The organism is Synechococcus sp. BO 8801 (genome assembly GCF_002252675.1).
Taxonomy (GTDB): domain Bacteria; phylum Cyanobacteriota; class Cyanobacteriia; order PCC-6307; family Cyanobiaceae; genus Cyanobium.
Genome location: NZ_NQKY01000005.1, coordinates 1 through 54575 on the forward strand (window position 1 = coordinate 1; position 54575 = coordinate 54575).

The 54575-nt window shown below is 68.4% G+C and carries 58 protein-coding genes, 1 tRNA gene and 1 pseudogene (1 of these 60 running past the window's edge); 30 read left to right on the forward strand and 30 right to left on the reverse strand.

The genetic code is table 11. The features are described from left to right. The 4 genes and pseudogenes from CJZ86_RS05210 to recA all read left to right on the forward strand — a co-directional run. Positions 1–499, forward strand: a pseudogene (locus CJZ86_RS05210) (AAA family ATPase); the annotation flags it as partial. Between the two features lie 112 nt (positions 500–611). Further along, positions 612–683, forward strand: a tRNA-Gln gene (locus CJZ86_RS05215). 21 nt (positions 684–704) lie between these two features. Further along, positions 705–1505, forward strand: a complete 801-nt coding sequence (locus CJZ86_RS05220) for an HAD family hydrolase (protein WP_094584908.1) — start codon at positions 705–707, stop codon at positions 1503–1505. 170 nt (positions 1506–1675) lie between these two features. Beyond that, on the forward strand, positions 1676–2878 hold the full coding sequence (gene recA / locus CJZ86_RS05225; protein WP_233133856.1) for a recombinase RecA: 1203 nt from the start codon (positions 1676–1678) through the stop codon (positions 2876–2878). 39 nt (positions 2879–2917) lie between these two features. Here the strand turns inward: recA and CJZ86_RS05230 are convergent, their stop codons facing one another. The 3 genes from CJZ86_RS05230 to CJZ86_RS05240 all read right to left on the reverse strand — a co-directional run bounded on the left by CJZ86_RS05230 (position 2918) and on the right by CJZ86_RS05240 (position 5158). Further along, a complete protein-coding gene (locus CJZ86_RS05230; RefSeq protein ID WP_094584910.1) occupies positions 2918–3283 on the reverse strand; it encodes a DUF1815 family protein in 366 nt (121 codons plus the stop codon). Between the two features lie 137 nt (positions 3284–3420). After that, positions 3421–3672, reverse strand: a complete 252-nt coding sequence (locus tag CJZ86_RS05235) for a DUF2839 domain-containing protein (protein WP_094584911.1) — start codon at positions 3670–3672, stop codon at positions 3421–3423. Positions 3673–3700: 28 nt separating this feature from the next. Beyond that, on the reverse strand, positions 3701–5158 hold the full coding sequence (locus CJZ86_RS05240; RefSeq protein WP_094584912.1) for a helicase: 1458 nt from the start codon (positions 5156–5158) through the stop codon (positions 3701–3703). Positions 5159–5201: 43 nt separating this feature from the next. Between CJZ86_RS05240 and CJZ86_RS05245 the strand changes: the two genes are divergently transcribed. The 4 genes from CJZ86_RS05245 (at position 5202) to CJZ86_RS05260 (ending at position 8810) form a co-directional block, all read left to right on the forward strand. Further along, on the forward strand, positions 5202–6104 hold the full coding sequence (locus CJZ86_RS05245; protein ID WP_094584913.1) for a prephenate/arogenate dehydrogenase: 903 nt from the start codon (positions 5202–5204) through the stop codon (positions 6102–6104). A gap of 71 nt (positions 6105–6175) precedes the next feature. After that, positions 6176–7297 (forward strand): magnesium/cobalt transporter CorA, encoded by a 1122-nt coding sequence (corA, locus tag CJZ86_RS05250; RefSeq protein WP_094584914.1) that lies wholly within the window; start codon positions 6176–6178, stop codon positions 7295–7297. A gap of 170 nt (positions 7298–7467) precedes the next feature. Continuing rightward, the gene (locus CJZ86_RS05255; protein WP_094584915.1) at positions 7468–7845 is read left to right on the forward strand and encodes a hypothetical protein; all 378 of its coding nucleotides are present in this window, start codon (positions 7468–7470) and stop codon (positions 7843–7845) included. Then, positions 7824–8810, forward strand: coding sequence for an ATP-grasp domain-containing protein (locus tag CJZ86_RS05260; RefSeq protein ID WP_094584916.1), 987 nt, complete (start codon positions 7824–7826; stop codon positions 8808–8810). Before CJZ86_RS05255 ends, CJZ86_RS05260 begins: the two co-directional genes overlap by 22 nt. Here CJZ86_RS05260 and CJZ86_RS05265 read toward each other — a convergent pair. The 9 genes from CJZ86_RS05265 to CJZ86_RS05300 form a co-directional block, all read right to left on the reverse strand. Beyond that, positions 8762–9472, reverse strand: a complete 711-nt coding sequence (locus CJZ86_RS05265) for a hypothetical protein (RefSeq protein WP_094584917.1) — start codon at positions 9470–9472, stop codon at positions 8762–8764. The genes CJZ86_RS05260 and CJZ86_RS05265 overlap by 49 nt on opposite strands. Before the next feature lie 120 nt (positions 9473–9592). Beyond that, on the reverse strand, positions 9593–10303 hold the full coding sequence (locus CJZ86_RS05270; RefSeq protein ID WP_094584918.1) for a hypothetical protein: 711 nt from the start codon (positions 10301–10303) through the stop codon (positions 9593–9595). Positions 10304–10312: 9 nt separating this feature from the next. Then, positions 10313–11125 (reverse strand): META domain-containing protein, encoded by an 813-nt coding sequence (locus tag CJZ86_RS05275; RefSeq protein ID WP_143594040.1) that lies wholly within the window; start codon positions 11123–11125, stop codon positions 10313–10315. A 16-nt stretch (positions 11126–11141) separates the two neighbouring features. Beyond that, positions 11142–11291 (reverse strand): hypothetical protein, encoded by a 150-nt coding sequence (locus CJZ86_RS16925; protein ID WP_158219505.1) that lies wholly within the window; start codon positions 11289–11291, stop codon positions 11142–11144. 54 nt (positions 11292–11345) lie between these two features. Then, positions 11346–12401: a metallophosphoesterase family protein gene (locus tag CJZ86_RS05280; protein WP_094584920.1), complete on the reverse strand. Its 1056-nt coding sequence runs from the start codon at positions 12399–12401 to the stop codon at positions 11346–11348. Positions 12402–12471: 70 nt separating this feature from the next. After that, a complete protein-coding gene (locus CJZ86_RS05285; RefSeq protein WP_094584921.1) occupies positions 12472–13956 on the reverse strand; it encodes a mechanosensitive ion channel family protein in 1485 nt (494 codons plus the stop codon). Continuing rightward, positions 13953–16085: an adenylate/guanylate cyclase domain-containing protein gene (locus CJZ86_RS05290; RefSeq protein ID WP_233133857.1), complete on the reverse strand. Its 2133-nt coding sequence runs from the start codon at positions 16083–16085 to the stop codon at positions 13953–13955. The genes CJZ86_RS05285 and CJZ86_RS05290 overlap by 4 nt, the downstream gene beginning before the upstream one ends. Before the next feature lie 155 nt (positions 16086–16240). After that, entirely contained in the window at positions 16241–19348 is a 3108-nt protein-coding gene (locus CJZ86_RS05295; RefSeq protein ID WP_094584923.1) for an efflux RND transporter permease subunit, read from the reverse strand. Then, the gene (locus tag CJZ86_RS05300) at positions 19348–20559 is read right to left on the reverse strand and encodes an efflux RND transporter periplasmic adaptor subunit (RefSeq protein ID WP_094584924.1); all 1212 of its coding nucleotides are present in this window, start codon (positions 20557–20559) and stop codon (positions 19348–19350) included. The genes CJZ86_RS05295 and CJZ86_RS05300 overlap by 1 nt, the downstream gene beginning before the upstream one ends. A gap of 172 nt (positions 20560–20731) precedes the next feature. On the opposite strand from CJZ86_RS05300, the gene CJZ86_RS05305 reads away from it, so the two are divergent. Beyond that, complete coding sequence (locus tag CJZ86_RS05305; protein ID WP_094584925.1) at positions 20732–21283, forward strand: PadR family transcriptional regulator; 552 nt, start codon at positions 20732–20734, stop codon at positions 21281–21283. A gap of 51 nt (positions 21284–21334) precedes the next feature. On the opposite strand, the gene CJZ86_RS05310 is transcribed toward CJZ86_RS05305, so the two are convergent. Beyond that, positions 21335–21928, reverse strand: coding sequence for a hypothetical protein (locus CJZ86_RS05310; protein WP_094584926.1), 594 nt, complete (start codon positions 21926–21928; stop codon positions 21335–21337). Positions 21929–22099: 171 nt separating this feature from the next. Between CJZ86_RS05310 and CJZ86_RS05315 the strand changes: the two genes are divergently transcribed. Next, positions 22100–23281, forward strand: a complete 1182-nt coding sequence (locus CJZ86_RS05315; RefSeq protein WP_233133858.1) for a serine hydrolase domain-containing protein — start codon at positions 22100–22102, stop codon at positions 23279–23281. Here CJZ86_RS05315 and CJZ86_RS05320 read toward each other — a convergent pair. Then, positions 23253–23741 (reverse strand): hypothetical protein, encoded by a 489-nt coding sequence (locus CJZ86_RS05320; RefSeq protein ID WP_233133859.1) that lies wholly within the window; start codon positions 23739–23741, stop codon positions 23253–23255. The two genes, CJZ86_RS05315 and CJZ86_RS05320, sit on opposite strands and share 29 nt — an antisense overlap. 239 nt (positions 23742–23980) lie before the next feature. Here CJZ86_RS05320 and CJZ86_RS05325 point away from each other — a divergent pair, with 239 nt between their 5' ends. From CJZ86_RS05325 to CJZ86_RS05335, 3 genes are all read left to right on the forward strand, one after another. Next, a complete protein-coding gene (locus CJZ86_RS05325; protein WP_094585068.1) occupies positions 23981–25537 on the forward strand; it encodes an FAD-dependent monooxygenase in 1557 nt (518 codons plus the stop codon). A 57-nt stretch (positions 25538–25594) separates the two neighbouring features. Continuing rightward, positions 25595–26176: a Uma2 family endonuclease gene (locus CJZ86_RS05330; RefSeq protein ID WP_094584929.1), complete on the forward strand. Its 582-nt coding sequence runs from the start codon at positions 25595–25597 to the stop codon at positions 26174–26176. A 98-nt stretch (positions 26177–26274) separates the two neighbouring features. Next, complete coding sequence (locus CJZ86_RS05335; RefSeq protein WP_198960084.1) at positions 26275–27948, forward strand: protein adenylyltransferase SelO; 1674 nt, start codon at positions 26275–26277, stop codon at positions 27946–27948. Between the two features lie 49 nt (positions 27949–27997). On the opposite strand, the gene CJZ86_RS05340 is transcribed toward CJZ86_RS05335, so the two are convergent. The 3 genes from CJZ86_RS05340 to CJZ86_RS17265 are packed head-to-tail and all read right to left on the reverse strand — an operon-like array spanning position 27998 to position 28959. Beyond that, positions 27998–28351, reverse strand: a complete 354-nt coding sequence (locus CJZ86_RS05340) for a DUF5615 family PIN-like protein (protein ID WP_094584931.1) — start codon at positions 28349–28351, stop codon at positions 27998–28000. Beyond that, positions 28348–28578, reverse strand: a complete 231-nt coding sequence (locus CJZ86_RS05345) for a DUF433 domain-containing protein (RefSeq protein WP_094584932.1) — start codon at positions 28576–28578, stop codon at positions 28348–28350. Before CJZ86_RS05345 ends, CJZ86_RS05340 begins: the two co-directional genes overlap by 4 nt. A gap of 9 nt (positions 28579–28587) precedes the next feature. After that, positions 28588–28959 (reverse strand): DUF3427 domain-containing protein, encoded by a 372-nt coding sequence (locus tag CJZ86_RS17265; protein WP_233133860.1) that lies wholly within the window; start codon positions 28957–28959, stop codon positions 28588–28590. Between the two features lie 342 nt (positions 28960–29301). Here CJZ86_RS17265 and CJZ86_RS16485 point away from each other — a divergent pair, with 342 nt between their 5' ends. Together CJZ86_RS16485 and CJZ86_RS05355 are read left to right on the forward strand one after the other, a co-directional pair. Next, on the forward strand, positions 29302–29544 hold the full coding sequence (locus CJZ86_RS16485; protein WP_143594041.1) for a hypothetical protein: 243 nt from the start codon (positions 29302–29304) through the stop codon (positions 29542–29544). Further along, entirely contained in the window at positions 29528–29968 is a 441-nt protein-coding gene (locus tag CJZ86_RS05355) for a putative toxin-antitoxin system toxin component, PIN family (RefSeq protein ID WP_094584934.1), read from the forward strand. The genes CJZ86_RS16485 and CJZ86_RS05355 overlap by 17 nt, the downstream gene beginning before the upstream one ends. Before the next feature lie 14 nt (positions 29969–29982). Here the strand turns inward: CJZ86_RS05355 and CJZ86_RS05360 are convergent, their stop codons facing one another. Further along, entirely contained in the window at positions 29983–33135 is a 3153-nt protein-coding gene (locus CJZ86_RS05360; RefSeq protein ID WP_094584935.1) for a DEAD/DEAH box helicase, read from the reverse strand. A gap of 406 nt (positions 33136–33541) precedes the next feature. Here CJZ86_RS05360 and CJZ86_RS05365 point away from each other — a divergent pair, with 406 nt between their 5' ends. After that, positions 33542–37210 carry a PDDEXK family nuclease gene (locus CJZ86_RS05365; RefSeq protein WP_198960079.1) on the forward strand — a complete coding sequence of 1223 codons (3669 nt, stop codon included), beginning with the start codon at positions 33542–33544 and terminating at the stop codon, positions 37208–37210. A 100-nt stretch (positions 37211–37310) separates the two neighbouring features. On the opposite strand, the gene CJZ86_RS17590 is transcribed toward CJZ86_RS05365, so the two are convergent. Genes CJZ86_RS17590 through CJZ86_RS17595 form a run of 3 tightly spaced genes read right to left on the reverse strand, consistent with a single transcriptional unit; the run spans position 37311 to position 37924 of the window. Further along, on the reverse strand, positions 37311–37418 hold the full coding sequence (locus CJZ86_RS17590) for an HIT family protein (protein ID WP_143594053.1): 108 nt from the start codon (positions 37416–37418) through the stop codon (positions 37311–37313). A gap of 6 nt (positions 37419–37424) precedes the next feature. Next, a complete protein-coding gene (locus CJZ86_RS17085; RefSeq protein WP_143594042.1) occupies positions 37425–37667 on the reverse strand; it encodes an HIT family protein in 243 nt (80 codons plus the stop codon). Further along, positions 37568–37924 (reverse strand): HNH endonuclease, encoded by a 357-nt coding sequence (locus tag CJZ86_RS17595; RefSeq protein WP_158219507.1) that lies wholly within the window; start codon positions 37922–37924, stop codon positions 37568–37570. The genes CJZ86_RS17085 and CJZ86_RS17595 overlap by 100 nt, the downstream gene beginning before the upstream one ends. Here CJZ86_RS17595 and CJZ86_RS16935 point away from each other — a divergent pair. Both CJZ86_RS16935 and CJZ86_RS05375 read left to right on the forward strand, forming a co-directional pair. Continuing rightward, on the forward strand, positions 37817–38266 hold the full coding sequence (locus CJZ86_RS16935; RefSeq protein ID WP_198960089.1) for a hypothetical protein: 450 nt from the start codon (positions 37817–37819) through the stop codon (positions 38264–38266). The genes CJZ86_RS17595 and CJZ86_RS16935 overlap by 108 nt on opposite strands. Further along, positions 38250–38522: a BrnT family toxin gene (locus CJZ86_RS05375; RefSeq protein WP_094584937.1), complete on the forward strand. Its 273-nt coding sequence runs from the start codon at positions 38250–38252 to the stop codon at positions 38520–38522. Before CJZ86_RS16935 ends, CJZ86_RS05375 begins: the two co-directional genes overlap by 17 nt. Positions 38523–38541: 19 nt before the next feature. Here CJZ86_RS05375 and CJZ86_RS16940 read toward each other — a convergent pair whose 3' ends face one another. Then, on the reverse strand, positions 38542–38796 hold the full coding sequence (locus CJZ86_RS16940; RefSeq protein WP_158219509.1) for a hypothetical protein: 255 nt from the start codon (positions 38794–38796) through the stop codon (positions 38542–38544). Between the two features lie 325 nt (positions 38797–39121). Here CJZ86_RS16940 and CJZ86_RS05385 point away from each other — a divergent pair, with 325 nt between their 5' ends. The 9 genes from CJZ86_RS05385 (at position 39122) to dcd (ending at position 44972) form a co-directional block, all read left to right on the forward strand. Beyond that, positions 39122–39319, forward strand: a complete 198-nt coding sequence (locus CJZ86_RS05385) for a type II toxin-antitoxin system RelE/ParE family toxin (RefSeq protein WP_198960080.1) — start codon at positions 39122–39124, stop codon at positions 39317–39319. Between the two features lie 4 nt (positions 39320–39323). Further along, the gene (locus CJZ86_RS05390; protein WP_094584940.1) at positions 39324–39635 is read left to right on the forward strand and encodes a HigA family addiction module antitoxin; all 312 of its coding nucleotides are present in this window, start codon (positions 39324–39326) and stop codon (positions 39633–39635) included. Between the two features lie 308 nt (positions 39636–39943). Continuing rightward, a complete protein-coding gene (locus CJZ86_RS05395) occupies positions 39944–40177 on the forward strand; it encodes a DUF433 domain-containing protein (RefSeq protein WP_094584941.1) in 234 nt (77 codons plus the stop codon). Next, positions 40174–40527 (forward strand): DUF5615 family PIN-like protein, encoded by a 354-nt coding sequence (locus tag CJZ86_RS05400; RefSeq protein WP_094584942.1) that lies wholly within the window; start codon positions 40174–40176, stop codon positions 40525–40527. Before CJZ86_RS05395 ends, CJZ86_RS05400 begins: the two co-directional genes overlap by 4 nt. Before the next feature lie 323 nt (positions 40528–40850). Continuing rightward, positions 40851–41057 (forward strand): 2-oxoisovalerate dehydrogenase, encoded by a 207-nt coding sequence (locus tag CJZ86_RS05405; protein ID WP_094510596.1) that lies wholly within the window; start codon positions 40851–40853, stop codon positions 41055–41057. Beyond that, entirely contained in the window at positions 41054–41299 is a 246-nt protein-coding gene (locus tag CJZ86_RS05410) for a type II toxin-antitoxin system HicA family toxin (protein ID WP_094584943.1), read from the forward strand. The genes CJZ86_RS05405 and CJZ86_RS05410 overlap by 4 nt, the downstream gene beginning before the upstream one ends. A 266-nt stretch (positions 41300–41565) precedes the next feature. Continuing rightward, entirely contained in the window at positions 41566–43116 is a 1551-nt protein-coding gene (locus tag CJZ86_RS05415) for a class I adenylate-forming enzyme family protein (RefSeq protein WP_094584944.1), read from the forward strand. Continuing rightward, positions 43106–44413, forward strand: a complete 1308-nt coding sequence (locus tag CJZ86_RS05420; protein WP_094584945.1) for a hypothetical protein — start codon at positions 43106–43108, stop codon at positions 44411–44413. Before CJZ86_RS05415 ends, CJZ86_RS05420 begins: the two co-directional genes overlap by 11 nt. Positions 44414–44447: 34 nt before the next feature. Next, on the forward strand, positions 44448–44972 hold the full coding sequence (gene dcd, locus CJZ86_RS05425; protein WP_094584946.1) for a dCTP deaminase: 525 nt from the start codon (positions 44448–44450) through the stop codon (positions 44970–44972). A gap of 33 nt (positions 44973–45005) precedes the next feature. Here the strand turns inward: dcd and ahr are convergent, their stop codons facing one another. The 3 genes from ahr to CJZ86_RS05440 form a co-directional block, all read right to left on the reverse strand. After that, positions 45006–46040, reverse strand: coding sequence for an NADPH-dependent aldehyde reductase Ahr (gene ahr / locus CJZ86_RS05430; RefSeq protein WP_286145693.1), 1035 nt, complete (start codon positions 46038–46040; stop codon positions 45006–45008). 83 nt (positions 46041–46123) lie between these two features. Beyond that, complete coding sequence (locus CJZ86_RS05435; protein WP_190611547.1) at positions 46124–46399, reverse strand: hypothetical protein; 276 nt, start codon at positions 46397–46399, stop codon at positions 46124–46126. Between the two features lie 26 nt (positions 46400–46425). Then, complete coding sequence (locus CJZ86_RS05440; protein WP_094584947.1) at positions 46426–47031, reverse strand: rhodanese-like domain-containing protein; 606 nt, start codon at positions 47029–47031, stop codon at positions 46426–46428. 152 nt (positions 47032–47183) lie between these two features. Here CJZ86_RS05440 and CJZ86_RS05445 point away from each other — a divergent pair, with 152 nt between their 5' ends. Continuing rightward, positions 47184–48665: a polysaccharide deacetylase family protein gene (locus CJZ86_RS05445; RefSeq protein ID WP_094584948.1), complete on the forward strand. Its 1482-nt coding sequence runs from the start codon at positions 47184–47186 to the stop codon at positions 48663–48665. Here CJZ86_RS05445 and CJZ86_RS05450 read toward each other — a convergent pair. After that, positions 48648–49367 (reverse strand): GAF domain-containing protein, encoded by a 720-nt coding sequence (locus tag CJZ86_RS05450; protein WP_094584949.1) that lies wholly within the window; start codon positions 49365–49367, stop codon positions 48648–48650. The two genes, CJZ86_RS05445 and CJZ86_RS05450, sit on opposite strands and share 18 nt — an antisense overlap. 275 nt (positions 49368–49642) lie before the next feature. Here CJZ86_RS05450 and CJZ86_RS05455 point away from each other — a divergent pair, with 275 nt between their 5' ends. Then, positions 49643–51484 carry an ATP-binding protein gene (locus tag CJZ86_RS05455; RefSeq protein WP_233133861.1) on the forward strand — a complete coding sequence of 614 codons (1842 nt, stop codon included), beginning with the start codon at positions 49643–49645 and terminating at the stop codon, positions 51482–51484. A gap of 54 nt (positions 51485–51538) precedes the next feature. On the opposite strand, the gene CJZ86_RS05460 is transcribed toward CJZ86_RS05455, so the two are convergent. From CJZ86_RS05460 to CJZ86_RS05470, 4 genes are all read right to left on the reverse strand, one after another. Beyond that, on the reverse strand, positions 51539–52360 hold the full coding sequence (locus CJZ86_RS05460; protein ID WP_094584951.1) for a sulfite exporter TauE/SafE family protein: 822 nt from the start codon (positions 52358–52360) through the stop codon (positions 51539–51541). Then, positions 52357–52770, reverse strand: a complete 414-nt coding sequence (locus CJZ86_RS05465) for a thioredoxin family protein (protein ID WP_233133862.1) — start codon at positions 52768–52770, stop codon at positions 52357–52359. Before CJZ86_RS05465 ends, CJZ86_RS05460 begins: the two co-directional genes overlap by 4 nt. 139 nt (positions 52771–52909) lie before the next feature. After that, on the reverse strand, positions 52910–53059 hold the full coding sequence (locus tag CJZ86_RS17090) for a hypothetical protein (RefSeq protein WP_190611553.1): 150 nt from the start codon (positions 53057–53059) through the stop codon (positions 52910–52912). 44 nt (positions 53060–53103) lie between these two features. Then, the gene (locus CJZ86_RS05470) at positions 53104–54441 is read right to left on the reverse strand and encodes a cation:proton antiporter (RefSeq protein WP_094584953.1); all 1338 of its coding nucleotides are present in this window, start codon (positions 54439–54441) and stop codon (positions 53104–53106) included. Positions 54442–54564: 123 nt separating this feature from the next. On the opposite strand from CJZ86_RS05470, the gene CJZ86_RS16500 reads away from it, so the two are divergent. Continuing rightward, positions 54565–54575, forward strand: the beginning of a protein-coding gene (locus tag CJZ86_RS16500) for a hypothetical protein (protein ID WP_143594043.1). 196 nt of this gene lie beyond the right edge of the window; 11 of the gene's 207 nt are visible here — the first part of the coding sequence; the start codon lies at positions 54565–54567; the stop codon falls past the right edge of the window.

Consider the following 54575-nt stretch of genomic DNA (forward strand, 5'->3'; position numbering starts at 1 on the left):
CGCCCTGCGGGTCTACGGGGTGGGGCTGGCGGCCCAGCAGCTGGAGGAGGCCGTGCGCCGCCGCCAGCTGCCGGTCCAGGTGGTGGAGGGCCCGGAGCAGGCGGATGCGGTGCTGAGCGTGCGCGGCCAGCTGGGGCGCGACCCGGAGCTGCGCCGCCAGGCCCGCGACCTCGGCCTGCCGATCCTGGTGATCAAATCCGACACCCCCCACCAGCTGCAGCGGGCCATGGAGCGCCTCCTGGAGCGGCGCCGGGGGGGAGGCGGGACGGACGGGGAGGAACCGGCCGCTCCGGCCCGCCTCGACGACGCCCATGCGGCCCTGGAGGAATGCCGGCTTGCGGTGGAGCAGGTGGTGCTGCCCGAGGGCCGGCCGGTGGAACTGCTGCCCCGCAGCGAAGCGGTGCGGGCCCTGCAGGCCGAGCTGGTGCACCACTACCGGCTGCGCAGTGCGGTCTTCGGGCGCGGCCTGCAGCAGCGGCTGCGGGTCTTTCCCGCCTGAAGGGGCCTGCCGCCGTGGTGGACGCCGGCGAGTTGACGAAGGACCAGCCGCTGTGGGTAACTAGCAAGGCGCCGGTTTCGGACCGACGCCTGTCCCATCCCATGGGCTTGATTGGGCCGTCGCCAAGCGGTAAGGCATCGGGTTTTGGTCCCGACATTCCTAGGTTCGAATCCTAGCGGCCCAGTTTTTTCTCCCCTTCCCACCGGTGCCTGAACGCCCGCTGTTGGTGTTCGACTTCGATGGCGTGCTGGTCGACGGCATGGTCGAGTACTGGTGGTCGGCCCGGCGGGCGGCCCTGGCCCTGGTCGCCGGGGAGGCCGGCGAGCGCGGCACCGCCGCCCCCGGCGACTGGCATCTGCCGGAGCAGGCGCCGCCGGGGTTCGCCCTGTTGCGGCCCCTGATCCACAAAGGCTGGGAGATGGTGCTGATGGCCGCCGAGCTGGGCCGGCCCGACATCGATCTCGACGCCGCCCTGGCCGACTACGAGACCTTCCTCGGGGCGGCCCTGCGGCGCTGGGGCTGGACCACCGACCAGCTGCAGCAGGCGCTCGAGGGGCTGCGGGCCGAGGCCATCGCCGCCGACCCCGACGCCTGGCTGGCCCTGCACCGCTTCTACCCCGGCGTCGAGGCGCGCCTGCGGCGCCTGGCGGCGGAGGGGGCCGACTGGGCGGTGCTCACCACCAAGGGCGGGGCCTTCGCCGCCCGCCTGCTGGCCGCCGCCGGCCTCACGCCCCTGGCCCTGTACGGCCACGAACAGGGCAGCAAGCCGTCGGTGCTGGCGCGGCTGCTGGCCGGGCACGACCCCGCTGCGCGTCCCCTGTGGTTCGTCGAGGACCGGCGCCCCACCCTGGAGCTGGTGCGGCGCACCCCCGGGCTGGAGGCGGTGCGCTGCTATCTGGTGTCCTGGGGGTACCTGGGCCCCGGGGACGGGGAGGGGCTGGCCCCCCTGGGCATCCGCTGGCTGGAGCCCGCCGGTTTTGAGGCCCCCCTGGCGCTCTGGCCATGACCCGCTAGAGTACGCCCGTACTACACGGGATTGATACGCCGGCCTCTCCGGGTGGCACTGGTTCTCCAGAGGTCGCAGGATGGCGCCCGGTTCCGGCCCCCTCTCCCATCCCCATCCCCCGCCTGCACGGCTCCAGCCGGCTGCGGCCCGTTCCATCACCCACCCCCACCATGCCTGCCGATTCCAGGGCCACGGCCGCCGCCGCAGCGTCTTCCTCCAGCTCCCCGTCCACCTCCTACGTGTCCGCCGCCGCCCCCAGCGGCGATCCCCGGGCCGCCGCCGAGCGCGACAAGGCCCTGGGTCTGGTGCTCACCCAGATCGAGCGCAACTTCGGCAAGGGCTCGATCATGCGGCTGGGGGATGCCTCCCGCATGCGGGTGGAAACGGTCCCCACCGGGGCCCTCACCCTCGATCTGGCCCTCGGGGGCGGCTATCCCAAGGGCCGGGTGGTGGAGGTCTACGGACCCGAGAGCTCCGGCAAGACCACCCTCACCCTCCATGCCATCGCCGAGGTGCAGAAGCGCGGCGGCGTGGCGGCCTTCGTGGATGCGGAGCATGCCCTCGATCCGGTCTATGCCGCCGCCCTCGGGGTCGACATCGAAAACCTGCTGGTCTCCCAGCCGGATACCGGCGAGATGGCCCTGGAGATCGTTGACCAGCTGGTGCGCTCGGCCGCCGTCGACATCGTCGTCGTCGACTCGGTGGCGGCCCTGACGCCCCGGGCCGAGATCGAAGGGGAGATGGGCGACCTGGCGGTGGGCAGCCAGGCCCGGCTGATGAGCCAGGCCATGCGCAAGATCACCGGCAACATCGGCAAGTCCGGCTGCACGGTGATCTTCCTCAACCAGCTGCGCCAGAAGATCGGCGTCACCTACGGCAACCCGGAAACCACCACCGGTGGTAACGCCCTCAAGTTCTATGCCTCGGTGCGCCTCGACATCCGCCGCATCCAGACCCTCAAGCGCGGCACCGAGGAGTACGGCATCCGGGCCAAGGTGAAGGTGGCCAAGAACAAGGTGGCGCCCCCCTTCCGCATCGCCGAGTTCGACATCCTCTTCGGCCGCGGCATCAGCACCCTGGGCTGCCTGCTCGATCTGGCCGAGGAAACGGGCGTGGTCACCCGCAAGGGCGCCTGGTACAGCTATGAGGGCGACAACATCGGCCAGGGCCGCGACAACACGATCGCCTGGCTGGAGCAGAACCCCGGGCCGAAGGAGGTGATCGAGACGCTCACCCGCCAGAAGCTCACCGAGGGTTCCGAGGTCACCGCCAACTCGATGAAGCCCCTGGCGGCGGCGGCCAAGCTGGCGGCCGCCAAACCCTCCGCCGGTGCCGACGCCCCCGAGCTGGAGGAGCTGCCGGCCGCGGGCTGATTCCGGGGGCCCCTGAGGCAGGCCCCCGGGGCGCCTGGCTCAGGGCTGGGCCGGCAGAGCCGCTCCGGAAGTCCTGGTGCTGGCTGCGGCCGGCTCGGCCGTGGGCTGCAGCACCAGCACCACCCGCTGCAGTTCCTGGATCGCGTCGGCGCCCTCGAGCTTCACCAGCTCCTGGCCGTTGCGGGACTCCACCCAGCTGATGCCGAAATCGGACACCAGCAGCCGCACCATGTGGTTGTCACCCAGGTCGGCGACGAAGGAGGCGCCATGGCCGTCGCGGCCGTCGCCGCAGGTGTAGCAGGTGGCTACATGGCCCTGTTTCCGCAGGGACACTGCCAGGGCCTGGAGGCTCAGGATCAGATCCTCAACGGCCGAGCGGTACTGCTCGGCCAGACGGAGAAACATGGGTCGTTCCCATCACGATCCGCAGATCATAAGGATTTCTTCCGATTCTCGCCAGGCGCCCCGGCCCGGCAGGGTCGCTAAATGGGGAGACCCGCACCCAGGAGACCCGCACCAGGTAAGCCCCCCGGTGTCCCTGCTCAGCCGTCGGCCAGGGTCCACCAGCCGGCCGCCGGGCCGATGAAGCGCACGGTGACCCAGAAAAGGGCCAGGCCGCCGATGCCGATCCAGGCCCCCTTGGTGGTGATCGCCACGAAGCGGGAGGCCTGGTCGCGGGTCAGGGGCAGCCAGTCGACGATCCGGGGGGACGTGTCGACGGTCTTGGTTTTGCTGGCGCGTGGCTTGTCGCGGGGCGGCAGACCCTGCTCGGCCCGGCGTTTGGCTTCCCCCATCAGGCGTTCGGTGGCAACTGGCAGCAGGCTAGGAGTCGGGCCGCAACCGGTTCAGGGCCACCCAGGGCTCCAGGGCGGTGAACACCAGCCGCCCCCAGCTGCGGCCCCGCAGGCGGCCGTCCAGCACCGCCAGCCGGCCGCCGCTGCGGCGCAGCCCCGCCACGCCCCGCTGCAGCCGGTTGAGGGCCTCCGGCAGCAGCAGTTCCCGGAACCAGTCACGGCCCTGCTGGCGCAGCACCCCCACCCGGGCCGCCGTGAGCGGATCCTCCAGGCTGGCGATCGGCAGCAGGCCCACCACCACCTGGCAGGGCAGGGGCAGGCGCGGCTGGTTCTCCAGCCACCAGTCCCAGCTGCAGCACACCACCCCGTTGCTCTCCGGGGCCAGGTTCTGGTGGCACACGCGGCTGCCGAACTCGGCGGCCAGGCCGCTGGCCAGGCCCAGGCACAGGGCCGGATCGTCGATCAGCACCACCGACAGGCCGCCCTGGCCCAGGACCAGCCGCCGGCCCTGCTCCAGCAGGTGCTCGGCGTACTGGGGACTGTTGGGCAGGGGCTGGCGCAGGGGGGCGTAGAGGGGCAGGGGGTCGGAGAGGGGGGGATCGGCCAGGTCCAGCACCACCGCGGGCTTCAGCCCCAGGGCGGCACCGGAGGCGGGCTGGCCCTCCGCCGCCCGGCCGGTGGCCAGCTCCCCGATCAGCACCGCCCCCCGCCCCACCAGCAGGCCGGCCAGTTCGTTCAGGGGTTCGAGGGGTTGGCGCAGCAGGTTCCACTGCAACAATGACGGATCCACCCGGGCCCAGCTGCTCCAGCCCGCCCCGGCGCTCAGCCAGCGGGGCCAGGGCTCGGGGAGGGGCTCCAGCAGCCGCAGCAGGTGGCGCAGGGGGGCCTCGTCATCGTCGGCCAGGGCCACCAGCCGGTGGGGGGAGCGGGGATGGGCGAGCACCCGGCGGCTGAGCCGTTCGTGCAGGGCCAGCAGGCAGCCTTCGGCGCTGGGCTGGACGCGGCGCAGCTGGTCCCAGTGGCGGGGCTCCAGCTCCACTTCCAGGGCCTCGCGCAGGGCCGCCTCCAGGGTCTCGGCCTCGGGGATCACCAGTTGCCGTTCCCCCAGTTCGCCCTGGCGCCAGGCCGTCACCAGCTCGCGGTGGTCGAGCAGCCAGAGCGGGGTGCCGGCGGGGGCCCCGGGCCCTTCCCAGCAGGCCAGCTCCAGGCCCACGCTGCGCAGCCGGGGCCACTCCACCCGCAGCAGCCGCTGGCGCAGGGCCGGGGTGACCACCAGGGCCAGGGGGACCTCGCTGAGGGCCAGGGGCACCAGCAGGCTGATCCACCAGCTGGGGGCGGTGCCGGGGGCCAGCCGCACCAGGGTGTGGTCGGCCCGGCGCAGGCTGCGGGCCACCAGGCGGCTGAGGGTGAGGTGATGGGGCCAGCGTTCCACCCCCTCTCGCTGCAGGAGAGCCTTGAGGTGCTGGTGGGCGCGGGCTTCCAACATCGCCGGATCGTAGGAAGCTGGCTCCAGCCGATCCGCAGCGACGATGACACCCCTCTGGCAGAGCGAACCGGTGGGGGTGGTGGGCCTGGGGCTGATCGGCGGCTCCCTGGGGCTCGATCTGATGGCGGCCGGGGCCCAGGTGCGGGCCCTGGTGCACCGGCCGGCCACTGCCATGCGGGCCAGGGAGCGGGGGCTGGCCAGCGTGGTGAGCACCGATCCGGCCGTGCTGGCGGGCTGCGGGCTGGTGCTGCTGGCCCTGCCCCTCGACCGGCTGCTGGAGCCGGATCCCGCCCTGCTGGCGGCGCTGCCGGCCGCGGCGGTGATCACGGATGTGGGCTCGGTGAAGGGGCCGGTGCTGCGCCGCTGGCGCCAGCTGCTGGCGGCGAGCGGCGGCGGCCCGGCGGCGTCCCGCTTCGTGGCCTCCCATCCGATGGCGGGCACGGCCCGGGCCGGGGTGGAGGCGGGGGAGAGGGGGCTGTTCCAGGGACGGCCCTGGGTGGCGACCCCGGAGCCGGACACCGACCCGGCGGCGCTGGCGGCGGTGCGGGAGCTGGCGGAGGCCCTCGGGGCCCGCTGGCTGTGCTGCGACGCCGAGGCCCACGACCGGGCCGTGGCCCTCATCTCCCACCTGCCGGTGCTGGTGGGGGCGGCCCTGCTGCAGGCGGCCGACGCCGGGGGCGATGCGGCCTGCGCCACCCCGGAGGTCGGGGCCGGCCTGGTGCGGGCCCTGGCCTCCAGCGGCTTCGCCGACACGACCCGCGTCGGCGGCGGCAACCCGGAGCTCGGCATGCTGATGGCCCGTTCCAACCGGGAGGCGCTGCTGGAGGCCCTGGGGCACTACCGGCGCTCCCTGGCCGGCCTCGAAGCGATGGTGCGGCAGGAGGACTGGGGCGGACTGGAGCAGTCGCTGGTGCTCAGCCAGCAATTGCGGCCCGACTTCCTCTGACTCGGCCCGACTTCCTCTGACCGTGGGATGCCGATAGGCTCCGTGCCACATCGATGCCTCCGGGCCCGGCGATGAAGACCAGGCCATCGCGACCGTCTCCGCGCATCCGCGGCGCCAGTGGCGCCACGGGCGGCCGTGGAATCCGCAGTCGCCGGATCCGGCCCGGGTCCTCCCCGGGCACCGTGGTGTTCGTGGGCGAGCAGCGGCTGGCCAAGGTGCAGATCGATGTCATCCATTACGACGCCGATGGCTGGTCGGAGCATCGCGATTTCACGGTGAACGGCTGCGCTGAAGCGGTGACGGAGGGCAGCATCACCTGGATGAACGTCAGTGGCGTCCATGACGTCGCCCTGGTGGAGCGTCTCGGCGAGTGCTTTGGCCTGCATCCGATGACCCTGGAGGACATCGCCAATACCACCCAGCGCCCCAAGGTGGAGGAGTTTCCGGGCTATGTCTTCATGGTGTTGAAGATGATCGCCTTCAACGAAGACACCCAGACCATTGACATTGAACATGTGAGCGTCGTCCTCGGCGATCACTTCGTGATTTCCTTCCTTGAGGATGACGGCGACGTCTTCGACGGGGTGCGTGACCGGATCCGTTCCTCCGGCGGCCGGATCCGCTGGATGAAGGCCGACTACCTCGCCTACTCCCTGCTGGACGCCGTTGTCGACCATTACTTCCTGGCCGTGGAACGGATGGGCGACATCATCGAGGAAGTCGATGATCGGCTGCTGGAGGATCCCCACCCCGGCGACATCAAGGAGATCCATGGCCTCAAGCGGGCCATCCTCAGCCTGCGCAAGGCCGTCTGGCCGATCCGGGAGGAGGTGGCCATGATCGTCAAGAGTGAGTCCTCCCTGCTGACGGCCGAGAGCCGGGTGTTCTGGCGCGATCTCTACGACCACTGCATCCAGATCATCGATCTCGTGGAAACTCACCGCGACATTCTCGGGGGTATGCATGACACCTACCTCTCGATCCTCAGCCATCGGATGAACGAGGTGATGAAGGTGCTGACGATCATCTCCACCATCTTCATCCCGCTCACCTTCATTGCCGGTGTTTATGGCATGAACTTCAAGGAGATGCCCGAGCTGGAGTGGCGCGGTGGCTATTACTCGGTGTGGGGCGTGATGATCGTGATCGGCATCTCCCTGTACCTCTATTTCCGCCGCAAGCAGTGGCTCTGAGGGCCGTGTCGGGATCAGCGGTGGTTATGTAGCCAATGCCACTGATTTTGGCTTTTCTTTCTCCCCGCTACGGATCATTGCCGCGCCGGGCCGTTCGTGGGCAGGGGCCTCACCCGTTTCTACGGTTGCTCAGGATGCGTTGAACACGCGTGAGTTTCCTGAGTGATGCCATGCAGCTCCTGAGGGACGCCGGCACGGCGGCGGGCCTCTCCGAAGGGGCCATCCAATGCCATGCCGGCTGCTACCGGGAGAACCTGTCCCGCTGCAGCGAGGCGATGCTGCAGTACGAGCGGGTGTGGCTGCAGCAGCAGCTGCGGGCCCTGCGGGACTGCGAGGGCCATCCGGTGCTGATGGCCCGGGTGGGCGGCGAGGATCGGCTGCGCGCGCTGGTGTCCCAGAGCGTGCTGTTCCAGCTGCTGCTGCAGAACGAGTTCGCCCGCCGCGGCCTCACCCCCGAGGAGCCCCGCGGACCGGTGGTGGCGGCCGAGGAGGCCTGGGAGATCACCAGCGTGCAGGTCAAGCGCGAGTGGGGGATCCTGCCCACCTGAAGCGCATCGCCCTGCTGCACCTGGGGCGGATCCACGACGAGACGCCGGCGCTGCGGGCCCGTCTCGCCCGGCGCGGCATCGCCAGCGAGCTGGTGCCCCTGCCCCCGCTTGCTAAGGATGGCGCCCCTGCTCCTGACTGGGGACGCTTCGATCTGGTCAGTGTGCGCGACTGCCGCGGCAGCCACCGTCACGGTGACTTCCTGCCCCGGATCCGGGCCCTGGCCCAGCGGCTCGAAGCCCTCGGGGTGCCCCTGGCCAACCCCTTGCCGGTGATCGAGGCCGGCCATGCGAAGAACGCCTACCTGCCCCAGCTCGCTCAGGAGGGGGTGGCCCTGATCCCCAGCCGCTGGCTGCCCCGCGGTTGGTGCGGATCCCTGGCGGAGCTCCTGGACACGTGTGGTTGGCAGGAGGCGGTGCTCAAGCCGGCGGTCGGCTCCCTTGGGTGGCACACCTACCGGGTGCGCCGCGAAGGAGCGCACCTGACGATCACGTCAGCCGATGGCAGCCGGCCCGTGGTCGCCGGCGCGATGGCGGCAGGCGCGGTTGATGGCTGGCTGGCCTCCCTGACCCGTGGCGGGGAGGTGTGTCTGCAGCCGTTCCTGCCCGGGGTCTGCATGGACGGGGAGTTCAGCGCCGTGATGCTCGGCGGACGTTTCTCCCACGCGGTGGCCAAGACCGTGGCGGCCGGCGGCTGGATCGCCCACGAACGCTTCGGGGGCGCCAACACCCCGCGGGAGGCCAGTGCGGCGGAGCGACGGTGGGCCGAGGCGATCGAGGAGCGCCTGCGCCGGCGCTTCGGGGTGCTGCCCTATGCCCGCATCGACGGACTCCGCGATGGGGCGGGCGAGCTGCTGCTGCTGGAGTGCGAGCTTGTGATCCCGCGCCTGTTCCTGGGTGAGGGCGAGGCCTTCGACCGTTACGCCGAGGTCCTGCTGGGCCCCGCCAGCACCCGCATGGCCTGGTAGCCGTCGAGGGTGGGGGGTTCGCTTTCGGGCAGCTCCTCGGAGCGCAGGGCCACGGCCACCGTCGCGACCCAGGGGCGGGTGCCCGTGTCGGTGGGGAACACCAGCACCACGGTGCCGGCCGAGGGGGTGGTGGCGGGATCCTCCGCCAAGATCTCCAGGGCCACCCGGGTGCGGCGGCACTGGAGGGCACGGGCTTCCAGCAGGGCCACGAACTCGTCGGTGTTCCAGCGCGCCTCGGTGCCCTGGCAGGGGAAGCGCTCACTGAGGCCGGCGGCGCTCAGCTCCTCGATGGTGCTGCTGCGGCGCCCATCCCACACCAGCAGCAGGTTGGCGTCATGGCTGAGGGCGTTGCTCTCCACCCGTTCGCGATCCAGCACCAGACGACGCTCGAGGCCCTGCTTCTCGGCGGGCATCGAGAGGCACACCTTGAGGGCCTGGGCCACCTCACAGCTGCGCCCTTCGCAGAACCCCCGATGGGCGGTGAGGATGTCGTCGGCAGCGGCCACGATCTCCAGGGCCGGCAGGCTCTGGGTCAGCTCCTGCATCATGGCGTTGAACAGAACACCCCCATCTCCGAAGGGGCCGCGGTCGGGATCGGTCGCCTCCAGCATCTGATCGATGGCGGAGCGCACCAGCTCCCGCCTCCAGGTCAGATACGTCATGGGGAATCACTCCGGGTGCAATTTTTTTCAGTGTGTCCCCAGGGGCGAAAACAAGCCACGAGCTGTTACATTCCCCGGCTTTTGTATCAACGACCACTGTTCAAGGTGTTGGATTCGTGATCAAGCGGCTTCCCGTCGCAGCCGCAGCATGGGCGTTTCGCCCTCGAAGCCCTCGTCGTAGGCGGTGTCCTCGAGCTGCCCCTGCCAGCCAGGCGGCAGCGTGGCCAGCAGGGGCTCCACCCAGGGATGGACCTTCGGGCGCCGCTCGATCGTGTGGGCGGGGTAGAGGCGCACCTCCCGCCGGCTCACCCGCAGCAGTTCGGCCAGGGCGCGGCGATGCCATTCCAGGTCGAAGTCGGGTTGTTCGCTGAGCCCGCCGTCGGCGATCGGTGCGTAGCAGAAGAGCAGGTGGCCGCAGAGCACCAGATCGAAGCTGGCCGTCACGAAGGGAAGGCTGGGCAGCGCCGCCGCCCGGTAGGCCTCCGGGTGGCCGCGCCGGTCGGCGAGGAACGCCTCCAGGGCCTCCAGCTTGCCTTGCTCGAACCGGGACAGGTCGAACTCCGGCCGCAGCGAGTGACTGCGGGCCAGGCGCTCCATGGTGAAGGCGACGTCGTCGCGGCAGCGCTGTTCCAGCTCCGCCAGTGACAGGTCGTAGAGGGGGTCGGCCGCCACGCTCTCCACCCCGGCGGCCCGGGCCAGGGCGGTGAACGAGCCGGGACCGCCCGGGCAGTCGAGCAGCCGCTGGCCGCGCCAGTCCGCCAGGTCGAGGTTGAAGAAGGCCAGGGCGTCGGCCCCGGTGCGTCCGAAGAACACCACCCTTGGCAGATCCATACGTGTTCCTCAGGACCCCGCGATGCGCCGGAGACTCAGGGCGATCGCGCCGTCGGCGCGACGCATCTCGAGGGCGTCGCCTTCCAGCCGCAGCGTGACGGCCGTGGGCAGGGCGGCCAGGAACTGCCGCTCCTGCTCCATCACCCCGGCGCCCGGACAGCGCCTGCGGGTCGCCACTGGCGTGCCGATGCGCAGGCGGGTGCCCTCCAGCCGCGCCGGCGCGGTGAAGTTGTTGCAGCCCGCCGAGCCGGAAATCTGGCCGCCTTTCAGGAAGCGCACCGACAGAGACGTGCCCAGGATCGGGCTCACCAGGGCCTGGCGGCCGTTGTTGAAGCCCGCCACCCGCCAGGTGCTGCCCACCAGCTGCTGCGCCTGGGGCGCCAGCACCAGCAGGGTCCGGCCATCGGCGGCGAGCAGGCGCAGGCGCCCGCCGTCGAAGCGGAAGCTCCGGCTGTTGCGCAGGGCGCTCTGGAAGGCCTCCGCCTGCTGCATCACCACCGGCGGGCAGGCCATCTTCGTGCTCATGCCCCGTTGCGACACCTGCAGGGCCGTTCCCCGCACGCTGACGGGGGCGCCATAGCGGTTGCAGCCGTCGCTGCCCGCCACCCGGCCGTTCTCGAAGCGCAGCGTCAGGCTGGTGCTCCCCACGGGCGGCCGTTCCCCCAGCCGCTCCACCACCCAGGCGGTGTTCTCCAGCCGGGCGGCGGCCGCGGTGGAGGCGAGCGCCGCGGCCTGGGGAGCCGCCGGCAGGAGCACCAGAGCGGAAACGCCGGCCAGGCCGGCCAGGGGGGTCCGGGGGCGGCGCTGTTCGTTCGCTTGCATCGTGATCACAGGGAACTCAGGAACCCAGGCGGGAGGCGATCCAGGCGCCCATGCCGCCGGCGGAGGGGTGGGGCACCGCGTCGCGGTCGAGCCACCAGAACGAGAGGGCCAGCACGTTCAGACCGATGACCAGGGCGTAGATCCGCCAGCCTTCCGGGAGCTTCATGACGTAGGCCTGCGATGGCGGCGACGATAGATCCGCCGCCGCTGGCCCCGTCCCTCAGGCGCCCGGCCGCCGTGGCAGTTGCCGGCCGGCGGCGTCTGTGAGCGAGCGGGGCAGGCGCTGCGGGTCGATGGGCCGCAGGGTGCGCAGATCGAAGCTGGTGTCCACCAGCCGGGGCGGGTGGCCGACCAGGTCCAGCACCGTGAGGGTCTGGAAAGGGTTGGTGGCCTGACCCAGCAGCCGGCGGGGGCCGCTGCCCATGGCGCCGAGGTGGAACAGATCCAGCTGGCCCAGCCGGGCCGGGAAGTAGGCGTGCTGGTGGCCGCTCACGTAAGCCTCCACCCCGTGGCGCTCCAGCAACTGCTGCAGGGCCGCCGGCTGGGCCAGCACCTCCCCCGGGCGGTCGCGGCCCTGGCTTACGGCCCGCAGCGGCAGGTGGCCCACCACCAGGCGCCGGCCGGCGGAGCGGGCGGCGGGGCCCGCCAGGACCCGCTCCGCCCAGCGCAGCTGCTCCGCCGGCACCTGGGCGGTGGAGGCGTCCCACACCAGCACGAAGGCGTCCTTCTGGCGGATGGCGTAGTGGAAGGGAAAATCGCCGCTGTCGACGAACGTGAGCCCGAGGCTGTCGCGGCGCGCCCGCCAGAAGCGGGCCGCCTCGCGGCGCTCGTCGTCGAAGAGGTAGCGGCCGCCGGAGCGGGCGCCGGAGGCGTCGTGGTTGCCCATGGCCGGCGCGAACGGCAGGCCGGCGCGGCGCAGCGGACTGAGAACGCTGCGATCGAAGCCCGCCCACATGGCGGCCAGCCGCGCCTGCCCCAGCCCCGCCTTCTGGCCCGCCACCATGTCACCGGCGCAGATCACCAGATCCGGGCGCAGCGAGGGGATCAGGGCCACGCCCCGGTGCACCTCGTCGATGTAGGTGGTGGAGCCGTAGGAGGCGTTGAGGTCGCTGATCAGCACCAGGCGGGTGCCGCCGCGGGGTGGGGCCACCAGGCCGCCGGCCGCGGCCAGATCATCGGCCAGGGATCGGGCCGGCCGGATCGCCTGCCAGAGACCCGCCCCCAGGGCCAGGCCCGAGAGGGTGAGCAGCTGACGGCGGCCAAGGGGCGGTGGCATGGGGCGGCAGCGGGGGTGGACCACGGCAATCCTGACGCCGGCAGCCCCTGGCTCCGGCAGGGGCCGCCCTTCACATCAGGCCAGGTTCCGGGCTGCCGAAGGGGGCCTGGGTCTGGGCCTGGGTCGTCTCCTGGATGGCCAGGCGGCGGCTCTCGAGGATCTGGCCGATCTCGCGGGCGAAGCTGGGCTGGCGGTCGATCATCTGGTTGACCACCGTGGCGGAGATCTTCATCACCTCCAGGTCGTTGCTGGCCGCGATCGTGACGGCGCTGGGTTCGCCGGAAAACAGACTCATCTCCCCGAAGAATTCGCCGCTTCTGAGGGACAGCAGTTCGCGATCCTCGCCGGTCCCATCGCGTCGGGTCATCAGGGCCTGACCGGCCACGATGATGTAGAGGGCGTTGCCCATCTGGCCCTGGCGGATCACCTTTTCGCCGGCGGCGAAATGCTGCAGGGAAATGCCGGAGGCGGAGGGGGTGACGCTGTCGTCCTCCCGGTTGATCGGGACGTAGGAGGGGATGGCCTGCAGGCTTTCACTGAACTTCTTGGCGAGGCCCTTCTGCTGGCTCGTGGGGCCGTGGAAGTTGTAGACGGTGCGGATCGGGAAGGGGATGGAGAGATTGTTGCGTTTGGCCGCGTACCACACCCGGGTCATGAAACGTTCGCGGATCTGCTCGATCTCGCCGTAGTCACGGATGAAGAACTTCACCTCATAGGTGACAGCGGAATCGGCATAGGCGAGGGTGAACACATCGGGCTCGGGATCCAGCAGGATCCCCTTGGTTTCCAGGGCCGTGCTCTTGAGCACCTGCCGGGCCAGGTTGGGGGGATCGTTGTAGGAGAAGCCGATCTGGATCCGCTCGGCGTGGATCGGGGTGGGTTTGGTGAAGTTGCGGATCACCTCGCTGCTGATCAGCTTGTGGGGAATCACCACCATCTCCTGCTCCAGGGTGAGCAGGCGCACGGCGCGCCAGTTGATGTCGATCACCTGGCCCACCACGCCGCTCACCTCGAGCCAGTCGCCCACCGTGAACGGCCGCTCGAACAGCAGGGCGATGCCCGACATGACGCTGCCGAGGGTGTCCTGCAGGGCCAGGCCGATGACGATCGAGCTCACCCCGAGGGCGGTGACCAGGCCGGCCAGATCGGCGTTCCACACGGTGGCCAGCACGAAGGCGGTGCCCAGCAGGATCAGAAACAGGCGGGCCAGATCGATCAGCAATTTGGGCACCCGGGAGCGCCAGGTGTCGGCTTCGGCCTGCTCGAACAGGATCACGTTGAGCAGGGAGAGGGAGGCGTGGATCACGCACACCCAGAACACCGTCTCCACCGTGCGGAACAGGCGGGTGCCGGGATCGACCTGGAGCAGGTGCTGCAGGAAGACCAGCAGCGCCAGCATCGGCACCAGCACGTCCCGCACCAGCCGCACGGTGCCGGCGATGGCCCGCCGCCGCCGCTTGAGCCGGTGGATGATTTCCCCCAGCAGGATCGTGGCCAGGGGGAAGCCGAAGGCCAGGCCGATCCCCCAGAGCCAGATGGGGGTGGGGGTGCTCATGGGGCGCTGACCGGCTCGCCCGCCGCCGCCGCGGTGGTGCTGGTGAGCCGCCAGACCTGCAGGGCGGGCTGGGCCTCGGCGGCCGCGCTGGTGCGCTCGAACTGGTAGAGGTCCTCGAGCCGGTGATGCACCACCGCCGAGACGAGCACGGCCCCGGCAGGACTCACCTGGCTGAGCAGGTGGGCCGTTTTCACCGTTTCTCCCCAGATGTCGTAGACGACCCGGCTCTTGCCGACGATGCCGGCGAGGATGTCGCCGGAGTGCACACCGATCTGGATGCCGAGGTCGAAGCCCCGCTCCAGGTTGAAGCGCCGCAGGATCCCGAGCATTTCGATGGCGAAATCGAGGGCCCGTTTGTCGTGGTCGAGATAGGGCACCGAGAGGCCGCACACGGCCAGGTAGCTGTCGCCGATCGTCTTCACCTTCTCGAGGCCGAAGCGTTCGGCCAGGTCATCGAAGGAGGCCACGAGGTCGTTGAGAATCGCGAGGGATTCATGGGCGCTGAGGGTGGACACGAGCCGGGAGAATCCCTTGAGGTCGGCGAACAGGACGGCCACGTTGCTGACCTCCTCGGCGATCTGGGTTTCGCCGCGCTGCAGACGGCGGGCGATGGCGGCGGGGAAGACGCTGAAGAGCAGCTTCTCGTTCTCCTGGTTCTTCTGATCGACCAGGGCCGTCTGGGTCTGGAGGCTCTGCACCACGGCATTGAAGGACTGGGCCAGCTCGCCGAACTCATCGCCCGAATTCAGGGCCGGGATGCTGGTGAGTTCGCCGGAGGAGACCTTGCGGGCGCTGTCGATCAGCTGCTGCACCGGCTTGACGAACAGATGGGCCAGGGCCATCGCCAGCACGGTGACCACCAGGATCAGCAGGGTGACGGTGATCAGGATCTGATGCTGGAAGGCGTGGATCGGGGCGTAGGCCTCCGACAGGTCCATCTGGGCGAGGATCACCCAGTCGAAGCCCTTGATCTGTAGGGGGGCGTAGGAGCTGAGCACCGGCACGCCGCGGTAGTCGATCACCTGCTGGGTGCCGCTGCCGCCGGCGATCGCCTTGGTCACGGCCGGGGTCGTCACTGGCTGCTGCAGGATCGTGGTGCCGTACTGGCGCAGGCGGGCGATGGCATCGTCCTTGACGCCGCGGGAGGAGAGCTGGGCCAGGTAGGCCTTGGGATCCTCCAGGTAGAAGCGCGAGGCGGAGCGCATCAGCGTGTCCTGGCCCACCAGGATGGTTTCCCCCGACTCGCCGAGGCCGTCCTTCTGCCAGGCCTGGTTGCCGGTCATGACGTTGTTGATCTCGTCGACGGGCATCTGGAAGGCCAGGACCCCCACCAGGGTGGAGCCGTTGTAGATGGGGGCGGCGATGAAGGAGGCGGGGGTGCCGTAGGAGGGGGCGTAGGCGGCGAAATCGACCAGCTGGGTGAAGCCCTTCTCCTTGGAGGCGATCACCTGACGCACCAGCTGGGCGAGGTTGCTGTCCTTGTAGGGGCCGTTCTGGAGGCTGGTGGCGTAATCGGTTTCCTTGAAAACGGTGTAGACGATCTGTCCCTGCGGGTTGATCAGGAACATGTCGTAGTAGCCGAATCTGGCAACGATGTTGCGGAAAATCGGGTGATAGCGGCCATGCACCTGGGAGTAGGTGCTGCCGTCGCGGGCGGCCACGAGCTGCTGCTTCTTGCCGACGGGATTGGGGTTGGCGGCGATGTAGTTGTACTGGAGGTGCCGCGTGGCCTTCCCGTTGGGGAGATAGGCGGGCAGATTCGGTGTGCCGGAATGGATCTTGTCGAGGCGCGGCAGGAACTGGGTACGGTAGTAGTTCTCTAACGCCTGCCCTGACCCGGCAGGCTCGGGTGCGGTGGCGAGCTGGCGATAGGCCGCGTCGAACTGCTCGACGGCGGCGATGATCGACAGATCCTCACTCAGGGTCTGGGTGTGATTCTGGATGGTTCGGAAATAGGACTCAATCTGATAGGCCTTGGAGGCGCGAACGCTGGTGAGCTGATTGAAGACGCGATCGGTGAGATTGATCTGGCCACTGCGATAGCCCAGGGCGGCGGAGAAGAGGGTGGAAAAGCCACTCACCAGAAGCAGCATCAGGATCAGCTTGGATTTGATGCTGAGCTGATTCACCGAACCTCTGGAGAGGTGACGCATCCACACCAGAGCTGTGACCACTGAAATGCAGAACGTCAGCGTAGTCGGCCGATTCCACTGTTTTGTATTGATTGCAACCCTTCCCTTCGCCATGGCCTGCCGGGGCACCGCGTCGCCTCAGGGCCGGCGCTTCATGCCGCAGAGCTCTGACCAGGAGCCAGGGATGTCGGGTCAGCCGCGGCTTTGCTGGCCCGCGCCAGCAGGCCATGGGCGGCCGGCACGTAGTACAGGGCCAGGGCCGTGGCCCCCACCAGGCCGCCGCAGACCGCGATCGCCAGCGGCGGCCAGAAGCCGGAGGGATCGAGCATCAGGGGCAGGAAGCCGACCACGGTGGTGATCGTGGTGGCGAGCACGTGGCGGGTGGCGTGCAGCACCACCGCGGCGGTGGCGGCCGGATCACCGCTGCGGGCCAATGGATCGGTGCGGATGGCGGTGAGCACCACGATCGAGTCGTTCACCGCCAGCCCGATCAGCCCGAGGGTGCCGAGGATGGCGGTGAAGCCGAAGGGCGAGCCGCTGAGCCTCAGGGCCAGGGCCGCCAGCCCCACCGACAGCAGCGCCACCGACGCGATCAGGGCGGCCATCCGGAAGGAGCGGAAGGACAGCACCAGGGTGGCGGTCATCAGGATGGCCAGCACGCCCACGGTGGAGAGCAGGTTCCCGACCGCCTCGCCGCGGGCATCGGCCTCGCCGCCGTAGGCCAGGCTCACCCCGGCCGGCAGCTGCCAGCCCTCCCGCTCGAGCTGGCGGCGGAAGTCCCGCAGCACGGACTCCGGCAGCGCCCCCGCCGTCAGGAAGGCCTGCACCGTGTTGATCCGTTGCCCGTCGCGCCGTTCGATCGCGGCCAGCTCCGGCTCCAGCCGCAGCCCGGTCAGGGCCCCGAGGGGAATCGGTGCCTCGCTGCCGGGGGCCACCAGATCCAGCGAGGCCACCTGCTGGAGATCGCTGCGCTGGGCCTCGGCCACCCGCACCCGCACCGGCACGGTGGTGACCCCCTCCAGGATCGACCCCCCCACGGTTCCCTCGAGGCCGCCCTGGAGCTGGCGGGCGATGGCGCGGTTGTCGAGGCCGCTGCGCCGGGCCTGCTCCTCGTCCACCGCCAGGGCCAGGCGGGGCACGGCCTCGCTCAGGCTGGCGGCGGTGTGGGTCACAGGCTCCAGCTGGGCCAGGTGGCGGCGCAGCTCGTCGCCGGTGCGGCGCAGCTGCTCCAGATCGGCCCCCTCCAGCCGCAGCTCGATCGGCGCCTCGAAGGGGGGCCCCTGCTCCAGCTGCTTCACCAGGATCTGGGCCTCGGGGAACTCCTGATCCAGCGCCTGCTGGAGGGAGCGGATCGTGGGCCGCACCCCCTCCGCCCCCCGCAGCTGCACCAGACCCTGGGCGTAGTGGGGGGCGTTCTCCTCGGAGGCGATCACGTTGTAGAAGAACGGCGGGGCGCTCTCGCCGAGAAACCAGTGCACGTCGTCGACGTGGGCGTCCTGACGGATCCGCTGCCGTACGGCCATCGCCAGGGCCTCGGTGCGCCCCAGGGCGCTCTGCTGGGGCAGCCGCAGCTCGATCTGGAACTGGTCGCGGTTGGTGGGGGGGAAGAACTGCTGCTCGAGGCTGCCGAAGGCCAGAAACCCCAGCAACGGCAGCAGCAGCGACAGGGCCACCCCCTTCCCGGGATGGCGCAGGGTCTGGAGCAGGGAGCGGCGGTAGGGGCGGTCGAGGAGGGCCGGGGTGATCCCCTGCTCCCACCAGCGCACGCCTGGCCCCAGGGGCTGCCAGGGCTGCAGCCGGGCGGTGAGGGCCGGGATCACCGTGAGGGAGAGGAACAGGGAGCTGGCCAGGGCCAGGATCACCGTCAGGCCGATGGTGCCGATGAATTCCCCGGTGGCCCCCGGCGAGGTGGCGATGGGCACGAAGGCCAGCACGGTGGTGAGGGTGGAGGCCAGCAACGGCACCAGCAGGTACCGCACCGAACGGCGCACCGCCTGCCCGGCGCTGTCGCCGGAGCGCAGCCGCTGCTGCACCTCGTCGACCACGACGATGGCGTTGTCGATCAGCAGCCCCAGGGCGATCACCAGGCCGGTGGCCGACATCTGGTGCAGGGGCACCTCCAGCACCCGCATCCAGCCGAACACCATCAGGGCCGACAGGGGCAGGGCCACCCCCACCACCAGGGCGGCCCTGCCGCCGAGCATCAGCACCGACACGGCCACCACCAGCAGCGAGCCGGTGATCAGGTTGCCGATCACGCCGTCCAGGCGCTCCTGGACGTAGCGGCTCTGGTCGAGCACGGTGTGTAGCCCCAGGCCCTCGGGCAGGGTGGCGCGCACCGCGTCGAGCTGGGTGCGGGCCTGGCGGGCCCAGAGGTCGACCCGGGAGCCGGAGGCCACCGTGGCCGACACCACCACGGCCGGCCGGCCCCGCACCAGGGCCAGGCGGGCGGCGGGTTGGCGCACCCCGCGGCTGACGGCGGCCACCTGCCCCAGGCGGGCGCCGGCCCCATCGGCGCCGCTCTGCAGGGGGATGGCGCGGATGCGCTCCAGGGAGTCGAGGGCGCCATCCACCTCCAGCAGCAGCTCGCTGCGGGGGCCCCGCACCTGGCCGGCGGCCTCCTTGGCGTCACTGGCGGCGATCCGTTCGGCGAGCGCGCCCGGGGTGAGGCCGAGCCGGGCCAGCTCCCGGGCGCCGATCTCCACCCGGATCTCCTCCTCCGGTTCGCCGCTGAGCTCCACCCGGTCGGTGCCGGGGAGGGCGCGCAGGCGGCTGGCCAGGTCGTCGGCCAGCCGGGTCAGCAGGCCCAGGTTGGGGGGGGTGTCGAGCTCCCAGGTGAGGCCGACGATCAGGGCGCTGGCGCCGATGTTGCCGTCGCGGAACTCCGGGTCGGTGGCCTCCGGCGGCAGGTCGGGGGTGGCGTCGTCGATCTTGCTGCGCACCTTCCCCCACACCGGCGCCACCTGGCGGATCGACTCCTTGAGGCTCACGGCGATCACCGAGGTGCCGGTGGAGGAGGTGGAGTCGAGATGGTCCACCTCCTCCAGCTCCAGCAGGGCCTCCTCGAGGGGTTCGGTCACCAGGGACTCGACCCGCTCCGGCGTGGCCCCCGGCAGGGCGGTGACCACCAGGGCGTTGCGCGGGGTGATCAGGGGGTCCTCGAGCCGCGGCAGGGTGAGCAGGGCCGACAGCCCCCAGACCACCACCAGCAGCAGGGTGAGCAGCTGCAGCTGGCGGTTGCGATGGAAGACATCGAACATCAGGGCGCCTCCGTGACCCGGACCCCGGGCACGACCCGGTGGGTGCCGGCGGCGATCACCCGGTCGCCGGGGCGCAGGGTGCCGCGCACGAGGGAGCGGTCGCCTTCGCTGTGCAACGGCTCCACCAGGCGCCGGACCACCTGGCGGCCCTGCTCCGGCGAGGGGCCGGCGGGGCCCAGCACGTACACCGACCAGAGGCCCCGTTCGGCGGCCACCAGGGCGGTGGTGGGCAGCCAGAAGCCGGCGCCCGTTTCGCTGCGCCGCAGGCTGAGGCGGGCCGTGGCCCCCACCGGCAGGTCCTCGGCCGGCAGCCTCAGCACCACCGTGGCGGTGCGGCTGCCGGCATCGAGTTCCGGCAGCAGGGCGCTGACGGTGGCCTGCAGGCGCCGATCCCCCACCCGCACCGGGTGGCGCTGCCCCGGCCGCAGGCCCCGGGCGGCGTCGGGGGGCACCCCCACCCGCAGCTCCAGGGGGGCCGCCTCCACCAGGGTGATCAGCGCCTGGCCGCCGCTCACCACCACGCCCTCATCGAGCCGCCGCCGGCTCACCGTGCCGTCGAAGGGGGCCACCAGCACGCTGCGGGCCAGGTCGACATCGATCTGGCGCAGGCGGGCCTCGGCCTCCTCGACCTGGCCTTCGGCCTGGACCAGGCGGCTGCGCAGGGCGGCGCTGCCGTGGATCTGCTGGTCGAGGTCCTCGCGGGAGATCGCCCCCTGGGCATGGAGCCGCCGGCGGCGGTCGCGCTGCAGCTCCGCCAGGATCAGCTGCTGACGCACCTCCTCCACGGCGGCCACCGCCACATCCCGCTGGGCCAGGGACTGCTGGCGCTGGGCCCGGAGCCGGCGGCGATCGAGGTGGGCCAAGGGCTGGCCGGCCACCACCCGGTCCCCCTCCTCCACCAGCACCCGCTCGAGGGTGCCGGGCAGCTCGAAGCCGAGGCTGCTGCTGCGGCCGGCCACCACCTCACCGGTGTAGTCGCGGCTGGTGAGGAACCGGCTCACCGGCTGGGCGGTCACCACCGCCACCGGCAGGGGGCGCTGGACCTGGGGGCGGGGTTGCCGGAACACCGCCACGGCGATCGCGAGGCCGGCGCCGGCCGCGGCGATCGCGATCGGTGGCCCCCAGGAGGGGGGCCGGCCCCAGCGGGTCCGTCGCAGGGCGCTCAGCAGCGCTGGCGGCGTCGCCGGGGGCGTCGCGGTGGCGGAATCCATGGGGGAAGGCGGCGGGACCCCCTCTGCCCGGCACGACCTGTGCCAGGCACAGAGCTATGCAACAGATTGGGTATGCGCCAAAGTGTATGCACAACTTGTTGGGCAGGTCAATCGGTTCCGGCGCCGGCTGGGTCAGGATCGACTCCCCAGCCGCTGCGATCTCCCCCCTGCCATGGCCCTGGCGCACACGATCCTCACCGTGCTCTGCGAGCGGGACGCCAGCGGCTACGACATCAGCAAGCAGTTCGAGGAGACGATGGCCTGCTACTGGACCGCCAGCCAGCAGCAGATCTACCGGGAGCTGGCCCGGATCGAGGCGAACGGCTGGGTCCGCTGCCAGGTGGTGCCCCAGCAGGGCCGGCCGGACCGCAAGGTGTACGCCATCACCGAGGCGGGCCGGCGGGAGCTCAGCCAGTGGGCCGCCGAGCCCTCACTGCCCACCCCGATCCGCGAGGACCTGCTGGTGAAGGTGCTCGGCGGCCCCTACAGCGAGCCCGCCCAGCTGCTGGCGGAGGTGCGCCGCCGCCGCGCCGTCCATGCCGGCCAGCTGGCCTCCTATCGGGAGAAGGAGGCCCTGGTCCACAGCCATCCGGCCCTGCCGCTGCAGGAGCAGTACCGCCACCTCACCCTGCGCCGGGGCATCCTGTTCGAGCAGGAATGGATCCGCTGGTGTGATGAGGTGATCGCCTTCCTGGAGGGGCAGCCACTGGCGCCCGAAGGCTGACGCCATCGGACCTGCGCACCTGACGCACCGCGCCGTGGCGGCCGCCACGGCTCAGGGGCCGGCCGGCTCGAGGACGCGATGGCTGGGAACCTGATCGAGGGCCATCAGACGACGCTCTACGGCAGGTCCGTTCGCCTGCAACCAGGCCGCCATGGCGTCCCCCGTCTTCGGGCCATAGACGCGGTGGCTGACGATCACCGCAATGCCGCGGCCGTCTGTCAGGCGCCAGCGGGCGAAGACGGCCTCGCTGAAGGCGCGGGTGGGGAAGAGGGCCACGACCAGGTGCTCGGCCGGGCGCTCGGCGGTGCGGGGAATGGAAGCCGTGCGCAGCACCGTGGCCCCGTGGCGCCGGTAGTTGCCAAGGGCCCGGTTGGCCATCTCGGCCAGCCCCTCGCCGTCGCTGACCCCGGGGTAGGTGTTGATGGTGACCATGTCCGTCCAGCGGCTCAGGTCGTCCTGGCCCGCCGGGGTGAACTCGTGCTGGTGCTGGGACGACCAGCGCAGCCGGTAGGTCTGGCCGGAAAAGTCCAGCGTCACCGGGGTGGCCGGGGGGCCGGCTGCCGCGGGCGTGGCCATCGCTCCGCTCAGCGCAACAGCCACCAGCAGCGGGGCGGCCCAGCGACGCAGGCCATGGGGGCTGGGCATGGCACGTCGCAACCAGGGGCAGGGTAGGAAGCTCACCGGGATCGGCAGGCGCCAGGGCGCGTAGCGTTGCCGCTTCCTGAGCGAGCCGGTGTGGATCGTCGCTGGTTCGCCCCACTGGGACGACGGGTCCTGGGAGCCCTCCTGGCGGGTTGCCTGGGCGGAGCGGGACCCGTGCAGGCCGGGACCGCTGACGGGGCCCCGCCGGCGGCCTCACCCCAGGCGGCCGGCATTCTGCGGATCGTTCGCCAGCGGATGGCCGACGACCACCTGAGGGCGGTGATCGTGCGCGTCACGATCGACGGCAAGGAGGTGGTCACCGAGGCGATGGGCGAATCCATGACGGGCGTGCTCGCCACGGAGGACATGCACGTCCGCAACGGCGCGATCGCCATCTCCTACGTGGCGACGCTGCTGCTGCAGCTGGTCGACGAGAAGCGGGTGAGCCTCGACGACAAGCTCGCGAGGTGGCTGCCGGAGATCCCGAATGCGGAGCGGGTCACCCTCGGTCAGCTCGCCCGGATGACCTCCGGCTACCGCGACTACGTGATCGGCAATGCCGCGTTCGAAAAGACCCTGCTCGAGAACCCGTTCCGGCAGTTCTCCGTGCAGGACCTGCTCGCCTACGCGGACCTGAAGACGCTCTGGTACGAGCCCGGCACGAGCTGGAACTACGCGCACACGAATTACCTCCTGCTGGGCCTGGCGCTGGAGCGGATCACGGGCCAGACGATGCCCGTGCTGATGCAGGAGCGGATCTTCGGGCCCCTGAAGCTCCGCAACACCCGGGACCCCGGCGGTACGCCCGCGATCGCGCCGCCGGTGCTGCACGCCTTCTCGTCGGAACGGCGCCAAGGCCTCGGCATCCCGGCGGGGACGCGCTTCTACGAGGAGTCAACCTTCTGGAACCCGTCGTGGACGATCACCCGCGGTGCGGTGCAGTTCACCACCATCCACGACATGGCCACCTCCGCCGAGGCGATCGGCACGGGACGGCTGCTGTCGCCCCAGAGCCACAGGCTGCAGATCGCTCCGACGCTGCGGGGCTTCGGCCGGCCGATCGAGGGCTGTGCCACCTGCGCCACCCTCAACGACTTCTACACCTATGGGATCGGGATCGTCCTCTCGGGCCCCTGGCTGCTGCAGAACCCGCTGTTCTCCGGGCAGGCCGGGGTGATGGCCTATCTGCCCTCACGGAAGATCGCGGTGGCGGTGGCGGTCACCTTCGACGAAGAGGCCTTTGATGCCAGCGGTGGCTACTGCAATGCCGCCGATGACATCTTCCGCGCGATCGGCGCCTATCTGGCGCCGCAGGACGCCCCGCCCGTCAGAGCCCCTGCCAGAGAAAGGTGTTGAAGGATCGCTCGCCCAGCTGGCTCCGGTACCTGAGGGTGTTCTCGCTGGAGAGACTCACCACGGCGCCGAGCCGGTCGGCCAGCTTGAGGCACTGCTGGAACTGCGGCGCGCTGTAGCACTGCACGTCGAGCTGGTTGCAGCCCGCCGTGGGCAGCAGGCTGGCCTGGAACGGCTGGATGCTGCAGAAGATCGGTTTGGGGTACAGCCGACGCAGCAGATAAAAGTCCTCCAGGGAGTAGTTGGCGAAGAAGTGATCGTCCACCTGGATCGCGTCGCCGTGGCGGGCTTCGTGAACCAGTTGGTCGATCCGCAGCCCCCGGTACTGGGGCGACTGCACCCACACCACCGGCAGCAGTCCCTGGCGCCGCGCCGCCTGGGCCGCCTCCTGCTGCATCACCTCCGACACCTTGCGGACATCGAGGAACACCACCTTGAAGTCGCTGCCCCGGATGTCGGCCATGACGCCGTTCAGGGACTGCCGGGAGGCGTAGTACCAGATCTGGGGCTGGGACAGCCAGGTGCCGTTGGGGGCCGCCGCCGCCGCTGCCGTGCTGAGGGCCAGGGCCGCGGCCAGGGCGGCGATCGTGGCGGCGGTCGTGGCGGTGGCCAGGGAGCGGAATGGGTTGGCCAGGACCGAGCCCCGGGGTGCGTTTAGTGTGCCCCGCGCTGGCCCTCACCAGCTCGACCCGCCCGGGCGCCATGCCGTCATCCCTTCCCAGCCAGACCTGCGTGCTCGTGGTGGGGGCGGGTCCCACCGGCCTGCTGCTGGCGGGGGAGCTGCAGCGCCGCGGCGTTCCCAACCTGCTGATCGACGCCCGCGCCGAAGCCCTGCACTGGGACCGGGCCACGGTGATCCACCCCCTCTCCCTGGAGATCTTCGAGGCGCTGGGGCTGGTGGACCGGTTTCTCGAGGCCGGCTGCCGCCAACGGCGGATCCTGATCCACGCCGATGGCCAGCGGCTGGGGGAACTGGATCTGGCCGAATGCGGCAGCCGCTTCGGCTTCAACCTCGGCCTCTCCGAAGAGGTGACCGAAACGATCCTCACGGACCACCTCGAGGGGCAGGGGGGCACGGTGCACCGTTCCTGCCGGCTGGTGGGTCTGGAGGCCCACGGCGACGGGGTGATCGCCACATTGGACGGCGATGGGCTGGAGCAGACGGTGCAGGCCCGCTGGGTGGTGGGTTGCGACGGGCTGCGCAGCACCACCCGCGCGCTGAGCGGCCTGGACTTCGAAGGCCATGGCATCGCCCGGCCCTGGGCGGTGTTCGATGCGGCGGTGGAGGGCTGGGCCGAGAGCCACGAGGTCAACGCGGCCTACCTCGATGCCTCGCCCCTGATCCTCACGGCCCTGCCCGACGAGCGCTGGCGGGTGTACCTGCGGCCCGCCGCCGAGGAGGGCGATCTGGTGGCCGAGGCCGCCGCCGTGCTGGGGCGCTACCTGCCGGAGGCTCGCTTCAGCGGCGTGGAGAACCCCAGCCGCTTCCACTGCCATAGCCGGGTGGCCAGCGCCTTCCGCGCCGGGCCCGTGTTCCTGGCCGGCGATGCCGCCCACGTGTGCTCCCCGGCCGAGGGGCACGGCATGAACTGCGGGCTGCACGATGCCGCCAACCTGGCCTGGAAGCTGGCCCTGGTGCACCAGGGGGCCGCAGATCCCGCCCTGCTGGACAGCTACGAGCAGGAGCGACGTCCGGTGGCCCAGCAGATCTGCCGCTCGGGCGATGCCACCGAGCAGGCCCACGGGCTGCAGGAGAGCGGTGAGCGTGCCGCCCGCGACCGGGCGATCGCCGCCATGCTGGCCAACCCGGTGGCCCGCCAGCAGGAGGTGGTGGCGGAAACCGAGATGAACGTCAGCTACGCCGGCTCGGCGATCATCGGCGGTGGCGGCAGCCAGCCCTTTGGTGCCGGACAGCGGTTGTCCACCACGATCGCGCTGCCGCCCGGGGCCGGCGCGTCCCTGCTCCACTCCCTCACCCACCGTTGCGGCCACACGCTGCTGCTGCTGGCCGGCCTGGAGACGCCCCCGGAGGCCATCGCCGAACTGCAGGCCGAACTTGAGGCCGACCGGTCCGCCGGAGCGGTTCCGCCGGCGCTGGTGGAGGCGGTGGTGACCGTACGGCTGGAGGAGGCGCCCAGGCTGGGCCTGGGGCCCATCACCCTGCTGGCGGTCCGGCCGGACGGCTTCATCGGCGTGAGGGCTGACGTCGATCACCGCAGCGCGGTGCGGCGGTATGGGGGGCTGGTGATGGGCCGCTGAGGCGGCCGCCTGAACCCTGCCTAGGATCGAATGAACTGTTTGCGCCTCCGCAGGGCCATGCTCACCCTGCCCCGCCAACTCAGCGAAGCGTTGCGGCTCACGCCGGCCCAGTTCGCCGAACTCTGCGCGGCCAATCCGGAGGCGGTGCTGGAGCTGGCGGCGGACGGGCGTTTGATCGAGATGACCCCTGCAGGCGGCGAAACCGGACGGCGCAACAACCGGCTGGCGGTCCAACTGGGTCTGTGGGCCCGCAACCAGCCCGGCTGGTGCGTGTTCGACAGCTCCACCGGTTTCCTGCTGCCCGATGGCTCCGTGCTGAGTCCGGATGCCAGTGCCGTGCGGCTGGAGCGCTGGCAGGCCCTCTCCAGCGAAGCGCGCCAGGGTTTTCCGCCCCTCTGTCCGGATCTGGTGGTGGAGCTGGCCAGCCCATCCGACCGGCTGCTCGACCTGCGCCGCAAGATGGCGACCTACCAGGCGAATGGGGCCCGGCTGGGCTGGCTGCTGCTGCCCGAAATCCGTGGTGTGGAGGTGTGGCACGCCAGTGGCGAACCGCAGCGGCTGGAGGGGCTGGCGGTGTTGGACGGGGAGCCGGAACTCCCCGGGCTGCGGCTGGATCTGGCGGAGCTCTGGGACGACTGACGGGTGATCCGTCACCGTGCGGCTTCTGCTCGCCAGGATGGTGACCCCAGCGACAGAGATTCGTGCAGACAGCCGTGCCGACAGCAGCGCCCACGACCGTGCTGACGAAAACCTTCGCGGACTTTGCCCAGCGGGCCGACTATTCGCTGCTGGATTCCCTGCGGGCGGATCCCCAGGCCACCGCCGATGGCCACGATCACCGGCCCCGCCAGGTGTTCTCCGGCCATTACGTGCCGGTGACGCCAACGCCGCTGCCGGCGCCGGAGCTCGTGGCCCACAGCCGCACCCTCTTCGAGGAACTGGGCTTGGGCGAGGCTCTGGCCCACGACGCGTCGTTCTGCCGCCTGTTCTCCGGCGACATCACGGCGGCCCAGGAGCCGATGCGGCCCTATGGCTGGGCCACCGGTTATGCGCTCTCGATCTACGGCAGCGAATACATCCAGCAGTGTCCGTTCGGCACCGGCAATGGCTACGGCGATGGCCGGGCCATTTCCGTGTTCGAAGGCGTCTTTGGCGGCCGGCGCTGGGAGATGCAACTCAAGGGCGGCGGCCCGACGCCCTACTGCCGTGGCGCCGATGGCCGCGCCGTGCTGCGCTCCAGCGTGCGCGAGTTTCTGGCGCAGGAGTTCATGCACGCCCTGGGGGTTCCCACCTCCCGCTCGCTGACGCTCTATGTGTCCCGATCGGAAACCGTGCGCCGGCCCTGGTATTCGGCGAACTCCCGCTCGTTCGATCCCGACGTCCTGGTGGACAATCCGGCGGCGATCACCACCCGGGTAGCCCCCTCCTTCCTGCGGGTCGGCCAGCTGGAGCTGTTCGCCCGCCGCGCCCGCAGCGGTGCCCATCCGGAGGCGCGCAACGAGCTGCGGATGATCGTGGCGCACCTGATCGAGCGCAACTACCGCCAGGAGATTGATCCGGCTCTGGAGTTCGCTGATCAGGTGGTCGAACTGGCGCGGTTGTTCCGCGGACGGCTCACGTCCCTGGTGGCGAACTGGATGCGGGTGGGCTACTGCCAGGGCAATTTCAACAGCGACAACTGTGCGGCGGGGGGGTACACCCTCGACTACGGACCCTTCGGCTTCTGCGAACTGTTCGACCCCCGCTTCCAGCCCTGGACCGGCGGCGGCCAGCATTTCAGCTTCTTCAACCAACCGGTGGCGGCGGAAGCCAACTTCCAGATGTTCTGGGCCTCCCTGAGGCCCCTGCTCGAGGGCAACACAGAGGCGCTCGCGCGGCTGGATGAGATCCGTGAGGGCTTCGCTGAAGCGATGGGCCAGGAGCTCGACGCGATGTGGGCCAGCAAGCTCGGCCTGCTCCGCTACGACGCCGAGCTCGTGCAGGACCTGCTGCAGTTGATGGTGGCCTCCAAGGCCGACTACACGATCTTCTTCCGCAGGCTGTCGGATCTCCCCGAGCACGTCTCGGCCCTGCAGGAGAGCTTCTACCTGCCCTGCTCAGAGGAGCTCGATGGGCAATGGACGAGCTGGCTGCAGCGCTGGCGGCATCTGATCACCAGCAATGGCGACCCCCGCGACACATCGGCAGCGATGAAACGGGTGAACCCCGCGGTCGCCTGGCGCGAATGGCTGATCGCCCCGGCCTACGAACAGGCGGCGCAGGGCGATTACGGCCTGGTCAGGGAGCTGCAGGAGGTGTTCCGCCATCCCTACGACGCGCTGCCTGCGGAGCTGGCGGCGACGTATGACCGTCTGAAGCCCAGGGAGTTCTTCAACGCCGGAGGGGTGTCGCACTACAGCTGTTCGTCCTGAAGGGCGCTCAGGGCAGCACCCGCGAACTGCGCCTGACGCCGAAGATGGTTCAGGGCTTCGCTCCTGGGCTGAGCATCAGGAAGCCAGCTTCCGGATGGTTTGAAAAATCCTCGATGGCAGCAGCATGGTCCAACAGCAGGGCGGCAGTTGAAGCATTGCCGGCGTTGCCGATGGCCAGGCAGATCACCTTGGGCGGGAAACCTCGGCTCATGCTGAGACGAAGAAAGTCCTCGTCCTTGGTCACCAGGAGGTCGCCGTCAGCACGGGCCCGATCCCAGATCGTCAGATCATCGGCTCCCCCAAGCCCGAGAAGCCGCACATGCCCTGACTCAGGAAACCGATCCGAGAGCAGAGGCAGCAGTCGCTCCGACAGGTTCTCATCCAGGAGCAGGCTGACGCTCACGCGGCGGTGGTGAGGCTGATCAGCAGGCGTTCACGATCGGCCGCATAGGCCAGGCAGGCCAGCACGTCGTCATGGGTGAGCTGTGGGAAATCCTCCAGCAGTTCGTTTTCCTTCATGCCGCTGGCCAGATACCCGAGAACATCCCCCACCGTCAGCCGGGTGCCCCGCACGCAGGGCTTCCCGAAACGCACGGCAGGATTGATAGTGATCCGTTCGTGGACATCCATGGTTGAACGCTAAACCGCCAACGCCAGCTCCGGCACGAACGCCGCCGGAATCGCCCGCTGCAGCCCCCAGCGAATCGCCATCGGCCGCTCGCCCTCGTGGCTCACGTAATCCGCAAACCCCAGACACAGGAACCGCAGCGTCACCCCGCCGCGCCTGTTCTCCTCCCGCATGAACAGCAGCACCCGGCTGGCGCGCTTAACGTGGTGGATGTATCTCTGCCCGGTGGCGGACGCTTCCCGGGTGAGGCTCTGGCTCTCCCAGTGGAACTCCCACGGGGAGATGGCGACATCGTTATAGAGGGTGATGGGGGAGAACAGGCGCTCGGATTTCTTGAGGGTGATGAAGAAGACGTCGCACTGGGTGGCTTCATCAAAGAACACCCCCTCGCGGCCTGAAAAGGGTGGGCCTCGTTCAACAGCCCGAAGGCGGCGAACACCTCGGCGCGGGAGTAGCGGCCGTGGAGTTTGAGGGGAATGGGGGGCGGATCGGCGCGGCCCCAGTCGAGCGGCGTCACCAGGTGGTCGGTGCGCTCGATCAGCAGCGCGAACAGCTCCACCAGCTCGGCGCGGAGGTCGGCGGCGGCCCTGAGCCGGACGAGGGCCTCGGCCAGGGGCAGGTGCTGCCCTGCAGGCGGCGGATCTGCTCGCGGCGTGGCCTGTGGGCTGTACCTCTGGGTGGAGATGCCGGCTACCCTCAGAGGCAAGCATGGTTGGGGTGCACGCTTGACCACCATTGAGATCACCCTCCCTGATGCGCTAGCGGCGGAAGCCAGCGGAGCTGGTCTGCTGGCGCCAGAAGCGATTGAGCGCCTGCTGCGGGCCAAGCTGGCCTCAGACCGCATTGCCCGTCTGCAAGACGCAAGGGCTGCTCTTGCTGCTGACCCGCCGGAGGTGCTGACCAGGCAAGAGATCAACGAGGAGATCAGCGCTTACCGCAAGGGGCAACGACTTGCGGCTGGTTCTTGACACCAACACGGCTCTCTCTGCCCTGATCTGGCAGGGAGTTCCCGGGCAGCTCATGGATGCGGCCGTTGTTGGGCGGGTTCAGCTGATCAGTACCGTTCCTCTCCTCGCCGAGTTGGAAGGCGTGCTGCAGCGACCGAAGTTCAGAGAGCCCATTTTTCGGCTTGGTGTAAGGATTGCCGATCTGTTTGATGGCTATGCCGTCCTGGTTGAGCGCGTGGAACCTGCTGATCTGGGAGGTCCCGTCAGTAGGGATCCCGACGACGATCAGGTCTTGGCTGCGGCCGTTGGTGGTCTCGCCGATCTGATCGTCTCTGGCGATGACGACCTCTTGGCCTTGGGCAACTTTCAAGGGATTGCGATTGTTCTTGCCAGGGAGGCCATGAGGCGCCTGCAGGAACCAGAGGGCCAAAGGGATACGCCTTGATCAGCTCCACGCCCTCAAACCGCCAACGCCAACTCCGGCACGAACGCCGCCGGAATCGCCCGCTGCAACCGCCAGCGAATCGCCATCGGCCGCTCGCCCTCGTGGCTCACGTAATCCGCGAACCCGAGGGAAAGAAACGGCAGCGTCACCCCGCCGCGCCTGTTCTCCTCCCTCACGAACAGCATCACCCTGCTGCCGCGCTCAACGTGATGGATGTATCTCTGCCCGGTGGCGGAAGCTTCCCGGGTGAGGCTCTGGCTCTCCCAGTGGAACTCCCACGGGGAGATGGCGTAATCGTTGTAGCGGGTGGTGGGGGAGAACAACCGCTCGGATTTCTTGAGGGTGATGAAGAAGACGTCGCACTGGGTGGCTTCGTCAAAGAACACCCCCTCCCGGCCGGGGAAGGGGCGAGCCTCGTTCAAGAGCCCAAAGGCGGCAAACACCTCGGCGCGGGAGTAGCGGCCGTGGAGTTTGAGGGGGATGGGGGGCGGATCGGCGCGGTCCCAGTCGAGCGGCGCCACCAGGTGGTCGGTGCGATCGAGCAGCAGCGCGAACAGCTCCACCAGTTCGGCGCGGAGACCGGCGGCGGCCCAGAGCCGGACGAGGGCCTCGGCCAGGGGCACGTGCTGCCGGCCACTGCCCCAGAGCTGGGCCATCAGCATGCGCCAGCTGCGCTCGGTGGCGGGATCGAAGCTCGCCGGATCGGGCGCGATGGGCCGCTGCAACTGATCCGCCAGCCAGCGCAACTGCTCCGGGTCGTCCAGATGCAGCAGCCCGCCGGCGATCCCCCGCCCCAGCCGCTCCTCATCGCCGCTGGCCGCCGCCGCCGCCACCCACCCCAACTCCCGCTGCAGCAAAGCCCACGATCCCGCCACCTTGTAAAACTCCCCCAGCTCCATCCCCAGCCCCTCCAGCAGCCCCGCCAGCGAACAGCGCCCGAGGCGGCGCGCTTCCGCCAGCAGCTGGGGACGGCGCGTGGGTAGCGACTCGCGCAGATTGGCAAGCACCCGCTCGCTGGACACCCGATCGAGCTGCAGGCTGCAGCCGGCCGGCAGGAAGGGAAACCCGTCTTTGATCTGCTGCTCCAGCTGGTCGCGGGTGCCGCCGAGCAGGGCGCGGTAGCGCAGGTCGAAGCGGAAGTTCCGGTGGGCCTGGCCGATGAAGTCGAGAACGGTGAGGCAGCTCTTGCCCCGGCAGAGGCGCAGACCGCGGCCGAGCTGTTGCAGGAACACGATCGCGCTCTCGGTGGGCCGCAGGAACAGCACCGTGTCGATCTCGGGGATGTCGAGGCCTTCGTTGAACAGATCGACCGCGAACAGGATCTGCAGCTCGCCGGCGCGCAGGCGGCGGATCTGCTCAGCGCGCTGCTCCCGGGGGCTGGAGGCATCCAGGGCCGCGGCGCGCAGGCCGGCGGCCACGAACTTGCGGGCCATCCAATGGGCGTGCTCCACGCTCACGCAGAAGCCCAGGGCCCGCATCGCCTCCAGGTTGGTGACCTTGTCTGCCAGTTCGCGCAGGATCAGGCGCAGGCGGGCGTCGTCGGCGGTGTAGAGGTTGGTGAGAGCTTCGCTGGCGTAGCCATTGCGGCGCCATTCGATCTGCGACAGGTTGGTGCCGTCGTGGAGGCCGAAGTAGTGGAACGGGCACAGCAGGCCCTGCTCCAAGGCGCTCCAGAGGCGCAGCTCGGCGGCGATGCGGCCGGCAAACCAATGGAGGATGTCCTCGCCGCCGGTGCGCTCGGGGGTGGCGGTGAGGCCCAGCAGCAAGGTTGGCGCCAGGTGGCGCAGCCAGCGCTCGTAGCTGGCGGATGCGGCGTGGTGGAACTCATCGACGATCACCACGTCGAACGTGTCCGGCGCCAGGTCCCCCGGATCCAGCCCAGCGAGCGACTGCACCGAGGCGAACACATGGCGCCACTGGCTGGGGCGCTGGCCATCCACCAGCAGCTCGCCGAAGGAGCCATCGCGCAGCACCTGGCGGAAGGTGGCGAGGCTCTGCTGCAGGATCTCGCGCCGGTGGGCCACGAACAGCAGGCTCGGGTGGCCCGGACCGGCCTGGCGGGCGTAATCGAGGGCGGCGATCACGGTTTTGCCCGTGCCGGTGGCGGCCACCACCAGGTTGCGCCAGCGGCCATGGAGGCTGCGCTCGGCCGACAGCTTGTCGAGGATCTCCTGCTGGTAGGCGTAGGGGCGGATGTCGAAGAAGCTGAGCGGGGTTGCGTCCGCCGCTGAATCCCCCGCCGACTCCTCGCGCACGGCCCGATCAAAGCGGCGCTGCTCGATTTCGCTGGCCCGGTAGGGCTCGAACTCGCCCTCCTCCCAGTAGCTCTCAAAGGCGGCCTGGAACTTGGCCAGGATGCCCTCGTTGTCGTGGGCGGAGAGGCGCACGTTCCACTCCAGGCCGTCGTGCAACGCAGCAGTGGAGAGGTTGGAGGAGCCGATGTAGGCGGTGGAGGCAGGTGTGGCTCCCAAGAGACCAGGCCGATGGAACAACCACGCTTTGGCGTGCAGGCGGGTACGGCGGGTGTCGTAGCTGACGCGCACCTCGGCGCCATTCGCCACCAGCCAATCGAGGGCTCGGCGGTCGGTAGCGCCCAGGTAGACGGTGGTGAGCACCCGCAGGGAGCGGCGGGGCTGGGCCTGCAGGAACGCCGACAGCGCCGGCTGGAGCAGGCGCAGACCGCTCCACTTGATGAAGGCGCAGAGCAGGTCGATCCGCTGGGCGGAGGGGACTTCGTGGATCAGCGCCTGCCCCACCGACGGTTCGCCGCTGGCGTTCACCAGCAGGGTGCTGTCGGCCAGGGGGATGAGCGGGCCAATGGTTTTGGTCTGGCCAGGCAGGCGAGCTGTGGATCGGATCTCCAACAGCAGCCGGCCGGAGGGGTGAAGAAGGTCGCCTTGGGAGATGGCGCGGGGTGCATTGCTCTGGAGCAGGCCCACCAGTTGGTTCACCAGGGCCAGCTGGTGCTCAGGGGTGGCGCCTCCGCTCAGGTGAGCCAGGGCAATGCGGGCCAGACCCGCCAGATGACGGGCCAACAGGCGCGGGGCTTCTTTGGGATCAAGGCCGTCGGTTTCGACCAGGGTTTCATGCAGGTGGCGCAGCTGCTGCTCCAGGCCCTCGGTGAGAAGTTGTTGGTAGAGGCCGGCGGGTGGTTCCTGGTCGGGCATGGGTATCGAGGCGCCTGAGGCTGCCGTAGATCGAAAGGAGCAGGTTCGATTTGTGACGATGTTATTCGGATTCGAATAGCTTCCGCGTGGATCTCAAAGTCCAAACAGGGATTAATGATCTTTCAAGAGGTCTTCTGTTGCTAGGCTTGTTAGAGTCTGTGACTTATGCAGAAAGTCCAGAGCCATAATGGGTGTTATGCAGAACCCGTCCAATTAGGAGTTAGGCTGCTCTGGCGTTATCGCGCATCACATTCCAACAAGAGGGGTCTTGCGAGTGATTATTAATGAGAACCAGCTGGACGAGTGGGTCCGCGGTAACGCACGAGAGGCTCAAGGTGTAATTGTTGAACTTGTATGGCGCTTAGTAGCTGCTTCATCTCCTAAGCCAAGAGAGCGTCGGTTCCCCTTGGGTGATGCTATTGGCCAGCACGGACCCGATGGGCTTTTGGATGTAGATCTCGCATTCGATCCATTCGTCCCAGAGGGCCGCTCGTTTTGGGAAATAGGAACAGGGCTAAATGCTGGCGCAAAGGCCACCTCCGATTACGGCGACCTACTTAAAGCAATACCAGAAAGTACCCGGCTTGAGTCCACTTTTGTGTTCGTTACGCCCCTTTCGGGACGGAGGGACTGGGAACATACATGGAAAGAGGATGCGCAGGGGGCGTGGCTTGAAGTGCGTCGTGCGAAAAATGAATGGCGGGAAGTTCGCGTCATTGATGGAACGAAGCTTATCGACTGGATTCATCAGTATCCTCCCGTAGAACTCTGGCTGGCGCAGCGGACAATCTGCTTGCCCGTTCATCAGCTCGACACACCAGAGCAGCGTTGGAACTTGGTTCGCACTATCGGAGAGCCGCCACCCCTTACGCCCAAACTTTTTCTGACGTGTAGGGATGACGTTTGCGCAAAACTTGACGAAGTAGTGGCTGGAACAGCTGTCCAGCTTAAGTTAGAAACGCACTTCCCTGATCAGGTAGTCGACTTTGTGTCTGCGTACTTGGCAAACCTAGATGCCGAGAATCATGCAGATGCGGCTGGGCGATGCCTTGTTGTTTCCGGCGCCGACGCATGGAATGCTATATGTTCTCAGAAAGAGAGGTTCATCTTAATTGCTGACTCCACGCTTGATTTAAGCGGCGAGATCGGCACAAAGCTGATCCAAAAAGCTCGAAGGAATGGGCACGCTGTAATCTTCGGCGGGCCAGCGGGTGGCATACCTGACCCTACAAGTGTGTCGCTACGACCGCCCCGATCACATGATGTCCGGGAGGCGCTGGAGCAGGCGGGATACGGCGAGGAGCGGGCCCGCACGTTGGCGCAAAAGAGTGGTGGTCACCTTGGCTCATTGCTCAGATGTCTTCAGAATCTCTCTCTCATGCCTGAATGGGCTGAGGGCTCCGTTGCCTCTGAATTGGCTATCGCGGCATTGCTCGGCGCCTGGACCGATGATTCAGATGCCGACAGAGCGGTGGTGGAGGACCTATCGGGAAACTCCTACGGGGAGTGGATCGGCAAGATGCGTGAGGTTGCGCTTCGCCCGGGCACTCCCCTGACTCAGCGAGCCGGAAAATGGCGGTTTGCGGCCCGCTATGAAGGGTGGTATGCCCTTGGTCCGAAACTCTTCGACGATCATTTAGTGCGCTTGCGGAATGTAGCGGCTTATGTATTGACGGAGAAGGACCCCCAGTTCGAGCTTCCTAAGGAAGAGCGATACGCAGCGAGAATACAAGGTAAAGTTCTTACTCATTCATGGCGCTTACGAAGCGGCCTCGCAGGGTCGTTAGCCTTGTTGGGAAGCCATCCTAAGGCACTCTCATCTTGCACACATGGGAGAGCCGAGCTGACAGCGGTTTTGGCGGTCCGCGACATACTTGCTGACGCCGATTGGGAGCGTTGGGCCAGCCTTGGCGATCTGCTTCCCCTACTTGCAGAAGCTTCGCCGGAAGAATTCCTTAGCGCCATGGAGAAGGCACTTGCTACAAGGCCGTGCCCCTTCGATCTTGTCTTTGCTGAAGAAAGCGATGGTGTTACGGGTCGCACCTACATGAGTGGCGTACTCTGGGCTTTGGAGACTTTGGCTTGGGACCCGAGTCACTTATACCGCGTCGTGATCTGTCTAGGAGAGCTTGCCGAACGAGACCCGGGTGGCAATTGGTCCAATCGTCCAGCAAATTCTCTGTCCACGATCCTATTGCCATGGTTGCCTCAGACATGCGCACCGGTGGACAAACGTGCGGCAGCTATATCTGGATTGCTCACCGAGGTTCCAGAGATTGGATGGAATTTGCTCGTTAGCCTACTTCCTCAATCGAAATCAACTTCACCTGGCACGAGTAGGCCCGCTTGGCGCCAGACGATTCCCGAAGACTGGTCGAAGGCTGTAACTCGTCGTGAGTACTGGGAGCAAGTTGAATTATACTCAAATATGATGATCGAGACGGCCAGGCTTGACCGTAAGAAGCTGGAGATATTGATAGATCATATTGAGAGCCTGCCCCCATTGCCACGAGAGTGCCTTCTGGACCATCTGAGTTCTGATGCAGTGATCAGGATGCCGGAAAGTGATCGAATGAGACTATGGAATGCGCTTGTCGATGTAGTCACGAAGCATAAGAAGTTTTCTGGCGCTGAATGGGCGATGGGGCCGGACCAAGTCGACAGGATTACCTCTGTTGCTGAACGCATGTCACCAGATGCGCCAGCCTTCCGGCATCAACGGCTTTTTGGTGAGCGTGATTCTGAACTGTATAAGGAGAAGGGAAACTACGACGAGCAACATAATGAACTCGAACTTTCTCGTCAACGAGCCGTAGAGGAAGTCGCGATGGGCGGAGTACAGGCTGTGCTTGAATTCGCGGAGACAGTCCAGTCGCCTTGGCGCGTTGGAATAGCCTACGGTGTTGTGGCAGGTCCGGATATGAATAGCGTCATTTTGCCCGACTTGGTGGAATCCGAACAGAAGCAGCTTTGTCAGTTTGCAGGTGGGTTTGTTATTAGCAGGTTTCGCATCGGTGGTTGGCAGTGGGTGGATGGTATCGATACAACGCGATGGTCTTCATCTCAGATCGGGCAGTTTCTCTCATTTTTGCCCTTCGCACAGGGAGCGTGGGAGCGCTCCGCACGTCTTCTTGGGTCGGATGAGGTTTCGTATTGGAGCAAGACGAGCGCGATTCCCTATCAGACGGATACGGGCCTCGAACACGCAATCGATGAGCTTGTTCGTTACGGACGTCCTATTGCCGCACTGAGGTGTCTCCATAAGATGTTGCTTGATAAACAGCCGCTTGATGGTGAGCGTACCGTGCGGGCATTGCTAGCAGCATTGGAATCGACCGAGAGAATGCACTCACTGGATGCCTATGAGACAGCAGAGCTCATCAAGGCTCTGCAGCAAGATCCGACCACGCAGCCTGAAGACTTGTTCCGAGTCGAATGGGCGTATTTGCCCCTTCTCGGTCGACACAATGATTGTGCTCCGAGATTGCTTGAGCGACGCTTGGCGACAACACCCGCCTTTTTCTGCGAAGTGATTCGTCTCGTCTTCCGATCTAAAATCGAAGAACGACTATCTGAAGATATGACGGAGGAAAGAAAAGGAATCGCAGGCAACGCCTATCGCCTCTTGAACGAGTGGCAGACGCCACCAGGCTTGCAAGTGGATGGCACCTTTGATGGTGCCGCTCTTGGTCGATGGCTGGATGCTGTCAAGGAGGAGTGCGCGGAGACTGGACATATTGAGATTGCAATGACGATGATTGGCCATTCGTTGATTCACGTGCCGTCGGATCCCGACGGATTGTGGATACATCATTCAGCCGCTGCGGCTCTGAACGCAAGGGATGCTGAGGACATGCGAAATGGATTTCGTACTGAGCTGTACAACTCTCGCGGCGTGTACTGGGTTGATCCCACCGGCGCGCCAGAGAGAGAACTGGCAACGAAGTATCGCGCGCAGGCCGAAGCTGTCGAGAATGCTGGATACCATCGATTGGCAACTACTCTTCGAGAATTGGCGGCGACATATGAGCGTGACGCAGATGGCGCGGCTTCCAGAGATCGCATTGATGAGTGACCCGCGCTTAGTAATCGCCTGTAACGGACATACCGTTGTGCACCTAGAGGCTGAAACTTAGCTTTCTACAAGCATATTCAATAGGCTTTCCTATCAGCAATCACCCCCCGAACGTCTCCGCGGGGGGACTTGTCATCACCTCTCGCCTCGGGATCAGATGCCAATGCGCATGAAACGCCGTCTGCCCCGCCGCCTCGCCTGAGTTCAGCCCCCCTCAGGCGTTGAGCCAACCAGCCCAGTCGCTGATCGTCGCGTCCTGGGCGCCCAACTGCTCCCGCCGCAGCTTCAGCAGCTCCACCACGGCGTTCCACTCCGGCTGGTGCAGCTCCAGCCCGTCGGCCCCATGACGACGCGGGATCACCAGGCTGTGCCCCTCGTTCTCCAGCAGCAACCGGCCGCTGCCCTCCAGCGCGCAGAATACACAGCCCGCGTCGCGGTGGCCGTCGCTGGCCTGCACACCGCGGAAGTCGGTGCGCCCTCTTGCGTAGGCAAACAGCCGTCGCGCCTGCCGGCGTTGCAGCGGAAGCAGAACGCCCGCAGGTTGCTGATGGCGTCGGAGCCGCCCTGGTTCTTGGGGATGATGTGGTCCACCTCCAGGGCCCGCTGATGCTCGTGAGCGCCGCAGCACTCGCAGCGGCCCCGGGCGCATCGGTGAACCGGGTATTTCACCGAGCCGCTGATCGGGCTGCGGTGGCGGCTGCGGTGGGCAAACACCTCTTCGCCGCGCTGCTCGCGGTAGGCATCGAGGCGCTGGCGGCAGAGCTCCAGCAGCGCGCCGCGCTCGCCATCGCTCAGCTCGTCGCCGCCGACCAGGCTGTCGTGGCCATCGCCTTAGGCGGTGATGCCGTTGAAGGAGAAGCCGGCCCACCATGCGCTTCCCAGGATCCGTCGGGCCACGTTGTGCGCCTGGGCGGGGGCATGGGGCATCCTGGCGGGGTGAGACGGGGGGTGGCACTTGCCTTTCGAGGTTCTCTCTGCTCTTTCACCATGCTCACCCAGCTCGCGGATTCAGTCAGCGGCTCCACCCCAGCCACGCAGGGTGGTGATCCGCTTTGATCCCCTCAAGCGGCTGCGGACTCTGGAGCAGCGAGGCCTGGACTTTCTCGATGCTGAACGCGTCTTTGCCGGGCCGACGCTGGAGTTTGAAGACCGCCGGCGCGACTATGGTGAGGTTCGGACTGTCTGCCTGGGTCTGCTTGAGGGTCGCATGGTCGTGATCATCTACACCCAGCGTTCCTTTTTCCGTCAGGTCATTTCGATGCGTAAGGCCAATGCAAGAGAGCAACTACGTTTTCGCCACCACTTCTCCTGATGACCCGATTCGCTCGGATCTACAGCGTGTGGATGCGCATGTGATCCAGCCTGAAGAGTATGCCGAGATTCCGGAGATCACGGATGACGATCTGGCACGTGCTGTGATCAAGGGGCCGCGCAAGCTCGATCAACCTCAGTAACGTTGCTTCCGCCTCGATCACCCCTGAGCCCCACTCTCGGCCGCTCATGTTCCCCCTGTCGCTCAACTCGTCGCCGCCGATCAGGGCGTAGGCACCGTTGCCAAAGCGGGTGATGCCGTTGCCGGTGTGCACCCGACCCACCACGCGCTTCCCAGGATCCGCCGGGCCATGTCCTGCGCGGGGGCGGGGCTGAGGCGGCCCAGCAGCTCCATGAGCATCAGCGGTTGGTCGATGGGGATCCTGGCGAGGGTGAGAAGGGGTTGGCACTTGTAACAGGAGCAACACAGGCAAGCCAGGCCGCCATGTCAGCGCGTGATCCCCTTCGCCCGGCCCCACTGCCTGGCGTGCCTACGTCCGGCGGGGGTAAGGTAACGGTGTTATCAGGTCGTTTCATTGCCGCGACACCCAGGCCCTCTTTGAAGGGAAGCCAGGGCGCCGCTTTGGAAGCTTCGCTCGTGTGGCGTCCCGCAAGCTCGCCATCCTCGACGCCGCCGGATGCCTCAACGATCTGCAGATCCCACCGGGCAATCGCCTGGAGCCGCTCAGGGGGAACCGCCATGGCCAGCACAGCATCCGTATCAACGACCAGTTCCGGCTCTGCTTTGTCTGGACGGACGCCGGGCCAGAGGAGGTCGAGATCGTTGACTACCACTGAAGTGATGCTCGTGCCCCCGGGCGAGGTGCTGCTGGAGGAGTTTCTGCGGCCCATGGGAATCAGCCAGTACCGGTTGGCGCTGGCGATCGGTGTGCCGGAGAGCCGCATCAACGCGATCGTGAAGGGCAAACGGGCCATCACTGCCGACACCGATCTGCGCCTGTGCCGTTTCTTCGGCCTGAGCGAGGGCTTCTGGCTGCGGATGCAAGGGAGCCACGATCTGAAGCTGGCGAAGCAGGCCCTGGAAAGCGTGCTGCCGACGATCGAGCCAATTCAGTCAATGGTGCGAGGAGGGCTTGCGGTTCAGTGCCAGTAGCTGGTCGCGCTCAGCGTCGCTCAGCTCTACTGCTAAGCAGAAGCCTTCGGCTGCGCCGCCCACCAGGGCGTAGGTGCCCTTCTCGCAGCGGGTGATGCCGTTGAAGGTGAACCCGGCCCACCATGCGCTTGCCAGGACCCGGCGGGCGATGTCCTGTGCGGGGGCGGGGGCATAGGGGCATCCTGGAGCGGGTGACGGGGGTGGCACTGGTGAGGGGAGAGGCCTAGAAGATCCCCATGCCAGCGCCACAACCAGCCCACGGTCGTGATCTGGTGTCCCCCTTAGGCTGGGGAAGCCAGGAAACCGTCATGACAGACCAGCTTGGGCGCATCACCCTCAACCCTGAGATCTGCCATGGAAAACCAACCATCCGCGGCTTGCGTTATCCCGTGGAGATGGTGCTCGAACTGTTGTCAGCTGGGATGAGTGCGGCTGACATTCTTGCCGATTATCCAGATCTCGAGGCTGAAGACATCACGGCAGTGCTTGAGTACGCAACCCAGCTTTCCCGAATTCAGCGGGTTGATCTCCTTTCTGCATGAGGATCCTGCTGGATGCCCAGCTGCCACGATCTCTCGTTCGGCCGCTGGAGCAATTGGGTCGCGACGTCCTGCACACCCTTGATCTACCTGATGGAAATCGCAGCGCCGACAGCATGATTTCCTCCATTGCCGACAGCGATGGGAGAGTTGTCTTCAGTAAGGATGCGGATTTCGTCCGTAGTCATCTCTTGCGCGGCACTCCCGCCAGGCTTCTGCTTGTGGCCACGGGCAACATTGGGAACCAGGAACTCACCGCCCTGCTGCTTCGTGTTCTGCCGGAACTGAACCGGCTGTTTGAAACCCATGTCCTCATCGAGCTGAGTCGGAAGGCATTGGTTGTGAGGCATTGAGCGTCAGTCACCTCCGCGCCGAACAGGTATCTGACCACAGAGCTCCTGGGCCTCCTCTCGGCGATCGTGTGCCGCAGGCGCTCGGAGGTGTCGGAGGGCGGCGGGGGCATGGAGTGATGGTGGCGGCTTCCGGGCGAGCGGGCCAGGTCTGGTTTTGGGCGGCCCGTCAGGCCATCGCCCCTGCTGGGACCCCTTCTCGCGTGGGCGTGATGCGGCTCCAGCCCACCCGTCTCAGGGGTGTGGCTGTGCCGCCCCAGACCCTTTGCCCAGACAGGGGCAACTTCCTGCCCACCACTGCAAGACTGGTGCCACTGGAGGGCGCCATGCAGGAAATCCTTTTCGTGGTCGAGGAGGCGGAGGATGGTTCCTTCCGGGCCAGCGCAGCTGCCGCGGCGATCCACACCGAGGCCGACACGCTTGAGGACCTCCACAGGGAGATTCGCGACGCCGTTGTCTGCCACTTCGATCCCGGCCAGGCGCCACCCCTGATCCGCCTCCATCACGTGAGGCAGGAACTGCTGGCCCTGTGAGGATTCCGCGGGACGTCAACGGCCAGCTCCTGGCCGAACGCCTGCGGCGCCATGGCTACGTGCTGACCCGTCAGACAGGTAGTCACATGCGGCTGAGCCGAAGCTCTGACGGCCAGCAGCAGCACCTCACCATTCCTGCCCACAAGCCCCTGAGGGTCGGCACCTTGCGGCAGATCCTCAAGGACGTGGCCAGCCAACTGGGCTGCTCGATGGAAGAGGTGATCGGCAGCCTTGATTTTTGAGGGCCGGGCTACGGCGCCTGAGCAGCTCGATGAGCATCAACGGTCGGTAGATGGGGCTCATGCACATCCGCTCGGCGATGAACTGCCGCAGGCGCTCGTAGGTGGCGGAGGGGGGTGGGGGCATCCTCGCTGGGCTGTGGCGGGGGCGGCACTGGTGGAGGAGAAGCCCCGGCGATCTCCTGGCCCACGAATGCTCCCCACCTCTCTCCCCGCAGCCGCGGCGCGACCCCAAACCGCTGCCAGAGTGGGCGGGCTTACGGCATTCCATGCCCCACCACGGCCCGCCCCTGGCCCCACCGATCGACCTGGACCGCCTCCTGGAGGCCGGCCTGGGGCGCGATCCGAAGGCAGCGGCACTGCAGGATCTGGACCACAGCATCAGCTGGGCAGAGCTCGAGCGGCAGGCGGAGCAGCTGGCCCGGGCCTACCAGCGGCTGGGGCTGCGGCGGGGCGACCGGCTCGCCTCCCTGATCCCCAACCGGGTGGAGCTGGTCGTCCACTACCTGGCGGGGCTGCGCAGCGGCCTGGTGCTCACCCCGCTCAACTACCGCTATGTGTCCCCGGAGATCGACCATGCGCTGACGGTGAGCGGCGCCGCGGCCCTGGTGTTCCACGGCGAACGGCTGGCCGATGTGCAGGCCAGTGCCGTGGCGGGCGGGCTGCCCCTTGGCTGCCATCGCATCGACGATCCCACCGGTTTCGAGCCCCTGCTGGCGGCGGCACCCGCTGGCGGCGAGGCCCCGCCCTGGCCCGACCTGGACGCGGACGATCCCTGCTTCCTCTTCTTCACCTCCGGCAGCACCGGCCGGCCCAAGGGTGTGACCCACAGCAGGGCCAGCTTTGCCGCCGTGCTCACCTCCCTGATCCAGGCCGTCGAACTGCGGGCCGGCGAGGAGGTGCTGGCCGGCAGCTCCCTGGCCCACCTCGCCTCCTGTGGCCTTGTCCTGGCTGCCCTGGCCGCCGGCGCCTCCGCGGCGATCGCCAGCCGCATCGATGCGGCCACCGTGGAAACCCTGCTGCGGCGCCATCGGCCCTCGGTGCTGCTGATGCTGCCCGCCGCCCTGTTCGAGCTGATGCGGGATGACCAGCTCCAGCCGCCCGATCTGGGTTCGGTGCGCCTCTGCATCAGCGGCGGCGACAAGGTGCCCCATCAGCTGCAGGAGGAGTTCCGCCGGGCCGCCGGCTTCGGGATCGACGAATGCTTCGGCATGAGTGAGATCGGCTACGCCACCCTGGCGCCCCCGTCGGGCCCGAACCGGATCGGCTCCGTCGGCCGGCTCTGCCCGGGGTTCAGCGCCAGCCTGCGCGACGAAGACGGCACCGAGGTGGCCGCGGGCGAGCAGGGGCGCCTCTGGATCCATGCGCCCTCCCGGATGCTGGGCTACTGGGACAACCCCGAAGCCACCGCCGACACCATTCGGCAGGGCTGGCTGGACACCGGCGATGAGATGCGCATCGACGCCGACGGCTACTTCTGGTTCTGCGGCCGTCGCAAGCAGATCATCGTCCACGACAGCTCCAACATCTGCCCCCAGGAGGTGGAGGAGGCGCTCTCGGAGCACCCCGCCGTGGATCTGGTGGGGGTGATCGGCATCCAGGACCCTGTGCACGGCGAGAACGTGCGGGCTTACGTCACCCTTCGCCCCGATCAGCCCGCCCCCAGCGAAGCCGTACTGATCGCCTTTGCCCGGGCCCGCGTCGGCTACAAGGCGCCGGAGGAGATCCGCGTGCTGGAGCAGCTGCCGCTCACCCCCGTGGGCAAGACCGACCGGCTGGCCCTGCGGCAGCTGGCGGCGGAGGGGCTGCATGCCGGTTGAGGCCTCCCTGCTCGACTGGATCGGCAACCGCGGGCGCCGCTGCAGCGTCGGCGAGGCGACCGCAGGCACCGGCCTGTCCCTGCAGGAGGTGGAGCCGGGGCTGCTGGCCCTGGTGGCCGAAGTGTCCGGTCGCCTGCAGGTGGCCGAGGACGGCACCCTGCTGTTCGTCTTCCCCCCCGCGCTGCGGATGCGGCTGCTGGCCCTCAGCGGCCGCCGGCGGCTGCAGGCCCGGCTGCAGGCGGCCCTGCGCCTGGCCGCCCGCCTGATCCGGCTCAGCTTCGGCCTGGTGCTGCTGCTGGTCACCACCCTGGTGGTGCTGATCCTGCTGGTGCTGCTGATCGTGCGGCTGTTCAGCAGCGACGACGGCGACGATGCCGGCCTGGCGTTGCTGCAGGGGCTGGCCCAGGTGCCCCTCTCGATCCTGGATCTGCTTGCCTCCGGCATCCGGGCCCCGGCGCGCGGGGGCTCCGCCTCCGTCACGCCCCAGCAGCTGTGGAGCCTGCTCTGGGACCTGCCCGGCGAGGGCGCCGATCCAGCCGCCCTGGGCTTCCTCAGCGCCGTGTTCTCGATCCTGTTCGGCGATGGCGATCCCAATGCCCGCTTCGAGCCGCAGCGCTGGCGCCGCATCGGCGCCTTCCTGCGCAAGCGCGGTGGCGTGGTGATCGCCGAGGACCTCGCCCCGCTGCTCGATCTGCCCGACTGCCCCTCCGATCCCGACCGCCGCCGTGACCTCGCCGATGCCGCCATGCTGCCGGTGCTGCTGCGCTTCGATGGCCGCCCCGAGGTGAGTGAGGACGGGGACCTGGTCTATGGCTTCCCCTCCCTGCCCGCCCGCGCTTCCCGCGTTGATGGGCCGGTGCCGCCGCTGCGCGAACGGGCCTTTCGCTTCAGTCGGGCGGGACGCGGGCAACGGGTCGCCTATGGCCTCATCGTCGGGGCCCTGCTGGTGCTCGCGCCGTGGCTGCTGGCGATCACGCCCGCCTGGCTGCCCTCCGTGGCTTGGCTGGCCCGATTCGCCATCGGCTACGCCCTGTTGCTGCTGCTCCTGCCCCTGGCCCGCCTGCCGCTGCAGCACTGGCGCAACCGTGCCATCGCCGCCCGCAATCGGCGCCGCCAGGCCTGGGCCGAGGCGGCCCGCCACGCCGATCCCCAGCTGAAGCGCCGCCGTGCCGTCGCCCGCCGACTGGGCGCCACCGAGGCTGGCCGGCCGGCGCCGCGGGTCGTGTACGACAGCGGCCGCGATCTGCTGGAGCAGTCCATCGACGACCTGGACGCTGGGCCCCGGCCGATCGCCTGAGACAATCCACGCTCGCCTGTGCCCAGCCAAAGACATGTCCGTTCTCGGCAGAGAGGCGATCCTGCAGGCGATCGAAGCGGGCGCGATCGGGGTCACGCCCTTCGTTCCCGAGCGGCTGGGCCCCGCCTCGCTCGACCTCACCCTCGCCCCCACCTTTCGCGTGTTCCGCAAGGTGCACGAGGTGATCGAGGTGCGTGAGCACACCGACTACCGGACGCTCACCGAGAAGATCGTGGTGCCCCACGGCGAGCACATCCTGATCATGCCGGGCGAGACGGTGCTCGGCATCACCCAGGAGCGGCTGCGCCTGGGCCCCGGCCTCTGCGGCTGGCTGGAGGGCCGCAGCCGTTTCGCGCGACTGGGCCTGATGGTGCACATCAGCGCCCCCTTCATGGGGCCGGGGATCGACAGCCAGCAGGTGCTGGAGATGAGCAACTTCGGTCCCGCTCCGCTCGCCGTGCATCCAGGCACCGCGATCTGCCAGTTCGTGTTCCAGAAGCTGCAGGGCATCGAGAGCTACGCCGGCCGCTTCGCCGGCCAGACGGAGGATTCCTTCTGAGCCTCCCCGGTTCGTGAGGCTGGCAGGCGGGCCTCACCCCAGGTCGTTGATCAGCACGATGCGGTAGCGGGCTTTGCCGGCGCGGAGGTGATCCAGGGCTTCATTCGCCTTGGACATGGGAAAGAACTCCGTGGTGGGTGCGATGCCGTGGCGACAGCTGAAATGCAGCATCTTGTCGGTGGTGGATGGGCTCCCCAGGGGTGAACCGGAGAGGCTTTTCTGCCCGAGAATCATCGGGAAAGCGGCCAGGGCGATCGGTTCAAGGACGGCCCCCACGGTGTGCAGCCGGCCCTTGGGTTTGAGGGCGGCGATGTAGGTGTTCCAGTCGAGGTTGGCGTTGGTGGTGTTGAGGATGAAGTCGAAGCTGCTCGCCGCCCCTGCCAGTTCTTCGGCGTTGCGGGTGTTCAAGGTGCGATGGGCGCCCAGCTGGAGCGCTTCCTCCCGTTTCGAGTCGCTGGTGGTGAAGGCGGTGACGTTGCATCCCCAGGCCCGCAGAAACTTCAGGGCCATGTGACCCAGACCGCCGATCCCGATCACCGCCACGCTGTCGGTGGGTTGGATGCCGAGCTCAACGATCGGGTTGAAGACGGTGATCCCACCGCAGAGCAGGGGCCCGGCCTTCTCGGTGTCCAGCCCTTCCGGCAAGGGAGCCACCCAGGTCCACTGGGCCCGCACCCGCGTGGCGAAGCCACCGTGACGCCCGACGATGGTGGCCTCGGCTTTGAGGCAGAGGTTCTGGTTGCCGGAAAGGCATTGATCGCAGGCACCGCAACTGCCGGAAAACCAGCCCAGCCCAACCCGATCGCCGATGCTCAGGCGCTTGGTGTGCTCCCCGAGGGCGACCACCCGGCCGATCACTTCGTGGCCGGGAACAAACGGATAGGCGGTCATGCCCCACGCGTTGTCGAGCATCGAGAGATCGCTGTGGCAGATGCCGCAGCTCTCGACGGCGATCTCCACCTCTTCGCTGCCCAGCGGGCCCGGGGTGTAGGCAAACGGTTGGAGCGGTTGCCCGGCACCGGGGGCAGCAAGGGCCTGGATCGCTGCGGTCATGGGATCGGCGGGCATGGAAACCTGGGAAGCGAGCCTAGGCAGAGCGGTCCATCCCTGTCCGCCTCAACCTTGACGTGACCCCCATCCAGCCCGTCGCCTCAGAAAATCCCCAGCGTCTTCTTCTTGCAGTAGCCCGCCCCGATGTTCATCCAGCCCGAGAGACAGGGCTTGCCGTTGGTGGGCCGCACCTCGTAGTAGATCGGTGAATTGCAGTGCTGCTTGAGGTCGTTCACATATCCCAGCGGGCATTCGTTGTAGCCCGGCAGCTTGGGAATCCGCTTCTGGGCCAGTGCCGGGCCCGGAGTGAGCAGAGGAGCGCTCAGCAGCGGCAGGACCATGAGCCCGGCGGCCAGGGCGAGGGGTGGTTTCGGCATCGTTCTGCTCCTCACATCTTCAGACCCTAGGAACCGCTGGCCGGCGGCGCCTTCGTGACGACGGGCTCATAGCCGAGGGGGAGAAGGTTCCAGTCGCCGTTGAAGACGTGCACCCGCCGGGTGGCCTTGCCTCCGGCTTCGAATGGCAGGCCGGCATGGGCCCAGGCCAGGGCGCTGCCGGCCAGATTGCGCACCGCGAAGCCCCGGCCCCTGAGCTCCCGGGTGTAGAGGCCGCTGCGCAGGCCGATCGTGCAGTAGGGAACCACCAGCCAGGAGCGGTAGCGGGCGCTGTCGCGCTCGAAGTCCTCCTTGGTGATCGCGCCCGGCAGCATCGAGACGCGCCGTTCGTGGGGCTCGCGCACATCGACCAGCACCGCCGGACGGTCCTTGGGCCGCGCCAGCCACTCGGCCACGGAGATCTCCGGCTGGCCGGGAAACAGCAGCCGCTTCATGCCCCCGTAGCGGCGCCCCACCTCGGCCGCCAGCACGCTGTCGGCGGTGCCGAGGGCCGGCCCACCGCGGCCCACGCCGAGCCCATGCAGCGCCAGCCCGATGGCGACGGCGGCCGTGGCGGCGACGCTGGCGGCGACGACGACCACGCGCCCCCGCCGGCGCCGGCCCGGGGCCGTCATCGCAAGGGGATCTCCTGGCACCGGCCGTTCCATGGCCCCAGCCTGGCGCGGGGGCGGCCATGGCGGCAGCGTCTCCATGTCGTGTCGTTTCGCCCCTGGCCCCCAGACTGACTGTCACGACCTGCCCAGCGCGCGGGCACCCCAGCAACGCCATGCCCACCCCCTCCCTGCCGCCGATCGCCGGCCGCGAAGCCGAGATCCTGGCCCTGGTGCAGCAGAGCGGGCCCGTGGCGCTGCCCCGCACCAACCTGCAGCTCGAGGCGATCACCTCGGCCTTCGCCTGTGCGCTGCACATGCACCAGCCCACGATCCCCGCCGGGGCGGACGGGGCGCTGATCTCGCACCTGCAGTACATGCTCGAGCACCCGGGCGAGGGCGACAACCACAACGCCGAACCCTTCGCCCACTGCTATCGGCGCCTGGCCGAGCTGATCCCCCAGCTGATCGCCGAGGGCGCGAACCCGCGGATCATGCTCGATTACTCCGGCAATCTGCTCTGGGGTTTCCAGCAGATGGGCCGCGACGACATTCTCGAAGCGCTCAGGTTCCTGGCCTGTGATCCCGCCGTCGTGCCCCATGTGGAGTGGCTCGGCACCTTCTGGAGCCATGCCGTCGCCCCCTCCACGCCGATCCCCGATCTGAAGCTGCAGATCCTGGCCTGGCAGCACCACTTCGCTGCCCTCTTCGGCGCCGAGGCCCTGCAGCGGGTGAAGGGCTTCTCGCCCCCGGAGATGCACCTGCCCAACCACCCCGACACCCTCTACGCCTTCGTGAGCGCCCTGCGGGACTGCGGCTACCGCTGGTTGCTGGTGCAGGAGCACAGCGTCGAGAATCCCGACGGCAGCGGCCTCAGCCGGGAACAGACACTCGTGCCGAATCGGCTGGTGGCCCGCAGCTCCAGCGGCGAGGAGGTGTCGATCACGGCGCTGATCAAGACCCAGGGCTCCGACACCAAGCTGGTGGGCCAGATGCAGCCCTGCTACGAGGCCCTGGGGCTGGGGCGGGTCCCCCTGGGCGACACGTCGGTGCCGGCGTTGGTGGCCCAGATCGCCGATGGCGAGAACGGCGGCGTGATGATGAACGAGTTCCCCCCCGCCTTCCTCCAGGCCCACCGGCGCCTCGCGGCCCAGGACGGCGGCGACGCCGGCACGGTGGCGATCAACGGCAGCGAATACCTCGAACTGCTCGAGGCCGCCGGGGTGGGCGAGGCGGCCTTCCCGGTGATCCAGGCGGTGGGGCAGCAGCGGCTGTGGCAGCGCGTCGGCGCCGCCCCCACCCCCCAGGCCGTGGAGACGGCTATCGCCGAACTGGCCGCCAGCGACTCCTCCTTCTCGATGGCCGGCGCCTCCTGGACCAACGACCTCAGCTGGGTGGAGGGCTACGCCAACGTGCTGGAGCCCATGAACCAGCTCAGCGCCCGCTTCCACCAGGTGTTCGATCCCCTGGTGGCCGAGGATCCCGCCGTGACCCGGAGCGCGCCCTACCAGGAGGCCCTGCTCCACCTGCTCCTGCTGGAAACCAGCTGCTTCCGCTACTGGGGCCAGGGCACCTGGACCGACTACGCCCGCGAGATCCACCGGCGCGGGGATGCGGCGATCGCCAGGGGCGCCTCAGCCCTAGTCTCCGTCGGCTGAAGCCCCTTCCGGGAGCGGAGCCACTTCGGGGAAGTACCTGGCCATGCAGGCATTGCAGACGCCGTGGGAGAACTCGACGTTGTCGTGGCTCTTGATGAAGGACTCCACGGTCTGCCAGTAGCCCTGGTCGTTGCGGATGCCCTTGCAGTAGGAGCAGATCGGGATCAGGGTTTCCATCACCTCGATGCGCTCCAGGGCGGCGGCCAGCTGGTCGGAGATCCGCTTCAGCTCCAGCTGCAGCACCACCTGGTGGGCCAGGGTCTCGAGGGCGCGGATCTGCAGGTCGCTGAGCTCACGGGGCCGTTGATCGATGACGCAGAGCGTGCCGATCTTGGCCCCGCCCGGTGTGCACAGGGGCACCCCCAGGTAGAAGACGATGTTGGGTTCGCTGCACACCAGCGGATTTTCCCGGAAGCGTTCGTCCCGGCGGGCATCCTTCACCACGAGGGTCTGGTCGCCGAGAATCGCGTGGGCGCAGAAGGACACATCCCGGCTGGTTTCGTTCACCGCCAGGCCCACCTTGGATTTGAACCACTGACGATCGGCATCCACCAGGCTGATCAGGGCGATCGGCACATCACACAACTGGGCAGCCAGGAAGGTGATGTCGTCGTACGACTGCTCGCTCGCCGTATCGAGGATGCGGTAATCGTTCAAGGCCTCCAGTCGGGCCGCCTCGCGGGGTGCCACGTTCGCGCGCATGGGGAGCCCCTTCCTCTGAGTAAACGTAGGCAAGGCCTTTCGGGGGCCCCACCGCGGTTCACATCTCCTCACCCCCTTCGCCCCTGGGCGCCGGGCTGCAGGCGAACGGGGGTGCCGACCGGGTAGACCAGGATTGTGCCGTGCGCTGAGGACTCCTGGCTGGTCCGTTCTCCCGTCTGTTCGGCCGCTTTACGTGGTCTGAACGCCTCAGCGGCGATCCCGCCCCCGGATGGAGCCGCCAGCGGATTCGCGGCGAGAGCGTGCTGCTGGCCGCCATGATCTTCGCCGTCGCGGGGGTGGCCCTCAGCGCCAACTACGTGAGCGCCACCCGACTGCTGCGCAACCAGCTGCGCGACAACCTGCACAGCCTGGTGAGCATCGCCGCCAGCGAGATGGATCCCACCCTCGTCGCCGCCATCACCCGGCCGGAGCAGACGGGAGATCCGGACTATCGCCGCGCCACCGCACCCCTGCTGCGGTTCCGCAGGCTCGTGCCTGACATCTATTACGCCTACGTCTTCATCGCCACGCCGGATGGGCTGCGCTACACGCTCGACAGCACCTACTACGTCCAGAACCCCGGGGCCCCCGCCAGTGCCGTCAGCGTCGGTGACCTCTACGTCGATCCCTCCGACGATGCGCTGCGCGCCGCCCGGAGCGGGGTGGTCACCGTCAGCACCAGGCCCTACACCGATCACTTCGGGTCCTTCATGAGCGGCTTCGCCCCCATCCGCGATAGCGACGGGGAGCTGGTGGGTTTCGTCGGGATCGACATCTCGCTGGCCCAGCTGCGACGCAAGGAGTTGCCCCTGCAGCTCACCTACCTGCTGGGTCTGGTCGGCAGTGCCGGCTTCTCGGTGCTGGCGGCCAACTTCCATCGCCGCTCCCTCAAGGCCCGTGCTCGCGCCTTCCAGGCCATGGCCTCCGCCGAACGGGCCAAGAGCACCTTTCTCGCCACCCTCAGCCACGAGATCCGCACCCCCCTCAACGGCGTCATCGGCATGACCGGTCTGGTGCTGGCCACGGAGCTCTCGCCGCAGCAGCGGGAGTGTCTCGACATCGTCCACAGCTCGGGGGAATCCCTGCTGACCCTGCTCAACGGCATCCTCGATTTCACCAAGATCGAGTCCGGCCATCTGGAGCTGGAGCTCGCCCCCTGCCGGCTGCGCCCCCTGCTGGAGGACACCATCGCCGCCTGCTCCAGCCTCGCCCGGGTCAAGGCGATCGACCTGGACCTGGTGATGCCCCCGGAGCTGCCCGAGGCCATCGTCACCGACGCCATCCGCCTGCGCCAGATCCTGCTCAACCTGATCGGCAACGCCATCAAGTTCACCGACGCCGGCCGCGTTGTGGTCTCAGTGGCGGCCGGGGTTCCGGCGGTGAAGGCGGTGGTTCCGGCGGCGAAGGCGGGGACGATCCCCCTCGAATTCGCCGTCGCCGACACCGGAATCGGCATCCCCGCCGACCAGCTGGATCGCCTGTTCCAGCCCTTCTCCCAGCTGGGCGCCACCGCCCATGCCCCCCAGGCCGGCACCGGTCTGGGGCTGGCCATCTGCCGGCAGCTCGTCGATGCCCTCGGCGGCACGATCGAAGTGGAGAGCACCCCCGGCCAGGGAAGCGTGTTCCGATTCCGCCTGCCCGTGCAGGTGGTGGATGCCGCTGCCGCCCCCGCTCCCGCCGCTGCCTCTGTCGCTGACCCGCCGCCGCTGCCGCCCGCCGACCCGTTCGCGGCGCGCCATCCCCTGCGCATCCTGCTGGTGGACGACAGCGCCGTGAACCGCCGGCTCTGCGAACTGATGCTGCGGCGTCTTGGCTACGAGCCCGATTCCGCCGTCGACGGCCAGGAGGCGCTGGAGCGCCAGCGGCTCCTCGATCCCGACCTGATCCTGATGGATGTGCAGATGCCCCGGCTCGATGGCCTCGAGGCCACCCGCCGAATCAGGGCCGCCACCGGCCAGGCGGATCGGCCCTGGATCGTGGCGCTCACCGCCTTCACCTCCGCCGAGGAGCGGGAGGCGGCGCTGCAGGCGGGCATGAACGCTGTGCTCGCCAAGCCGCTCAAGGCCGAGGCCCTCCTGGCCAGCCTGGTTGCCGCCCATGCCCATGGCCCAACGTGATCCCCAGGCCCACCCACTGAGGATCAGGGCAAGCACAGGCCTCGCTGTTGCCGCTCAGGTCCGCCAGGTCGTGATCAGCCCCTGGACGATGGTGTAGATCCCCGCCGCCAGCAGCACCAGGCTGCTCACCCGGGTGAGGGTGTCGGCGTGGTCGAGCAGTTGCCGGGAGGCGCTCATCAGGCCGACCCAGAGGCTGGAGGCGGCAATCACAGCGGTGTACCCCAGGGCATAGCTCACCATCGTCAGCACGGACAGCGCGGTGGAACCCGTGACGGCGGCTGCGGCAAGCACCGAGAACAGCACCGGACTGGCACAGGGGGAGCTCACCAGGGCAAAGCCCATCCCCACCAGGAATGGACCACCGGAAGCGGGCAGCTCGGGCAGGCGGGGCAGGGTCAGCGGCAGCCAGCCGCCCAGGTTCAGGCCCATCACCAGGATGATCAGCCCCACCACCAGATGGACCGGACCGCGATGGTCCACCACAATCGCTGAGGCGAACGAGGCGATCAGCCCGAAGAGGCTCAGCACCAGGACGGTGCCGGCCACGAACCCCCCCACCCTGCGGATGGCCTGGGGCCGGCTGATGGGCCCGAGAGTGCCGATGTAACTGAGGTTCAGCGGCAGCATGGCCAGCACGCAGGGCGAGACGCTCGCCAACACCCCGCCACTGAACGCGAACAGGGGAAGCAGAAGTCCTGGCCCGCCGGGCAGGGCCTCCAGCCGATCGGCGTAGGCCTGCGACGCTGACTGGATCGCCAGATCCAGCTGCATGCCGATCACGGGCAGCCAATGGGCCGCCAGGGCCCCCAGCAGGGCCAGCCCACCCAGGAGCACAAGAAAGGCCAGGCCTTTCCTGCGGACGGCAGAGCTGTTCATGGCTTGATCATCGACTGGGCTTTCTTGATCGCCGCGATGTAGGCGCGCTCATCCGTGCTGGCGCGGAATGTCTGCACCGTGGCGCCGGTGGCTGGGTTGATCACGGCCACCAGGGAGGTCTGGCTGCGGTTGGCCTCCAGGAACGGGCCAAGTCCGAGGGCACGGGCGGTCTCGCGCGATTTCTTCAGCTGGCTGGCATTGGAGACATCGAATTTCAGGAACGTGGCCTTGCCGGCCTTCTGTTGTCGAAGGGAGCTCAGGGTTGGGCCGATCGTCTGGCACTTGGAGCACCAGCTGGCATAGATGTCGACCACCACGGGTTTGCCCTGCAGGGAGGGGGCGAGGGCACCAGCCCGTGCCTGGGCGACCCGTTCGGTGACAACCGTGGCGGATGGCCAGGTGCCGGTCACAGAGGAACCAGGCAGGGCAAAGGGATGGGTTCCCCCGAGCGTGAGAGCCAGAGCGGTGAGGGGAGCAGTGATCGGATGTGGCATGGGGGCCCCGAGGGTGACAGCCTTCAGTACCGCCGCAGGCGCCAACCGGATGTCCTCAGGGCAGGGTGAACCCGGACGTGTTCAGGTGCTTGAGATCCAGCATCACCACCGTGACCCAGACCAGCACGGCCAGGCCGACGAGGGAGCCGATCACCATCAGCAGGCCGATGATCACCGACCGGGGGGTATCGCTGGCGTTCGGCACGGGCAGGGGGCGAGCTCTCGCCACTGTCCCACGGCCCGGCGGCCTCAGACGGTCGCCTCGGCCCCTTCAGCGCCATTGGCCAGCACCAGCCGCAGCAGCACCGGCGCCAGGAAGGTGGTGCCCATCACCATCAGCAGGATCGCCGCCTCCAGGGACGGCCCCAGCACCCCGGTCTGGGTGCCCAGGCCCAGGAAGATCAGGCCCACCTCGCCCCGGGGCATCATCCCCAGCCCCACCGCCAGCCGGTTGGTGGGCCCGCTGCTGAGGTAGCTCCAGCCGGCCGCCACCTTGCTGACCACGGCGGCCGCTAGCAGGAAGCCGGCCATCACCAGACCCTCGTGGTTGGCCGCATCGAAGGGGTTGAGCACCGACAGGTCCATGCCGCTGCCAATCAGCACGAAGAACACGGTGGCGAACAGGGCCACCAGCGGCTTCACCGCCTCCTCGATCGCGTGCCGGTGCCGCGAGCCGCTGAGGATCAGGCCACCGGCGAAGGCCCCCAGGGCCGCCTCCAGCCCGAAGGCCTGGGCCGCGAAGCAGGCCAGCGACATCACCAGGAAGGCCGCCACCACCACCTCGCCCGGGGCCTTGAGGCGATCGAGCAGCCAGTCGAAGGGGGGCGCGGCGGTGCGGCTGAGGAACAGGGCCACCACCACGAACACCGCGGCCGCGGCGACCAGCTTCAGGATCGGGCCGAGGCTGAAGCCTTCGCCGCCGGCCAGGGCCACCACCACGGCCAGGATCACGATGCCGAGGATGTCATCGAGCACGGCGGCGCCGATCACCGTCTGCCCCTCCCGGGTGCGCAGGAACTTCAGCTCCCCCAGCACGCTGGCGGTGATGCCGATGCTGGTGGCGGTCATGGCGGCACCGGCGAAGATCGCCGGCAGCAGGGGCACGCCGAACAGGAACTGCAGGCCGAAGGTGCCCAGGGCGAAGGGCAGCACCACCCCGGTGAGCGCCACCGTGATCGCCTGGCCCCCCACCGCCATCAGCTCGTCGAGTTCGCTCTCCAGGCCGGTGAGGAACAGCAGGGCCAGCAGGCCGATCTTGGCCACCGCCTGCAGGTTGGTGAAACCGTGGTCGTAGATCTCCTGCACCTGGTCGGGGCCCACGTGGGAGAGGGCGGCGATGGTGCCCTCGGCGAGGGCGTTGAGCTGGCCGCCCAGCTCCGGCGCCAGGATCAGGTGCAGCCCCGAAACGCCGATCAGCACCCCCGCCACCAGCTCGCCGAGGATGGCCGGCAGGCGGAACCGCACCATCAGCTCCGCCAGGGCCCGGGCGGCGAACAGGATCACGATGAAGCGCCCCACCTCGATCAGGGTCTCGGCCGCCTCGATCTGGTGGCCCCCGGTCGCGAGCAGCAGGGAGGACATGTCCATGGCGGGCTGGCTGGGGCGATGCCGAAATCCTTTCATCCCTCCGCAGGCCGTGGGCCCGGGATCAGCGGACCGGGATCACGGGCCTGGATACTGAAGGGCCAGCCGTCTCCGCCGCCCGCCTCGATGGCCAGGTT

Bases quoted from the DNA above. Each gene is read 5' to 3' on its own strand.
- recA (WP_233133856.1), top strand. From the start codon at position 1,676: ATGCCTGCCGATTCCAGGGCCACGGCCGCCGCCGCAGCGTCTTCCTCC.
- CJZ86_RS05230 (WP_094584910.1), bottom strand. From the start codon at position 3,283: ATGTTTCTCCGTCTGGCCGAGCAGTACCGCTCGGCCGTTGAGGATCTG.
- CJZ86_RS05235 (WP_094584911.1), bottom strand. From the start codon at position 3,672: ATGGGGGAAGCCAAACGCCGGGCCGAGCAGGGTCTGCCGCCCCGCGAC.
- CJZ86_RS05240 (WP_094584912.1), bottom strand. From the start codon at position 5,158: ATGTTGGAAGCCCGCGCCCACCAGCACCTCAAGGCTCTCCTGCAGCGA.
- CJZ86_RS05245 (WP_094584913.1), top strand. From the start codon at position 5,202: ATGACACCCCTCTGGCAGAGCGAACCGGTGGGGGTGGTGGGCCTGGGG.
- corA (WP_094584914.1), top strand. From the start codon at position 6,176: ATGAAGACCAGGCCATCGCGACCGTCTCCGCGCATCCGCGGCGCCAGT.
- CJZ86_RS05255 (WP_094584915.1), top strand. From the start codon at position 7,468: ATGCAGCTCCTGAGGGACGCCGGCACGGCGGCGGGCCTCTCCGAAGGG.
- CJZ86_RS05265 (WP_094584917.1), bottom strand. From the start codon at position 9,472: ATGACGTATCTGACCTGGAGGCGGGAGCTGGTGCGCTCCGCCATCGAT.
- CJZ86_RS05270 (WP_094584918.1), bottom strand. From the start codon at position 10,303: ATGGATCTGCCAAGGGTGGTGTTCTTCGGACGCACCGGGGCCGACGCC.
- CJZ86_RS05275 (WP_143594040.1), bottom strand. From the start codon at position 11,125: ATGCAAGCGAACGAACAGCGCCGCCCCCGGACCCCCCTGGCCGGCCTG.
- CJZ86_RS16925 (WP_158219505.1), bottom strand. From the start codon at position 11,291: ATGAAGCTCCCGGAAGGCTGGCGGATCTACGCCCTGGTCATCGGTCTG.
- CJZ86_RS05280 (WP_094584920.1), bottom strand. From the start codon at position 12,401: ATGCCACCGCCCCTTGGCCGCCGTCAGCTGCTCACCCTCTCGGGCCTG.
- CJZ86_RS05285 (WP_094584921.1), bottom strand. From the start codon at position 13,956: ATGAGCACCCCCACCCCCATCTGGCTCTGGGGGATCGGCCTGGCCTTC.
- CJZ86_RS05295 (WP_094584923.1), bottom strand. From the start codon at position 19,348: ATGTTCGATGTCTTCCATCGCAACCGCCAGCTGCAGCTGCTCACCCTG.
- CJZ86_RS05300 (WP_094584924.1), bottom strand. From the start codon at position 20,559: ATGGATTCCGCCACCGCGACGCCCCCGGCGACGCCGCCAGCGCTGCTG.
- CJZ86_RS05305 (WP_094584925.1), top strand. From the start codon at position 20,732: ATGGCCCTGGCGCACACGATCCTCACCGTGCTCTGCGAGCGGGACGCC.
- CJZ86_RS05310 (WP_094584926.1), bottom strand. From the start codon at position 21,928: ATGCCCAGCCCCCATGGCCTGCGTCGCTGGGCCGCCCCGCTGCTGGTG.
- CJZ86_RS05320 (WP_233133859.1), bottom strand. From the start codon at position 23,741: ATGGCCGACATCCGGGGCAGCGACTTCAAGGTGGTGTTCCTCGATGTC.
- CJZ86_RS05325 (WP_094585068.1), top strand. From the start codon at position 23,981: ATGCCGTCATCCCTTCCCAGCCAGACCTGCGTGCTCGTGGTGGGGGCG.
- CJZ86_RS05330 (WP_094584929.1), top strand. From the start codon at position 25,595: ATGCTCACCCTGCCCCGCCAACTCAGCGAAGCGTTGCGGCTCACGCCG.
- CJZ86_RS05345 (WP_094584932.1), bottom strand. From the start codon at position 28,578: ATGGATGTCCACGAACGGATCACTATCAATCCTGCCGTGCGTTTCGGG.
- CJZ86_RS05360 (WP_094584935.1), bottom strand. From the start codon at position 33,135: ATGCCCGACCAGGAACCACCCGCCGGCCTCTACCAACAACTTCTCACC.
- CJZ86_RS16935 (WP_198960089.1), top strand. From the start codon at position 37,817: ATGCTCGTGAGCGCCGCAGCACTCGCAGCGGCCCCGGGCGCATCGGTG.
- CJZ86_RS05390 (WP_094584940.1), top strand. From the start codon at position 39,324: ATGCTCGTGCCCCCGGGCGAGGTGCTGCTGGAGGAGTTTCTGCGGCCC.
- CJZ86_RS05395 (WP_094584941.1), top strand. From the start codon at position 39,944: ATGACAGACCAGCTTGGGCGCATCACCCTCAACCCTGAGATCTGCCAT.
- CJZ86_RS05400 (WP_094584942.1), top strand. From the start codon at position 40,174: ATGAGGATCCTGCTGGATGCCCAGCTGCCACGATCTCTCGTTCGGCCG.
- CJZ86_RS05405 (WP_094510596.1), top strand. From the start codon at position 40,851: ATGCAGGAAATCCTTTTCGTGGTCGAGGAGGCGGAGGATGGTTCCTTC.
- CJZ86_RS05415 (WP_094584944.1), top strand. From the start codon at position 41,566: ATGCCCCACCACGGCCCGCCCCTGGCCCCACCGATCGACCTGGACCGC.
- CJZ86_RS05420 (WP_094584945.1), top strand. From the start codon at position 43,106: ATGCCGGTTGAGGCCTCCCTGCTCGACTGGATCGGCAACCGCGGGCGC.
- dcd (WP_094584946.1), top strand. From the start codon at position 44,448: ATGTCCGTTCTCGGCAGAGAGGCGATCCTGCAGGCGATCGAAGCGGGC.
- ahr (WP_286145693.1), bottom strand. From the start codon at position 46,040: ATGCCCGCCGATCCCATGACCGCAGCGATCCAGGCCCTTGCTGCCCCC.
- CJZ86_RS05435 (WP_190611547.1), bottom strand. From the start codon at position 46,399: ATGCCGAAACCACCCCTCGCCCTGGCCGCCGGGCTCATGGTCCTGCCG.
- CJZ86_RS05440 (WP_094584947.1), bottom strand. From the start codon at position 47,031: ATGACGGCCCCGGGCCGGCGCCGGCGGGGGCGCGTGGTCGTCGTCGCC.
- CJZ86_RS05445 (WP_094584948.1), top strand. From the start codon at position 47,184: ATGCCCACCCCCTCCCTGCCGCCGATCGCCGGCCGCGAAGCCGAGATC.
- CJZ86_RS05450 (WP_094584949.1), bottom strand. From the start codon at position 49,367: ATGCGCGCGAACGTGGCACCCCGCGAGGCGGCCCGACTGGAGGCCTTG.
- CJZ86_RS05455 (WP_233133861.1), top strand. From the start codon at position 49,643: ATGATCTTCGCCGTCGCGGGGGTGGCCCTCAGCGCCAACTACGTGAGC.
- CJZ86_RS05460 (WP_094584951.1), bottom strand. From the start codon at position 52,360: ATGAACAGCTCTGCCGTCCGCAGGAAAGGCCTGGCCTTTCTTGTGCTC.
- CJZ86_RS05470 (WP_094584953.1), bottom strand. From the start codon at position 54,441: ATGGACATGTCCTCCCTGCTGCTCGCGACCGGGGGCCACCAGATCGAG.